We start from the raw sequence: 48,346 nt of genomic DNA on the forward strand, positions 1-48,346 counted from the left end.
GCAAAAACCATAGCTAATGCTTATAAAATTCTTTCACAAGTAGTAGGTTATAATATATTAAATTCAAAAGATAGTTTTAGCATTTATTATATTGCAAATTTTCCACAAGGATATGAGTTTAATCGCCAAAGTATGCAAGTAGGAAAAATTTATAATACAAGCACTGATTATCTTAATGAAGAATTGCATTTTAATTTTAAAAATAATACAAATACTTTAATCAATAACTTATTTTTTTGTTAGCAATGGTGATAAAATGAAAGGAAAAACTGCAATAGATATACTTAACAATAACAATGGTGGAAAGGAAAATGTAAATATTGGAGTATTTTTTAATCCTAATGGTCAAAAATATACAAATAGTGATGGAACTATAAGCAAGGGTGGGATTTTGGTTACCATTGTAAATGCAAATATTTACACAAGAGAGTGAAACTACTTCTTGGGGTACATTTCAAGACTTTGATAAAAGCATGAGTTTATCGAAATTAAATGCTATGCGTTCAATAAAATCTAATGAGATTGTTTATCTTTTTGGCGACCCTGATACACAAGAAAGAATAAAAGAAGATATGAAAAACTATAAAGACCCCTTTAATTTATTGTTTGAAGAATTAAATAAACTAATAAAAAACAATTAGAAAAATTAAAAGAAACCAAGCAAAAAAATATATATAAAAATTTAAAACTAGTCAAATTTGACTAGTTTTTGTAGTTTTTAATAGCCTTTTGCAAAATTTCAACAGCTACTTCTTTGTCTTTAAAATCTTGTACCTTAACCCATTTGTTAGGTTCTAAAATTTTATAGGTTTCAAAGAAATTTTTAATCCTATCAAGAGTAGCCTTTGGTAAATCAGAAAGGGCGTTTATCTCTTTAAATCTAGCATCGATTTTATCACCTGGTACTGCTAAAAGCTTTTCATCCATACCACTTTCATCCTCCATTATCAAAACGCCTATTAGTTTACAAGGTATAACAGCCCCTGCTTGTACAGGGTATTCATTTAAAACTAAAATATCCACAGGATCGCCATCATCTGCTAGGGTATTTGCTATAAAACCATAGTTTGCAGGGTAAAAAACTGCACTTGGTACTACCCTATCTACAACTATAGCCCCACTTTCTTTATCTAGTTCGTATTTAACGTTTGAACCATAAGGAATTTCGATTATAGCATTGATTTTATTTGGGATATCGCCAATGCTAATCTTACTCAAATTCATCTTTTTTTCTCCTTTGTAATATATTCGTTTTTTATTTTCTCAACTACACCTTCTGCAATGTCAGTAAAAAGCCCACTAGCATCGCCACCAAAGGCACCAGCTTTTAAAGACGCATTTATGTCAAAACTGCCCCTACTTTCATCTTGTTGATTAAATAATTCTATACTTGCACTAACACTAGCCTCGCCAGCTCCAAAACCTACCGTATATCTAAGAAAACGATTGCCCTCATCATAATGTAAAATTTTACATTGGACAACTAAATCATCTCCATAAATTTTTTCTTCTTGCAACGTCTTATTGATTGCTTCTTGAAGATTTTGTTCTTCTTCGCTGGTTCCACAAGTAGCGCTAGCATACTCAAATTCCTTATAACTTTCTTCATAATTTACATTGTAAATCGTATAAGGCGTACAACCACTAACTAAAAATCCACCCCCCCCATTAGCATACAAGCTAAAATAAAACTTTTTTTCATTAACACTCCTTTTTTAAAAGTTTTTAAATTTTTTGAATTTTTTCAATTAAAATTTTCATATCATTAACAATAGGCTCAATAGCCCTTTCCCCATCTATAATAAAATGAAGTTTTTTCTTTTGGTAAAATTCCAAAATTTCATTTAAAGGCTGTGTATAAACTCTCATTCTATTATAAAAGACCTCTTCATTATCATCAGCCCCTCTATTTCTGCCTAAAACCCTATCCTTAGCTACTTCTTCACTTACACGTACTTCTATAACACCCTTTAATTCAATCTCGTTTTGTTCGCCTAAGACCTTATCAAATTCAAGCATTTGTTCCACGCTTCTTGGATAGCCATCTATAATAACTACCTTTGTAGGTGCGTTTTTAAGGGCTGTGACAATAGTATTTACAACCACTTCTAAGGGTACTAAATCGCCCTTTGAAATGAAACTATCTATTTTTTGACCCAACTCGCTACCATTAGCAACTTCAGCCCTTAATAAATCGCCCGTTGAATAGTGTGTAACATTTGCATCATTTTTTGCGATTAAACTAGCATCGGTAGTTTTTCCACTACCTGGTGCACCTATGATTAAGAATAATTCTTTCATTTGTTCTCCCTTATTTTAATTCCTAATTCCCTTAATGCTTCATTATTAGCAACGCTTGGTGCCCCTGTCATTAAACATTGTGCCTTTTGAGTTTTTGGAAAGGCAATTACCTCTCGAATGCTACTAGCATTAGAAATAAGCATTATCAATCTATCAAGCCCTATAGCAATGCCCCCGTGTGGAGGTGCCCCAAAGCTTAAAGCATCAAGTAAAAAGCCGAATTTATTTTTTTGTTCATTTTCATCTATATTTAAAAGTTTAAAAACCCTTTGTTGAATTTCATTTTTATGAATTCTTATACTTCCTCCACCAAGTTCAACACCATTTAAAACAATATCATAGGCAATTGATTCTATATCTTCTATATTAGCATCTAAATTTTTTGGCATGGTAAAAGGGTGATGCATGGCTGAAAAGCTACCATCATCATTTTCTTCAAACATAGGAAAATCCACAATCCAAATGAAATTTAATTCTTTTTCGTTTATTAATTTTAATTCTTGTGCTAGAAAATTTCTAAATCTACCCATATAATCAAGCACAACTTTTTTAGCACCAGCCCCAAAAAATACGACATCGCCAATCTCTAACTCACATCTTTTAACAAGTTCGTTTAAATCATTTTCACTAAAAAATTTACACAAAGGCCCCTTTAAGCCATCTTCTTTAACCTGTATAAAGGCTAAGCCTTGTGCTCCAAATTTACGCACAAATTCTTCAAATTTTTGCATTTGTCTTTTTGAAAATATAGTATCGCCCTTTGGAACCCTTAAAGCTTTGATTCTATTTTTCTTACTATCACTAGCAATTTTAGAAAAAATTTCATTATTAGAACGGGCAAATATATCGCACACATCAATAAATTTTAAATCAAATCTTAAATCAGGCTTATCGCTACCATAATTTTCCATAGCATCCTTATAAAGCATTTGTTTAAAAGGGGTTTGAATTTCCTTTCCACAAGCAATAAAAATATCCTTTAAAAAAGTTTCTGCTACCTTTATAATGTCTTTTTGTTCGCAAAAACTCATTTCAACATCAATTTGAGTAAATTCAGGCTGCCTATCAGCCCTTAAATCCTCGTCTCTGAAACATTTTGCGATTTGAAAATACTTATCAAACCCTGCACACATTAAAAGCTGTTTGAAAAGCTGCGGACTTTGTGGTAGGGCAAAAAATTCGCCTTGGTGAACTCTAGAAGGCACTAAATAATCCCTTGCACCTTCTGGCGTAGCCTTAGTTAAAATAGGCGTTTCAATCTCTAAAAAGCCCATATTTGCTAAGGAATTTCTAGCTGCTATGCAAACTTTAGAGCGTAGAAAAAAATTGTCGTATAATTTTGGATTTCTAAGGTCTAAAAAACGATATTTTAAACGAAGTTCTTCATTTACATTTTCATCGCCTATTGCAAAGGGTGGTAAAGCACTTTCATTTTCAATAATTAACTCATCAACCACAACTTCAATCTCGCCTGTTTTAAGCTTAGAATTTACTAAGCCCTCACCCCTTGGTCTAATTTTACCACTTACAATAAGAACAAATTCACTTCTAACTAGCGAGGCTGCTTCGTGTGCCTTAATGCTATCCTTTGGGTCACAAACTAATTGTATAAGCCCACTTCTATCACGCAAATCGATAAAAATCACGCCTCCATGGTCTCTATAACTATTTACCCACCCACAAAGTTTAACCTCCTTGCCAACATCGTTAATATCTAATTGTGTATTATAATGTGTACGCAATGTTTTTCCTTAATTGTGTAAAATTTTTAAAATAATTTTGAGATTATAGTATTTTTATTCTTTTGCTTTGCTAAGTTTTGATATAATTTTTAAATGCAAAATGAATTAGATTACAAAAATATACAAAAAATCGGTCTTGTAAGTAGAATAGGTACGAATTTAGATAAAGAAATTTTGTATTTAAATGAAATTTTAAAGGAAAAAAAAGTACAACTCCTGCTTTTAAAAAATTCTTCTTCTTTGAATTTACCTAGCTTTGAGATAGATGAATTATTTAAACAAAGTGATTTTGTTATATCTCTTGGAGGTGATGGTACCTTAATATCCTTATCAAAAAAGGCCTTTGAATTTAATAAGGCGATTTTAGGTATAAATGCTGGAAAATTAGGCTTTTTAACGGATTTTAAAGTAGAAAAGGCAAGGGAATTTTTTGATGAGTTTTTTATGGGTAAATTTAGGATAGAAAAGCCATTTATGCTTGATATTAGCCTAGAAAATGAAAAAGAAAAAATTCTAAAATATGCCTTTAATGATGTCTTCTTTTTTAGAGAACAAAATGTATCTATGGCACATTTTGAACTTTATAGAAATAATAAAATTTTTAATGAATACAATGGTGATGGGTTAATTGTGGCAACACCAGCAGGTTCAACTGCATATAATCTTAGTGCAAATGGTCCTATTGTTTATACCCTAGCACAAGTTTTTATACTAACTCCTATTTGTTCTCATTCTTTAACGCAAAGACCTATTGTTTTGCCAAAGGGTTTTGATTTAGAGGTTAGGGCTAAAAATTGTTTAATTAACATTGATGGGCATGAAAATTTTAAGGCTGATGATTTTAGTAAAATAAAAGTAGGATTAAGCGAAAAAAGTGTTTCTTTAATACATCCAAAAAGTAGAGATTATTTTCAAATTTTAAAAGAAAAATTACACTGGGGACATTAATGATAACGCATATTTTTATGAGAGAAAATTTAAGCTTTAAAAAGGTAGATTTAAAATTTGATAATGGACTTGTGGTATTTAGTGGGCTAAGTGGGGCTGGTAAATCTATACTTTTTAAGGGAATTTTATCTGCCTTTGGGCTTTGTGAAAATGATGCTAAATTTGTAGAACTTCAATTAAATGATGAGTTAAATTTGCAAGATTATGGGATATATGGCGAGGGTGAAAATACCTTTAAAATGCTTAAGGAAAAAAGCACAAAATATTTTATAAACAATCAAAACATAGCAAAAAAAAGCCTAGTAAGCCTTAGTAAGAATTTTGTAAAATATCTAAGTTCTAAGGAAAATAACGAATTTTCAAAGGAAAAATTTCTTTTTTTGCTTGATTGTTTGCAAATGCAAAAAGAGCCTATTTTTAAGGACTTTAAAGAGGAATTTATAAGTGATTTTAAAGAACTTAGTAAGATTAAAGATGAGCTTAAAAAAATAGAAAATGAAGAAAGGCAAATTTTAGAATTAAAAGAACTAGCCCAATCTCAAATAGAAAGAATTTCAAGTATAAATCCAAAAATAGGAGAATATGAAGAACTTCTAAGCCTTAAAAAAAGGCTTTCAAAAAAGGATAAGATAGAAGAAGCTTGGGCAAGGGCTGGGCATATTTTTGATTATGAAAGGGCTGTAATTGACGCATTAAATTTATGCGAGATTGATAATACCTTTTTTAGTGATTGTTTAAATGAATTAAGAATAATTGCCCAAAATCAAAATTTTGAAGAATTTGAGATGATAAATATAGAATCTATACTTGATAGAATCGAAGATTTATCTTACCTTATAAGACGTTATGAAAGCATTGAAAACGCCCTTTTAGTTTTAGATGAAAAGAAAAAAGAATTACTTCATTATGAAAATTTAAGCTTTGAAAAGGATGAATTGCAAAAAAAGCTTGAAAAATTAAAAGATATTGTAAATAAAAAAGCAAAAATTCTAAGCGACAAAAGAAAGGCAAATTTGCCTATTTTACAAGGCTTATTAAATGATTATCTTAAAAATCTTTATATGAAAAATGTAGAATTATGCCTTTTTGATGAAGAACTTAGCAGTCTTGGCAAGGATAATATAAGCTTAAATATCGATAAAACCATGCTTAAAAATTTAAGTTCTGGCGAGTTAAATAGGCTTAGACTTGCCTTTATAGCTACTGAATGTAAGATTACAAGCTATGGAAGTGGGATTATATTTTTAGATGAAATTGATGCAAATTTAAGTGGAAAAGAGGCAATGAGCGTAGCAAATGTATTAAATGAACTAGCTAAGTTTTATCAAATTTTTGCTATTTCTCACTTACCTCAACTTTCTTCAAGGGCACAAAATCACTTTTTAGTAGAAAAGATTAATAATGAAAGCTTTGTTAGAAAATTAAACAAGGATGAAAGGGCGAACGAACTTGCTAGAATGGTAAGTGGTGAGTTAGTAAGCGAAGAGGCCCTAAGCTTTGCAAAAACTTTATTAAATGAGTAAGGTGTAAGATGAAATTTAACAACGACATAACTAAGTTAAGATTAGGACCTCTAAATTTAAACGAATAAAAATTATTATTTTTGATTTTTAATAAGATAAAAAAAGCAGTAGCGTAACTATCACAGAGGTTGAATTATTAAAGATTATTGATCAAAATTTATCTAAATTGAATGATTTACTAGCAAGTATAAATGTTAAATTTTCAAAGGATAGTTTTAAAAAAAATCATAAAAACACAAAAGGGCTATACCTTAAAAACCTTCAATCTTTTTGATAGTTTTGTAATATCTAATAAACTTAAAAACATAGAAATTAAAGCAAATGAAAATTTGTCAATTTTAATTAAGGATTTAAAGACAATCTTTACAAGTAAGCAGTTAAGGGAATTTTTAAGCCTTAAAGATACATACGCTAAAATACTTTATATGATTTTAAAAAATTGTAAAGATAGTGGGGTTTGCAATAGCTTTAAGATAAAATGGCAAGATTTTAAAGAAATTTTTGCCGTGCCACAAAATTACACTAAAAAAGAACTTAGCAAATTTGTTTTAAAACTAGCCATTGACGAGCTTTCAAGCCCTAGACATATATTTAATCAAAACATAATTTTTAGAAATTTAAGCTTTGAAAAGGTCATTATTGTAAGAAAAATTGTAGGCATTAAATTCTTATGGACGCCTACTCATAATTAAATTCTTTTAATGCCCTTTCATAATCTTGCTTAGTATCAATGCCTATGCTTGTAGTTGAAATTTCAAGCATTTTTATCTTTTTACCATTTTCAATAGCCCTTAATTGTTCTAATTTTTCAGCCTTTTCAAGCAAAGACATAGGAAAAGCACAAAATTCTTTCAAAGCCTTAACACTATATGCATAAATTCCTAAATGCCCCTTAAAACTTTCGCTATAATTATCTCTTTCAAAGGGAATTTTTGCCCTTGAAAAATAAAGTCCAAAGCCAAATTTATCGCATACTACCTTTACTAAATTGCTATCTTGTGCAGCATCTTTATCGATTTTTTTAAAGCAACTTGCCATAAAGGCATCCTTATTTAAGCAAGAATGGGCAAATTCCTTAAATTTTCTTAAATTTTCTTCTTCTATAAAGGGTTCATCAGCTTGTACATTTATGATAATTTCATTTTCATTTAAGCCTAATTTTTGACAAACCTCATTAATTCTATCTGTACCACTTTCATGGTCCTTTCTTGTCAAAACTGCCTTAAAACCATAATCCTTAGCTATATTTAAAATCTTTTCATCATCCACGCCTATACAAACATCATCAACCCTTAAGGCTTTTTTTGCAGTGGCTATAAACATAGGGTATTGCCCTATTTTACATAAAATTTTTTCATTAAAGCGAGTTGATTTCAATCTAGCAGGTATAATAATCATTGCTTAATCCACCTTTTTATTTCATTTTCTAAATTTTCAATCTCATAAACTTCGTATTTTTGATTTTCCAATTCAAAAAGTTTTAAAATTTCATCCTTAACCTTGACATTAAATTTCTTTGCAAGTTCCATTAAATCAGCTCTCTCGTCCACGCTTTCTCTATCAAATAAAGCCTTTATCATACTTGGGGTAAATTTAGTCCATTCAGCAGTAGAAGTAATGATACTTGCCTCATTTTTATTCAAAAGCTTAAAACAAGTAGCAGTATGAGGGTCGATTAAAGAAAAATTTGAATTTATCACTTCCATACATTCTAAATCAGTGCTAAAATCAGCCTTAAATTCATTTTGCAAATTTTTTAATTCATCATTAGTTAAGCTAAAATGCCTTTCATTTTTTAAGCTAAGCATTAATTCATTAGTTCGTTTATCACCAAATTTATCAAACAAAAGTCTTTCTATATTTGAAGAAATTAATATATCCATAGCCGGTGAAATGGTCTTTTTCAAGCTTTTTCCCCTTAAATCATAAACGCCCTTATTGAAAAGCTCACTTAGGATATTATTCGCATTTGAAGCAATTTTTATAAGAGAAATTGGTGCACCCATTTTTTTAGCATAATACGCCCCAAGGGCGTTTCCAAAATTTCCACTAGGTATTATAATTTCAACATTTTCGCCAGTTTTTTCATTAACCTTTAAAGCAGCATAATAATGATAAATTATTTGAAATAATATACGACCAAAATTTATAGAATTTGCCGCACAAAGTTCATAACCTAAATCAGTTAAATAAGACTTAAAATCATCCTTTGCAAGAAAATTTTTTAAAATTCTTTGTGCGTCATCAAAATCACCATTGATAGCATAAACCTTTAAATTTACCTTATCCAAAGCCCTCATTTGCAATGCTTGAACCTTGCTTGTAGCATCATTTGGATACATACAAACTACCTTAATATTTTTTGAATTTTCAAAGCTTTTCAAAGTAGCAGGTCCTGTATCTCCACTTGTAGCACAGATTATTAATATCTTTTTATCCTTACTAAATTCATTTAAAAGAATGCCAAAGGGCACCAAGGCCATATCCTTAAAGGCACGAGTTGGCCCATGATAAAGCTCATTTATAAAGCATTTTTCATCAATTTGACTTAAATTTATAGGACAAGTACTATCATCAAAACACTCATAAGCCTTTAAAGCCTTTTTAAATAACTCATCATGCCCAAAATCAAAGCTTTGTATTAACTTAAAGGCAAAGTCAGCATAACTTAAATTTGCATAATCTTCACCCTTAAATTTTGGCAAACTTAAAGGCGTGTATAAGCCTCCGCTTTTAGCATTTGGGTTAATTAAAGCTTCCTTAAAACTTACTTGATTTTGCGAATTTCTACTTTCAACTAGCAACATTAAAACTCCTTATATAATTTTGTAATTTTTCCTTAAAATTCTCGCTTAAAATAATGCTTAATTCTATTATTTGACACTTAAATCCAAAATCCTTAACCTTAACAAAGTCCTTAAAGGTAAGCATTAGGGTATCGCAATTGTGCTTTTTAAGTAATATTTCTAACTCATCTTTTTTAAAGCTATAATGGTCATCAAAAAAATAACAAGCCCTAGCCTTACTGAAATGTTCGTTCAAACGAAAGGGCTTAGCAATGGCGGTTACTAAAATGGCCTTTGTGTTTTCCTTTGTGCTTGAATAACGATAAAAATCCTGACCTTCTTTTGCGATAAAATCAGCCCTCTTAGCAAAACTTAAAGGAAGTCTATAAGCCCCACTTGGCAATACAAAGTTAAAATAAGGCTTTACTTCGCTTTCTAACAAAATATCAAATTTTTTAATATGAAATTTAGAAAAGGCATCATCAAGCAAGATTAAATTTGCCCCCATTTCAATGGCCTTTTGTATGCCTTTAATTCTATCTTCACTTACTATTACACCTAAAATACTTTCTTCAAAGGCATACTCCATGGCCTCGTCGCCACTTTTTTCAACATTACAAAGTATTTTTTCAAATTTAACCACAACCAAACCCTTACTTTTTCTTTTATAACCTCTTAAAATTACAAAAATTTTTCTTTCCTTAAATTCCCTTGCAATTGCTTTACAAAGTGGCGTTTTGCCATTACCTCCAAAGCTTAAATTCCCAACGCTAATAATGGGTACAAAAAAACTTATTTTTTTTCTAAATTTAGTATTTAAAATAGCAATAATAGCATAAATCGCACTTAAAGGAAGACACAAAAAGGCTATAAATTTTTGAAAAAAATTTGGGTTAAAAAAATAGCTATCAAGCCAGGTCATAATTAAATCTTTGCAATAAGTGGAGTTTTAAGCTTAAAAGCATTTGCTTTTATCCTTGAATTTAGCATATTTAAAAGCCTTTTATCTATATTTTTTAAGCCCTTTTTATTCTTGCTAAGTAAGATTTTTAAGCCCTTATCAATGCTAGCATAAGAAAAGCCTAAATCATCTTCATCACTTTGTCCATCCCATAAATCAGCACTTGGGGCTTTTTCTATAAATTCATTTGGCAACTTTAAAAATCTAGCAAAATCATAAATTTCACTCTTAAAAAGTTTTCCTATAGGATTAAAAGCACAAGCTAAATCCCCATAAATCGTGCCATACCCTAGCATTAACTCGCTTTTATTTGAGGTACCTATAACTAAATAATTTTTCAAAGCAGAATAATCATAAAGCAAGGACATTCTAATCCTAGCAGCATAATTTCCTATGCGAATTTTATTTAAATCTTGACTTTCTTTGATAAAAGAATCTAAAATTCCTTGAATTTCAATGATTTTATAATCTACCTTTAAGCTTTCACAAAGATTAATCGCATCTTTTAAATTTGCTTGATTTGAACTTTTTGTTGGCATAATCAAGGCTAGTATATTTTCATTTAACGCCCTTTTGCAAAGTGTTAAAACAAGGGCTGAGTCAATTCCTCCACTAAGTCCTAAAATAACGCCCTTAGCACCAGCTTTTTTTACCCTTTTTTGTATGAAAAAAACTAGTTTTTTGTTTATTTTTTTATAGTCCATATCCAAGCCTTAATAAAAAAATTATATAATTATAATGATTTTTCTTTAAGGAAAGGCAATGCAAATTTTAAAAATGCCTTGTGGGGCTTATGCTACAAATTGTTATATTATAAAAAATGAAAACGGCGATATAGTAATTGATGCTGGGGTAAATGCCTTTGATTTTATAAGTAAAAATTCTTCAGATGTCAAGGCTATTTTAAACACTCACGGGCATTTTGACCATGTTTGGGACAATAATATAGTTAAAAAACATTTTAAAGCAGATATTTTTATACATAAAGATGATGAATTTATGCTAAATGACCCCTTTAATCAAGGCTTTGAAAAGAGTAAGGCTGATTTTTTAATAAGTGATGAAAATGAATTTATGATAAATAATTTAAAATTTAAATTTCACCATTTTCCAGGGCATACGCCAGGTTGTTGTATGATAGAACTTGTCGGAGAAAATTTAATGTTTAGCGGGGATTTTTTATTTTTAAAAAGCATAGGTAGGTGGGATTTTCCTTACTCAGATGCTACTTTAATGAAACAAAGCTTAGAAAGAGTGATGACTTATAAGGGTGATTTTCGCCTTTTACCAGGACATGGCGATGAGACAAGTTTAAGGGCGGAACAAAGGCACTTGAATGCTTGGCTTAGTTATTTTTAGGCTTAAAAATGAGTATTAATGAAATAATCTTATATTTTTTAATCTTTATAATCTGCTTTTCCTTACTTGGCTTTTTTTTCTCAAGAAAGCCAAAGGAAAAACCTACTTTTTATAATAGAATTTGTCCTTGTAGAAAAATGGCAGATGATGGCAGTTTAAGCAAAATTTGCATATATATAGGGGCGGCTACTTTTTTGTATAGTACAACTTATATAAGCTTAGCTAAATTCATAAACCCCTATATAAATTTAATCTTTTTACTATCTTTTATTTGCGTTTTTATAGGCTGGAAATTAAAGCTTAGCTAGATATTGCCTTATTTCTTCATTATATAAATAAACGCCTAAAACATTTTCAAATCTTGTACTATTTCCAGTAAATAGCTTAACTAGCATATCTCCCTTAGTTGATAATTTTTCAGCACCTAAAACCCAGCCATTCTTGCTTCATCCCTATCAGTTACCTTTAAACCAATTCTACCTTGTATATTGCTTAATAAGTCTGAGTCAAATAATTTTTTGCTTAATTTTTGATTACAAAAAATAAAATGAATCGACACGCTCCTACAAAGCTTAACCAAATTTATTATCCTTTCTAATAGGACATTATTACTAGTGAATAAATAACTAGCCTCGTCTATAAATATTACAATAGGTTCAAAGCCTTTATTTTCCTTTTTATCATCACTCCTTAAAACGCGAAGTGCTTCAACTTCATCCACATGTTTAAGCATATCATTTGCCTCGTGGTAAATTTTTATATTTTGTTTAAATATATCAAAATCCCCATCATTCTTACAATCATAAACATAAAGTTTAGCCATGCTTGTTTTAAGTAAATATAAAACCATGGTCTTTAAAAGAACAGATTTTCCACTTCCACTTGTACCAATTACAAAGAGGTGAGTACCATTTATATCCAAATATATAGACTTTTTATCTATATTAAAGCCTGTAAAAAGTGCTAAATCATAATTATTTGGATGATTATTTATGGCCAGTTCAAAGTCACTTTGCCCTAATTTTGTCCAATCTTCTTCTTTTTTGGAAATTTGTATTTGATAAGAACATTGCAAACTTAAATTATTTAAGGCAAAATAAAGTGCATTACTAATCCCTATAGCCTTAGCTAATTCTTCAAATCTATTTTAAAAATCCTTTAATCAGTAGAATCTAAAACCTTAAAGTCCTAGTAGGGCTTGGATAACCCTTGCCTATTAGATTAAACCAAAATTCATCTTGTAACTTAGGACTTACTTATATAACCTTAAAGGGAATTTTATGCTTTTTTGCGTGTGAATTATAGCTTTTATTATTTTTAATAAAAAATCATTTATATTTGGGGCTTCAACTAGGGTATTTGAAACTATTGCATAGCTTTGCCTTTGTTCATTTTTAGGCAAATTTGCAAGCATTTCATAAAACAATTACAAAGCACGGCTTGAATCATTACCACCACTAAAGGCTATAACAAAGGTCTTTTGCTTATATTTTGTGTATTTAGTATATATCTTGTATGGTTTGTTGTATATTTTCATTTAGGTTATTGTTTAACTCAACTATAGGTAAATTAGAAGATAAACAATCATAAATACTAGCATAATAAAAATTTAAATGTTCTAATCCTCTCCCCCATTTGCATTAAAGAATCAGCCATGTTTTTAGCTTTTTTCGCACTAGAACAAAGCAATACTAAGTCTTTTTTATTTTTAATCTTACTTATAAAATCAAAAATTTTTTCCTTGCTTTGAAAATGATAAGAATCTTTTAAGTGTGAATTATTGTAACTTTGAATTCCTCTTATATCTATAAAATAAAATTTATCATAATTTTGCTTAATTTCTGAAAGATTAGCCACGCTTACCAAAAGAAACTCCCTTAAACTACCACAGAAAAGCTTTCAACAAGCCTTTGTACTAATAAATGCCAACCATCAACCAAAACAAAGATTAAAAGCTTAAATGGTAAAGAAATCATACTAGGTGGTAACATCATCATACCCATAGCCATCAAAACAGAGGCCACTACCATATCAATAACCAAAAAAGGCAAATATATCAAAAAGCTTATTTCAAAGGCAGTTTTTAATTCTGAAACCATAAAGGCTGGAACTAGCACAGTTAAGGGTACATCATCAACACTTTGAGGATTTGGTAAATCACGAATTCTATAAAAAAGAGCTATATCTTTATCCCTTGTATTTCTTAGCATAAAATTTTTAAAGGGCTTAGAACCAAGTTCAAAGGCTTGTTCGTAGCCTATTTCTTCGGCTAAATAAGGCTTAACCCCATCATTATAAGCCTTGGTTGCAACAGGTTCCATTATAAAAAAGGTTAAAATAAGTGCTAGTGAGGTTAAAACCGTACCTGGAGGCATACTTTGCGTTCCCATTGCCTGTCTTAAAAATGAAAAAACCACAAGCAAACGCAAGAAAGAAGTCATCATAAAAACGATACTAGGGGCAAGGGCAAGTATAGTTAAAACTATGATTATATTAAGCGTTGTTACTAGTTGATTTGGCGTATCGGGTGCACTTAGGCTTAAATTAACAGTAGGAATAGTAACTTCCGGTGCAGCACATAAGACACTGATACTTGCAAAAAATACAAATAAAAAACGCAAAATCATAACCTTGAAATTTTTTAAAAAGCTATTTTAATATTTATCTACTGAAATTTAACTTTATTTTATTTAAAAAAATAATCATAACCCACCTTTAAAAGAGTGGCAAAAACTACTATTAAAAAAAGTGTTCTAATAAAATTTCCATTTGTTTTTAAAACTAGCTTTGAACCCAAAAATGCCCCTATAATCTGCCCCAATCCCATTAAAATTCCAACTATCCAAAGGACCTTATAAGCATATAAAAAAAAGGCAAGTGAAACTACATTGCTAGTAAAATTTAAGCTTTTTGTATTAATGCTTGCATTTTTCATATCAAGCCCTAGAAAAATAACACAGGCAAATATCCAAAACGACCCTGTCCCAGGTCCTAAAAAGCCATCATAAAAGCCTAAAAGCAAACCTGCTATTAAGTGAAAAATTTTTATATTTTTTACCTTCATTTCGCCCTTATGTTTTCCTAAATTTGGCTTTAAGGCAGTGTATAAAAAGGTAAGTGCTAAAAAAACTAGGATTATTAATTTTAAGTATTTATCATTTATGAGTAAAACACAAAAGACCCCTAAAAATGCCCCAAGTGCTGTAAAAAAAACAGCCCAACCTAAAAAGGCTAAATTCATAGACTTATAATAAGTAAGAGTTGCAGTAAATGAACCAAAAACGCTTTGAAGTTTATTTGTAGCTAGAGATAGATGTGCAGGAATTCCACAAGCTATTAAAGCAGGCAAGGTTATAAGCCCTCCACCTCCTACTATTGAGTCTATAAAACCCGCAAAAAGTGCTATAAAAAATAAAATAAAATAATAAATAAGTGCTAAATTTTCAAAATCTTCCAAACAAAATAACCTATAAGATTACAAGACATTTTATTTTTTCTTGTAATCCTTTACTATTTTATTGATTTTCTTACTAGCCTTATTATAATCTCCATCTTTTAACTCTTCAAGAGCCTTTACAGCAAAATCAAAATCATCAGAAGAGATATCTTCTTGACTAGCTTCTTCGTGTATATCCTTTACTAATTTATCAATCTTCTTGCTAGCCTTATTATAATCTCCATCTTTTAACTCTTCAAGGGCATTTATAGCAGTAGAAAAATCTTGCATATCATCTAAAAAGGCGGTTACCGCCTCTCTAATAATAACAGATTTTGGTTTTCCAAGCTTTTTACTTACTTTATCAAGTTTATTTTTAAGTTCTTCTGGCAACCTTAAAGAATACATCTTTGTTTCTTTTCTCATCACTACTTCCTTTATTTTAGTATTTAAGCTTGTTTTTTATAAAATCTAATTGATGCCCCACAAGTTTTACAAGTAAAAACTTTACCCTGTATATCTATCTTTTTATGAATTCCGTATGGTACGTCGTGAATCTTACCAGCACAATCGCAAGTATATAGATAAAACTCAGCCACAGTATCTTCCTCGCTTGTTTCAAAGCTTACCTCGCCACCATCATCAGTAGCTAAGGCCTCGCGTCTCCATTTTGCAACCTTCATATCTTCGTATAAAATATGCTCTAAAAGCCATTTTTTAGCTATAACATAAAGCTTTTCTTTTAAATCATTTGTTGATTTTATATCTTTTATAAGATTTATCATCATTTGTATAATTTCTTTATGAATTTTGCGATGTTCTTCAAGACCAGGAAAATCTATAAGTTGCATATATTTTTCCTCATCGCTAAAATGGTCCTTCATGTAATTAAAAAATTCAGCCAAAAGCTCCTTAACCTCAACCTTACTTACAGCTCTATCTGAAATATTTTCAACCTTAGCAGCTAACTCAAAAAGCTTTTTGTGTTGTTCATCCACCTTAGCATTATGAACGCTAAAGCTATTGTCCCATCTTGGTAACATTGTATGTTCCTTAATACAAGATTTAAAATAACCATTATAGCATAAAATCAAAATTTTAAAGAAAGATTTTTAAAATAAAAGCCTTTTATTAACTAAAAATTTATACTTTGTTAGAAAATTTAAGCCAAAAAATTAACGGCTTAAATTTAAAGTAGAAAGAAGTCATAAAAGGCATTATTAAAGATTTTAATTTTTAAAAAATTAATTAAATTTTAATAATGCAAATTTGTAACACCTTATAAATTTTCAAGTCTATTTTTAAATTCCTTAATCCTATCTATTATCTTAGGGCTTAAACGAAGTAAAATTCTAGTATCTTCATTATAAAAAATTTGTTTATTTTTTACTGCATTTACATTTTTTAATAAGGAATTTTTTTCTATTAACTCATTTATATTATCACTTGCAATGCCTAAAATAAGCATATCAGGATTGGTTTTTAAGATAAGTTCGTTTGAAATAATAGGTCTTTTTATATCACTTTTTGGGGTTAAATTTTTTATCCCTAAAAGCCTTAAAATATCAGCCATTAAAGAATTATCAGAAAAGGCCATTAAAGGATTGCTTGAAAAAAGATAGATTGCACTTTTATTTATAGGATTTTTAGAAAGTTCTTCTAAATTATTTTTAAAATTTTGCATTAAAATTTGCCCTTCTTTTTCCTTACCTACTATACTCGCTAAGGTTTTAATATTATCGTTAATATCATCTAAATTATCAGCCTTTAAATACAAACTTTTAATGCCATAGTTTTTAAGACTTTCTTCTAAATTTAAAGAATACGAACTTAAAATCACTAAACTTGGTTTTAAACTTACAATTTTTTCTATTGAAGGGTGTGAAAAAGAACCCACGCTTTGAATTTCTTTTGTCTTATCTTCTGGATAAATTTTTGAGTGCTGTAAATGTGCCATACCTACAATTTTATCGCCACTTTCTAGCATAAAAAGAGTTTCAATACTTGCCGGATCAAGCACAATTAATCTTTGATTTGCAAAAATAGTGCTTAAAAATATACACAATAATAAAATTTTTTTCATTTTTTCTCCTTTGTTAAAATTATATATGGTTTGTCGTTGTGATAGCTTATATCACAATTTAAATCATAAATTTCTTTTAAAATTTCTTTTTTAAAAAGTTCTTTTACCTCTCCACTATAAGCAATCTTGCCATCTTTTAAAAAAATGATTTTATTGCAAAATAAAGAGGCTAAATTTAAATCATGCAAGATAGCTATAACGCTTATATTATTGGTATTAATCATATCTTCACATAAGTTTAAAAGCTCTATAGCATAATTTAAATCAAGGGCTGAAGTTGGTTCGTCTAAAAACAAAATTTTAGGCTTTTTAAGAAGTGCGCGACCTAGCATTACCCTTTGAAATTCACCACCACTTAAAGATAATACATTTCTATCTAAAAAGCTTTCAAGCTTTAAAATTTTAGCCATTTGCTTGGCTTCATCTATGTCTTGCTTAGAATAATCTAAAAAACTATGTTTTAAGCTTACAAATTTACCCATTAATAAAACATCAATCACCTTTAAAGCTGTGTGAAGTTGAGAATGTTGTGGCATAAAGCCTGAAATTTTAGCAAATTCTTTTAATTCATAATCCTTTAATTTTTTACCTAAAACGACAATCTCACCTTTTTTATAATCAAGATTTTTTAACATATTTTTTAAAAGTGTGCTTTTACCTGAGCCATTTGGTCCTAAAATTCCTAAAAAATCACCCCTTTCAAGCCTTAAATTTATATCTTTTAAAAATTCCTTATTATGATAAGAAAAACTTAAATTTTTAATCTCAAGCATTATAAAAATCTCCTAGCACTTAGGGCTAAATATAAAAAAATCGGTGCTCCAAATAAAGAGGTTAAAATTCCAATAGGAAGTTGAATAGGTGCTAAAATGGTCCTTGCAATGCTATCACAAATCAATAAAAAAAGCCCTCCTAAAAGCGTACAAAATGGAATTACTAAAGCGTTATTATAATTTTTTAACATTAATCTAACTGCGTGAGGTATAATTAAGCCTACAAAGGCTATAAGCCCACTAAATGCTACTGCAAAAGAAACGGCTAAGGATGATATTATTAATAAATTTATTTTAAGTTTTCTAGCATTTACGCCTAGATTACAGGCTTCTTCATCCCCACATAAAATAATATTTAACTCATTTTTAAAGGCATAAAAATACAATAAACAAAGAATTAGTGGCCCTATCAAAAAGCTTACCCTTAACCAACTTGCACTGCCTAAATTTCCCATTAACCAAGCTACAATTTTAAACGAATCTTCTCCTATATAATAGGTAAAAAAAGAAGTAAACGCCCCTAAAAATGAAGAGGTCGCTATGCCTATGATTAATAAGGTAGCTAAACTTGCCCGACTTGAAATTTTAAATACAAATAAAGAAAATAAGGCTGCACAAACAAAGCCTAAAATCCCATAATAAAAATCTCCTAAATTTAACAAATAAGCCAAAACTGCCCCAAAGGTAGCAGCTGCTGCAATGCCTATTATATAGGGGTCAGCTATGGGATTTGAAAAAACACTTTGTGTAATTGCCCCACTACTTGCTAATAACATGCCTATTAAAATAGCCATTATAATGCGAGGGAATCTTCCTTGCAAAATGATAGTTCTTAATAACTCATCATCGCCAAATAAGTATTTAAATAAATTAACCGGGCTTAAATTCTCATCACCCAAACAAAGGGCGATAAGAATACAAATAATATAGGCTATAAATATAGCAAATAGTACAAAATAATAAGGTTTAAAAATCATATTTTAACTCTAAATAATAGTTTCTTCCCTGTCCTGGTGTGTAATTGTCACTTACTGCATTTTGATATGTGTAATATTCTTCATCAAATAAATTTCTAATACCTGCCATTACTAATAAATTTTTATAGCGATATTGTGCCCCAATGTCTGTTATAAATCTTTCTTTTATCCAGTTACTATAAGTTATTTTGCCGGTATCAGCATCAGTGTTTCCTCCATCCTTTGCCCTTGAAAGATAGCTTAAATCAATAAAGGCGTTAACAAATTTATTAAAGCTATATTCAGCACTCGCACTCGCCTTAATAGTAGAAACATAAGGAATTCTTAATCCATCATTAATGCCCTTTGAAATTTCAGCATCAATATAGCTTAATCCTTCTTTAAAATACAAGCTATCATTTAATAAGCTTTGAGACATGTGAAGTTCGACCCCATATCTTCTTGTTTCATCTATATTATAATATTTCCAATAAGCCCCGCCTGTATTGTGTGGGTCTCCTATATATGAAATTTCATCCTTACTTTGCGTATAAAAAAGAGTTACATTCCAAGCATGAAAATCCCACCAAAAGTCCTTAACGCCTATCTCAAAGGTATTAAATGTTTCACTATCTAAATCACTACTACAATAAGCAGCCCCTCCACACAAATCAGTACTAGCCCCTGTTGAAGTACCCCTTGTGATAAATTGGGCCGGTGTTGGTGAAACATAACCTCTTTCATATTTTAAATAAATTGAACCTGTATCTGAGTACTTAAAGCTAGGGGTTATTTCGATAGCAAAATTACTTGTGTCTTTATCTTCCATAGAATAAGGGGTAGTAGTATCTACACTAGGTATAATAGGTATAACATAAGTCATTTGATTCCTATAAGACCTATCTGTTTTATAAGTAGCATATTCATATCTAGCCCCACCTGATAGGCTAAATATATCATTAAATTCATGCAAATCAAGCAAAAAGATAGAATGGGTTAATTTATCCATATCCATATTAGTAGTCATATTATGTTCAAATATAACAATAGCATAATTTTGCCTTGAAAGTCTTTTTGCATTATGGCTTAAAAATTCATATCCAAATACTAAATAAGAATTATCTAAATAATCGTATTTTGTTTTTAAATTTACACCTGTTAGCATATCTTCAAAGCTACTTCCATCCTGATTAAGTCCATCTAGTGTTCCTGCATATGGGCTATTGTTTTTAAGATATTTTATGGTTTGATTTTGCCAAAACGCCCCTAGATCAAATTGCCACTCATCGCTTAAAATATAGTTAAAGTCTAAGCTAAGTTCAGGTCTATTCGTTTTAGCGATTGCATTATCACTTCCAGCCTGAGTTGGATCAGCTTCAATTTGAGCCTTTGTCAAATAACCCGTGCTTGTGTTTTTGCTTTCAAAATAATTATAAGCAATTATCAAGGATGCTACCTCGCTAAAATCTACATAAGATTTAGTATTGACATAAAAGCCCTTTTCATTATATCCATCTTGATAGCCATCCTTGTTAAAACCATTTATATCAAAAGAAAAGCTAAAATTATCATTAAATTTCTTAGCCCCATTTGCATTTAAAAAACCACCTGCTCCACTATCTTCAAAGATATTGCCTCTAACTCCAAGTCCAAAACTATCTTCTTTTTTCTTTTTAGTTATCACATTGATAACCCCACCTCTTGTGCCATTTCCATATAAAACACTACCTCCTCCAGGTATGATTTCAATACGTTCAACATCATCTATATTAATGGAATTTAAAGGCGTAACCCCGTGAGAATTATCAAGTACATTTACACTTCTTCCATCAACCATAAGTTTAACTGCCACATTTGCCTTATCACCTTGTCCACGCATATCAATGCTAGTTCCCAAGCCATTATCAACAAAGCTAACTAAGGCTATTCTTTCTAGGGCTTGTTCTAGTGAAGTATATGAGCGTCTATGTAGTTCATCGCCTTCAATAACCATAACATTTCTTATAGTACTATCTGCTTCTTCTTCAAAACCAGAAGCACTTACTACGACTTTGTCTGACTTTAAATCTTTTATCTCATTTGCAAAAGAATTCATTAGTATTAAGGATACTATGAAAGAAAGTTTTAAAATTTTATTTTGCATTTTACATTCCTTGTATTTTGGGGCTAAATTTAGCCCCATTTAATTTAAATTTTAAGGATTAATTATTGATAATTTTTATCAATAATTATAAGCAGTGAAAGTATAATTTATTTATCTTAAATTTTGTTTAAAATTCTATACTATAGGAATTTAAATTTATTTTAGTAATTATGTTTAGTGTTAAAATATGAGAATAGATATTAAATTTTAAAAGATAAGTTTTATCCTAAAATTTAGAATTTAAGCTACTTATTTTCTGAGCTGTTTTTTTATTTGTAAGCTTACAAAGTTCATCAAAATCTGCCTTATAAATATTTTCAAAACTTCCATAATAGGCTAATAATTTTTGCAAACTACCCTGAGTTATGCCTAAATTTAAAAGCTTAGAACTTGTTAAATCTTGCTTTTTCTTTGTTTTTTGGTGGAAAGATATAGCAAAGCGATGGGCCTCGTCTCGTAATTTTTGTAAAAATTGTAATCTTCTATCATCATCATTTAAGCTAAATTCGCCCTTAATAGAATAAATCTTATCCCTTGCTCTACCCTTTGTCCTATGGGCCTTTGAATCTATTTTTTCCTTTGCAATGGCTAAGATATCAATATTTACGCCTTTATCTTTTATTAAATTTAAAGCTAAATTTAATAAAGCTTTCCCTCCATCTAGTACCCATAAATCAGGTGGGCTAAGCTTGTCAAAATCCTTAATCCTACGCGTTAAAATCTCACGCATTTGTTCATAATCATTTTTATAATTTAAATGAAATTTTCTATAATGACTTTTATTAAAAACCCCATTTTCAAAGCACACCATAGCCCCAACACATGCTACTCCTTGCATATGAGAATTATCAAAAATTTCAATACAGTTTGGTTCATTTTCAAGCCCAAAATATTCTTGCAAACTCTTTTCTATATTTTCTTTCTTTTTATAGATATTAATATTTTGCAAAGAATTTTCAAAGGCCAACTCACAAATTCGCTTTTTTTCACCTTGTTTTGCAGTTTTAATATGAATTTTTTTATTAAATCTCTTACTTAAAATATCAGCTAAAATTTCACTATCTTCAAAGTCTTCATAGGTATAAATTTTATTTGCAATAAAGGGAATATTTGCATTAAAATTTTCTAAGATAAGCTGTTTATAAATTTCATTTTTATCATAAGCCATTTTTAAAGGAGTTATTTTGCTATTTGAACTAATGATTTTACCATTTTGAATAACAAAACGAATAGTAGATAGCAACTCATTTTTAACGCTCATTGCAAAGACCTCAAAGTCTTCAAAATTTGCTAAATCAAGTTCTATTTTTACCTCTAAATCCTTAATCGTTTTTATCTGGTCCCTTAGTCTAGCAGCTTCTTCATAATTTTCATTACTAGCTAAAAATAGCATTTTTTCTTCTAATTTTTTAACTAAAATGCTAGGATTAAGCAAGGCTTTCATAGCATCTTCTAAAAGTTTTTTATACTCATCTTTTGTTGTTAAATGTACGCAATACCCCTTGCAGCGATTGATTTGATAAAATATACAAGGGCTTTTGCAGTTATTTTTTTGCTTTAAAGGAAAATACAAATAAAGAGCGTTTAAAAGTTCTTTTGCCCCCTTAAAAAATGGACCAAAATATCTAATCTTACTTTTTTTAATAAGCATTCTAGTTATATTAAAGCGAGGAAAATCCTCATTTAAATCAATGTAAATATAAGGGTAAGTTTTATCATCTCTTAACAAAATATTATATTTTGGGCGAAGTTGTTTTATAAATGAATTTTCTAAAATCAAGGCATCGGCTTCTGAGTGAGTGCTTATAAACTCAATACTACTTGCTTCTTCAATCATTTTTTGAATGCGTAAGGAATTTTTTTCATTTGGCTTAAAAATAGGCACAAAAGAAAAATAAGAACGAACCCTTTTTTTTAAATCCTTTGCCTTGCCAACATACAAAAGTCTGCCACTGCTTGAAAAATATTGATACACACCAGGCGTACTTGGTAAGGAATTTAAGCTTTTTAATAAATTTTCATTCATTGATATTTTTCTTAATGATTTGTCTTAATTCTTCCATTTTTTGATAAAAGATAGGGTTTTTAAAATTGTTTTCAAATTTAGCTAAAGAAAGTTCTATGTAAGGGGCTTTTGGTAGAGGTTTATAAGCTATTTTAGTTTTATCATTAAATTTTATTGAAAGAATTTTAATATCCTTTATATATTTAAATGGACTATCTTTATACATATTAGCATATTTTTTTATACGAAATTTAATCTCATTTTTGGTACTATCGTGGTTAAATTCTTGTCTAGCGACATTTGATTTTGTCAAAATGTGCAAGATATTATTTTTAATGAAGATTCTTGAAATAAGCATTTGGTGTTCTTTGCTAAAATAAATTTTAAGAAAATCTTGACAAAAAAATAAATTTCTTAGGAATGGATTATGAGGCAAATTTACAAAAGAACCTATAACGTTACTTATACTTTGAATCTTTTTCATTTGATAATAATAGCACTTTTTTGCTTAATTTTACTAAGTGCTTGTGGATATAAAGGCGACCCTATTTATAATGATTATGAACAAAATGGCACTATTAAAGAAAGCAAAAGTTTTCAGCATCTCCAAAGGTGGTAAAAAATTTATGCAATTCTTAAATAATTTTAGCTACAATAAAGCTTTAAATTTCACTTTAATTTAAGGTTAGCTAATGAAAAAAGCAGATATTTTAGTCTTAGATTTTGGCTCACAATATACTCAATTAATAGCAAGAAGATTACGAGAACAAGGCGTTTATACTGAAATTTTACCCTTTAATGCAAGTTTAGAAGATATAAAATTAAAAGAACCTAAAGGCTTGATTTTAAGTGGGGGGCCGGCCAGTGTTTATGCAAATGATGCCTTTTTTTGCGAAAAGGGAATTTTTGATTTAAATTTGCCTATACTTGGAATTTGTTATGGAATGCAACTTATTGCACATCATTTTAAAGCCCTAGTAGCCCCAGCAACTCATAAAGAATATGGCAAAGCAAATATACAAGTAAAGCAAGATAGCGATTTATTTAAAAACTTACCTAAACAGCAAGTAGTTTGGATGAGTCATTCTGATAAGGTTGAAAATTTACCTAGCAATTTTAAGGTTTTAGCTACTAGTGAAAATAGCCCTTATTGCGTGTTTGCTGATGAGAAACGTAAAATTTTTGGTTTGCAATTTCACCCTGAGGTGCAACATAGCGAATTTGGAAAAAGTATATTAAAGAATTTTGCAAAATATGCTTGTAAATGTGAAAGCATTTGGAATATGGGTAGCTTTGCAAAGACTCAAGCTCAAAAAATTCGCGAAGAAGTTGGGAGCAATAAGGTCTTGTGTGCAGTAAGTGGGGGCGTTGATAGTAGCGTAGTAGCAGCACTTTTAGCAAATGCTTTAAAAGAACAAGTCATAGTTGTTTTTGTAGATAATGGACTTTTAAGGCAAAATGAAAGACAAAACGTGGAATTTATGTTTAAAAATACGCTTGGCATTAATCTTATAAGCATTGATGCTAGTGAAATTTTCTTAACTCGCTTAAAGGGCGTAATTGACCCTGAAAAAAAGAGAAAGATTATAGGCAATACCTTTATAGAAGTCTTTGAAGAAGAGGCAAAAAAACATAAAGATGTAAAGTACCTTGCACAAGGTACCCTTTACACAGATATAATCGAAAGTTCAGTAATCGGGGCAAGTAAGACTATAAAATCTCACCATAATGTAGGGGGTTTGCCTGAAAAAATGAATTTAAAATTAATCGAGCCTTTAAAAGAAATTTTTAAAGATGAAGTTAGGGCCTTAGGGCTTGAACTTGGACTTTCAAAAGAAGTTATTTATAGGCACCCCTTTCCTGGTCCAGGCCTTGCTATACGCATAATGGGCGAGGTAAATAAGCCTAGTTTAGAACTTTTAAAAAAGGCAGATGCTATTTTGCTTGAAGAGTTAAGAAGTAGTGGTTGGTATGATAAGGCTTGGCAAGCATTTTGTGTTTTGCTTAATGTTAAAAGCGTTGGCGTTATGGGGGATAATCGCACCTATGATAATACCATTTGCATAAGGGTAGTTGATGCAAGTGATGGAATGACAGCAAATTTTACGCATTTGCCTTTTAATCTTTTAGAAAATACTTCAAACCGCATAATTAACGAAGTAAATGGCATTAATAGAGTAGTTTATGATATTACCTCAAAACCACCGGGTACTATTGAATGGGAATAACTGTGCTAAAATACAAATTTTTAGATATAATTTTACTAAACTTTAAAAGGAAGTAATATGAAAAAGTTAGCTTTATTTTTAGGACTTAGTTCTTTTTTATTTGCAGCAAGTAATGAAGAGATTATAAATTTTTACTCACAAATAATACAAGCCCAAGCCCCGAACGCTAAGGTAAGCATAAGCAAAAGGGAAAAACTTGCTAGTAGCAATATAGAAAGCATTATCTTAGAAATTGACTTAGGCAATGGTGAAAAACAAAATGATATTGCATTTACAATAGGGGATTTTATCAGTGCTGATATGATTAATATAAAAAGTGGAACTTCTTATAGAAGGGATTTTGAATTAAAAAATTTCCAAGAGGCTAAGGATAAATTTACAGCAAATGCAAAAGATGTTGTAAAAAAAGAAAGTATGGTTGTGAAATTAGGCGATAATACTAAGCCAAAAATTTACATTTTTACAGACCCAGAATGCCCATTTTGTAGAGAACAATTAAAAGATATAGAAAATGAATTAGCAAATCATCAAATAAATTTAATATTAACTCCGGTGCACGGCAAAAGTTCTTTTGAAAAATCAGCCCTGATATACAAAGAAAGTGCTAAAGCAAAAACAGATAAAGATAAGATTGCCATTCTTAGAAAATACTATGATGAAAATATAAAAACCTACCCAAAGGTAAGTGACGCAGAGGTTAAAAAAATTTTAGAACTTTTTGAAAAATATAGGGCTTTAGGGCTTCATGCTACTCCAACTACCATTGAGGAGTAACAATGCGTTTTTGTCTGATATTTTTAGTTCTTTTTTTTACAGCTTGTTCTAGTTCTAAATTTGTACAAAGCAATGCTGAGCTTAATAATGAAGGAATTTTCATTAAGGCTAGGGTCAATGAAAGCTTTAAGATTACCCTACAAAATCCAAGCTCAATTGAAACAAATTTTAAAGAAAGCTTAAAAGAAGAATTATTAAGTTTAGGTTTAAAAGAAGATATTAATAACCCTGATTATGAATTATTAATAAATTTGGTAAATTTTAAAAAGCATATTTATGCCCTTAAGGTTTCAAGGTCGGGTACTTTTTTTTATGATTTTACACCTATGGAACCAAGGGGTGAATGGATGGTAGAAAATTATTATAGTATGCAAATGAATATAAAAATTAAAGGCAAACAAGATAGTGGACAAACAAGCATACTTGCTAAAACAGCCTTTATAAGCGATAAAACAAGGTGTCAATTGTCCTTAGAAAATAGCATTGCAAAGCAGATAAAAAGTTTTTTCTTTATGCAATGATTTTATCTTGACCAGCCCCTTGATTGATTTTTTTATCTTAACTTTTTTTGTTCTTCTTTTGAAATAACCTTTTTAACTATATTTGGTTCGTAATTTTGCTTAGAATTTGAATTATAAACTTCTTTATTTGTAAATCTTTTATTTTCATCAAGTTCTCTTAAATAAATTTGCAAGCTATCTGCTAAGCCTGTATCAATCACTATTTTAATATTTTGTGCTAAATTTTGAAAAACATTGTCGTGAAATTCTTTATTAACATTTCTTTTGATAATCTTTGCCCTATCTAAGCAAGATTGCCAACTTATTTTTTATCGCAAGTTTGGATTAAAATATGCCTTTTATATCCATGTTTTTCAGTTCGTTTAATATTTTTATAGGCACATTAGGGTCCCTAAAGATACTTTCTATTAAAACATTAAAATATTCTTTTAAAGTCTTGTCAGTGATAGTATCTTTAAGCTTAGCCGAAAAATCTTTAAGCATATCATGGGCTTGGTCTGGATACTTTTTCATGATAGTTATATCTTGGGTGAAAAGTTTTACAAACATCAGCATCTATCGACATAATATTTTTATTACTTTCCATTAACCTATCAACCAATATAGATTTACCAGCCCCAGGTTGTCCACCTATGATATAAGCTTGTGGTTCATCTGATTTTGTTATATTATTATTTATTACTAGCTCTTTCCAAGCCTTTTGTAATTGTTTTTCAAATTCCTTTTCTGTAAATTCTTTCAATTATTTTCTATCCTTTGTGTTTCTTGTCTTTGAAATATTTAATATTCAACATCTTCTATTTGTTTATATGGTCGTTCAATTTCATCAAGTATATTTTTATACTTATCAAAATCTAAATCCCAATAATCAATTTTTCTTATTTCATCAATTAATTTATGAATTTTTTTATATCTACACTATCGTAATATACACTTGCCACTCTCGCAATCCTAGCTATTGCCATTTGCATTAACTCAATCAAACACGCTTTTTCAGTAAAAGTAGCCATTTTTATCCTTATAAAATTTCTCTTTGTCCTTTAGCGTCTGGCTCGCTTAAAACTCCATTTTGACTAAGTTGTTCTATGATATTTGCAGCCCTATTGTAGCCTATTTTAAGCCGTCTTTGTAGGTATGAAATACTAGTTTTTTGGTCCTCAATTATAACCCTCTTAGCATCTTCGTAAAGTTCATCCAATTCATCGTTAAAATTTCCACTCAAATTTACCCCACCAACGCTTTGTTCATCGCGTAAAAAGCTTTCATCATATTCTACAACTTGCTGTGCCTTTAAGAATTCTACTATTTTTTCTATCTCGCTTTCACTAGCAAAAGGGGCATGTAATCTTACTAAATTACTAGTTCCAGGCGGCGTAAACAAGCAATCCCCTCTACCTAGCAAACTTTCAGCACCCATAGTATCTAAAATCACCTTAGAATCAATCTTTTGCCCTACCTTATAAGCTAAACGACTTGGTAAATTCGCCTTTATAAGCCCGGTTACTACATCCACGCTTGGTCTTTGTGTAGCTACTATTAAATGAATTCCGCTAGCCCTAGCCATTTGAGCTAATCTTGCTATGTAAAATTCCACGTCTTTTCCCGCGTTCATCATTAAATCAGCTAATTCATCGATTATTACCACTATAAAAGGCAATTTCTCGCCATCAATTTCTTTCATTTTTTCATTATAATTTTCAATATTTTTTGTCTTTGCCTCTGCCATTAAACGATATCTTCTTTCCATTTCTGCTACCATGTTAGATAAGGCATTTACAGCCTTTTTTGGCTCAGTTATAACGGGGGTAAGCAAGTGAGGAATTTCATTATAAATACTAAATTCAAGCATCTTAGGGTCTATCATCATTAATCTTAAACTCTTTGGCGAATTCCTATACAAAAGACTTAAAAGCATAGCATTTATACCCACGCTTTTTCCACTGCCCGTCGTCCCTGCTATTAAAAGATGAGGAAGCTTTTTTAAATCAGTAACAAAAGCATTTCCTACAATATCCTTTCCAAGTGCCATAGTTAATGGACTTTTAGCATTTTTATAAATATCACTTTCTAAAATTTCTCTTAAATAAATAGTTTGAATTTCTTCATTTGGAACTTCAATTCCTACTACATCTTTTCCAGGGATTGGAGCTTGTACGCGAATGGACCTAGCCTTTAGGGCCATTGCTAAATCATCTTGTAAATTTAAAATTCTACTTACCTTTACATCAGCACTTGGGCGAAATTCAAAGGTAGTTACAACAGGACCTGTATAAGTACTTATAACATCGCCTCCTATTTTAAAGCGTCGAAGTTTTTCTAATAAATCATAAATTTTTTTATCTATCTCACTCTCATTTATAAAATGGTGAGTTTGAACAGGTTTGCTTAAAAAATCAAGAGAAGGAAGTATGAAATTTTTAGGCTTTTCAATCTCTCCTTGTTCGATTTCTTTAAGTAATTGTTTGTTTAATTCTACTTCTCTTCCTAAAATACTAGCGTGGTGAAGTTCTTTTTCATTTAAGTTATTTTCTAAATTTAAATTTACTTTATTTTCTTGAGAATTTAAATTTTTCAAATTTGGCCGAGAAACTGAATTTTGTGAATTTGACTCAATCTCATCAAGCTTAATAATAGGCGTATTTGAAGTATAAACTCCATCCACTACTTCTTCTACCATAGGCATAAAATCAAGCTTACTTTCATTTAACTCATCAACACTTTTTAACTTTACATTCTCTTCTTTAAAGTCCAAAATTTCAGGCTTATTTTCTTCTATGATACTTTCTTGTTTTGGGGTGTTATTTGAATTTATATTTGAATTTAAATTTATATTTTGATTTGTGGTATTTGAATTTTTATCTACTATGCTATATTTTAAACTTTGTATAATGTCCTTACTTGCTTGTAAATTCCTTATATCATCTTGTTTAAGGCTTTCAAATTGCTTTTCTTTTATGGGTGTATTTTCATTTGCGTTTACACTAATATTTTTTCTTTTATAACTTGGGGCTTCAAGGTCTTCCTTTGAAATGCTTATATTTTCAAAATCCTTAGCCTGTTTAGGTTTTAAAAATCTTTCTGGTATCATTTCTGTTTCTTCTCCTGCAATATAACTAAATTCCTCGTCAATGCTTATACTAGCACGGCTTGCTTTTTTTATAAAATCATCAACTAGGATTGAGTTTTGATGAATTACGCTTTGTGGCGTGTCTGTAACTTCGACTATAATCTCTTCTTCATCCAAATTTTCATTTTCTACCTTAATATCGTTTTGTTTTTCGTTTAAAATTTCCTCATTTTCTTCTTCTTCAATATCTAAATTATCACCTATGTTAGCTAAAAGTTCGTATTTTTCACTATTGCTAATATTGTCTTCGTTTTTAATATTTTGTTTAACATTTATAATTGGGGCTTTTGGTTCGCTATGTTCTATATCGTCATTATCAACCTCGCCACCAAAAATACGCATTAAAAAATTTTTAATACTTTTTTCAAATTTTTCAAAAATACTAAAATTTAACTCGATATTTAAAGTATATTTAAGAAATTTTGGAAATAGCAAGATTAAGGAAAAAAGCATAAATAAAAGTGCTAAAATTCCACTTCCTATGTGGCCCAAGAAAAAATTAAAGCTATTATATAAAAATTCTAAGATATAACCACTTTCTTTATAAAAAACAGCAAAAATTAAAAAAAAGCCAAGTATCCCAAAGACAAGGCCAAATAATTCTCTTTTTTTAAATTGTTGTAAATCATAGGCCTTTTTATAAAAAAAATAATTTAAAACTAATAAAATAAAGGGATAATAATAAGCACTTTTTCCAAATAAAAATACATTTGCCTCGTTTATAAATAACCCAAAACTTGGCACAAACATACATAAGCAAAGATAAAAAATAAGAAAGCTAGAGCTTATGAAAATGGCTTCTTTTTTGATGATTAAACCCTTGATTTAAATTTAAAAAAAGCCATTATAGCATAAGTTTTTTACATATAATTTAATAAACTAAGCTGCAATAAAGTAGTAGTTGCTTTCATAGAGGCTTGATATGCAGTTTGTGTTTGAATTAAATTTATAATAGTTTCAGCATAATCAGCATCATTTACTTCTGATTTCATAGTTTGAACATTTACCTTCAACACAGCTGCCCTATTATTTACGCCTTCAATGGTAGTATAATAAGTACCTGAAACTGTGTTTTTCTTGCTAACATGGTCTATTAAATGGTCAATCCTTTCAAGTGCTCCTTGTAAACCTGTATTTCTTGGGTCAGAACTTTCAGAATCAGCCCTCATATTACCACTTCTAACTGCATCAACCATAGCATATAAATCCTTGATAATATCAACGCTTGGCTCATCAATAGTAATTGCATTGTTCGCACTAAATACGAAATTTGAACCATCAATTGTTGAGGCTGTATTTGTGTAAGGAGGTTGTGGAAATGAAGTTGTAGATGAAGAATCATAAAGTGCAATTTCCATTCTTGTATTTGTAGAAAGTTTATCAGTTACGCTTATGCGGCCTTGATAGTCCATATTTACTTCAATAGTAGCCTTTGAGTCGGTAAGTAATTGTTGATAGGTTTCCCAATCAGCTGCGTCAATTTGATTATTATTTGCAACTATACTTGCAGTTGGTACATTATCAGATGCAAAAAGGGCTATAATATCATTTAATTGCTTGTAGGTAATATCATTTGAAGCAGTTACCACTCCACTAGTACCATCGCTTGAAACATTCATAATAGGAACGCTTATAATATTGTTATTTGCATCCACATAAGAAAAACTAGAATTTTCTAAGTCGATAGTAACTTCGTAATTTATCCCACCTCTTGAAGTCATATTTAAAGTTAACGTAGTCCCAGCTAAACTATCATTTGCCATAACCTCGCTTAATTTTGTTGAATCAGTGGCATACTCGCTACTATCTCTAATTATTTGAGAAACAGTGCCATAAACAGTGTTACCATCCTTTTCAAAATACACATTATCATAATCAGCCCCATCAGTAGCATTGCCATCAGCATCTGTCATATTACTATGTATAAAATTTGTTTGATTTAAAGAAACTTCAAAATCTTGCCCATTAACTTGTATAACAACGGTTTGCTCACCTAAGATTGTATAATCTCCCCCACTTGCAACTAGTGCAGCGTCCATAGCCCTATTTGTAACATCGTCCATAGAAATACCCTCGACCTGGGCTGCTTCAATTAAATTAGTCAAGGTAGTTCTATCAGCAACTTGTGGAGTGTAGGCCACAGCGTGAAATTCAAGAAGGTTATTACCTGATTTATAATCTGTGATTTGAATTTGACCACTATTGTTTATGCTAACTTCTACGACCTTACTTGTAGTAGTGTTTCCATAAAGGGTTCCTATGTAATCAAGCACATCTTGTATGCTATCTTCTGAGTCAATTAAAACAGCTGATTTAAAGCTGGTACCATCTGGCCTAACTCCTTGTACATAAAGGGTCGAGGCTGGATAATCAAGCCTTGTGCTATCATACTCAAAATCTGCATCCACGTCCAAGCTATCATCTTGTACGTATTGTTGACCTATTAATTGATACCAGCTTGATTCTTCGTCCAAATAAACTTCATCTTCTGGATTATTAATTATATCATAGCGATTATCCACAAAGCTAACATTTGTAGTAATTTGCTTACTATAATCACTATCTGATGAATACATTAAATCCCAACCTGTTATATTATAAGTAGTTTGAGTACCAGCCCCTGTAACTACATTTAGGGTATTGTCATCGCCGTTATAATTTCCTTGTAAATCAAAGGGTTGTACGTTTACTTGAGAACCAGAAAAAAGATATTGTCCATTAACGCTAGTGTTTGCAAGTTGCACGAAACTTTCTATAATGAGTTCTAACTCACTAGCTATTGCTTCACGTGAGGTTTGAGAGTTAGTATCGCTTGCTGCTTGGGTTAGTTTTACCTTGAAATTTTCAAGGAGTTGTACCATATCTTCAAGGGTAGTCATGGTATTTGCAAGCATTTCCATTGATGAAGAAGTAGCCTCTTGAACTTGTGTAATAGTAGCAATCTCATATTCTAAACGCGTACTATCTATGTAAATACTAGCATCTTCATATGAATTTTGTATCTTAGTACCAGAACTCAATTGATCGCTAATCTTGGTTAAATTTGATTGTGCTCCCATTAAGGTACTAACCGAATTAGTAAAATTTAGCTTGTCTGTAACTCTCATAATCCATCCTTTTAAACATAATCCTTGCTTATTATCAAGCAAAAATCGTTCCTAAAATTTAAGCCCATATCGACAAATTCTAAATTTTCTTTAATTAAAACTTTTTTAAAGTAAAAAAGATATAATTCAAGCTTTAAGCCCAAGTGGTGAAACTGGTAGACGCGCTAGACTCAAAATCTAGTAAGGGCAACCTTGTGTCGGTTCGAGTCCGACCTTGGGCACCATTTCAAATTTATGAATTTAAATTTACAAAAAAGAAGCGATTTTTTGACCTACTTTTATATTATCATTTTCTTTTACATTAAATTTTAAATAATCTTTTTGGGCTATTAAAACTATGGTAGAACCTAACTCAAAATAGCCTAATTCATCGCCTTTTTTAATATATAAATTTTCGTAATTATACGAAAAATCATGGCTATTTTTTGCGTTTGTCTGTATATTTTCATCAAAATTAAAACGCATTTTTCCTACATTTTGAGCCCCTACAAAAACAAGCCAAAAGATAAAATTATTGCATTTGCATTTTAAGCTTACTCTTTCGTTTTTTGTGTAAAGATTGCTAATTTTTTTAAGATATTTTTCATTAACGCTAAATAATGACCCTCTTGTATAAACAGCTTGTAAAATTTGCATATCAAAGGGGACGTGATAGCGATGATAATTACTTGGAGAAAGATATATATTTACATAATCAAGCCCTTTTTCTAGCTCATTTTTTTCAAAATTATCCCTTAAAAGTTCTTCAATGCTATAAGTATGACCCTTTATAGAAAAGGCAAAGGCTTCATCATTTGCTAAAAAACTAGACCCACTTTGATAAATTTTACCATCACTTGGGGCTACAAAATCATCTTGAAATTCTATATCCTTTGTAAATTTACGCGTAAAAAGGGCGTTTAAACTTTCATACTCATATGCACTTTTAAAGTCACTTAAATTTATATTAAAATAACTCACATAACTTTCATTAATAACCTTTTGTAAGGGTTTATAAAATTTAAACTTAGCAACTACTCCAAATAGCCTTGAAGTAAAATTTGAAAAACTCATTTTTCTCCTTTTAAATTTAAAATCACTATTTCACTTTGAGTAAGCATTCTTAAACTTGGTCCCCAAAAACCAGCCCCTGTGCTAATAAAAATTTGAGTTTGTTTTCCTAATTCGTGCAAGCCTGATATAAAACCTTGATTAAGTTCAACTAAAAACATAAATGGAAAAATTTGACCCCCGTGAGTGTGGCCACTTAATATTAAATCAAAATCGCTTAAATCATAAAGCAAGGCAGTTTTTGGCTGATGTGCTAATAAAATGCTAGGCTTTGAAAAATCCATATCAACTTTAACCCTTTGTAAATCAGGCCCTAAAATACCCCTATTTTGCAAACCTGCTAAGTCGCCAAGTCCTGCGATATTTATAAAGCCTAAGTCTATATTTTCATTTATTAAAATATTCATCTTTGTTTTAGTCTTTAAAAGTTCTATTATCTCATAAACTCCTCTGTAATATTCATGATTGCCAAGCGAGTAGTAAACACCAAATTTAGTATTAAATAAATCTAAATCGCTAATATAACTTTCAATCTCTTTAACATTTGTATCAACCAAATCCCCAACAATTACTACCATATCAACATTTTGAGCATTTACCTTTTCTATTAAGGCATTTAAAAATTCCTTATGTAAATTTTTGCCTAAATGTATATCAGCAAGCATTGCTATTTTTAAATCTTGTTTAAGTTTTGGAAGTTTTATTTCAACTTCTTTAATATCAGGTATCTTAATAGCACTATATATACTAAAATATGCTAAATACGAAGAAAGCCCTATTATCAAAAGTTCAAAAATAGACCTTGTAAATGGGCATTTTAATTTTTGTTTGCCTGTAAAATAATATAATAAACGCAAAATATCAAGTATTAAGGTAATAAAAAATAAACAATAAGTCGGGGCATAAAGCATGGATAAAAATGAGTAAATATCATTGCTTAAAAGTTCTACCTTACGTACTGCTAGAAAAAATACCTGACATATAAATAAAAGGCTAAAAATTACTATAAATAAAGGCTTTAAATGAGTAAATAGAAAGAATTTACAAATCAATCTTTTATAAATATAGACATTAGCAACGGCAAAAATCAATAAAACTACAAAGGAAAATATTAAAAAAATCATAGGCACAATTATAACTACAAAAAATAAATATTTATATATTTTTGTTATAATTGATTTTTAAAATTTTTAAAAGGTTATAAAATGTATCGTTTTGCTCCATCTCCAACAGGGGATATGCATATAGGAAATTTAAGAGTGGCACTTTTTAATTATATTTGTTCAAGGCAAGAAAATAAAGACTTTATATTAAGGATTGAAGATACTGATAAGGCTAGAAACATACAGGGAAAAGAAGAAGAGATAAAAGAACTTTTAAAGCTTTTTGGTATAACTTGGCAACATTTTTATATACAAAGTGAAAATTTAAAATTTCATCTTAAAATGGCTTTAAAATTAGTAGCTGAAAAAAAGGCCTTTGCTTGTTTTTGTACTGAAAGTGAGTTAGAAGCAAAAAAAGAGATTGCTAAAAAGGCTAAAAAAGCTTATAGATACGATGATACTTGCGAAAATTTAACGAATAGTGAAGTTTTACAAAATGAAAAGCCCTTTGTAATTAGACTTAAAAAACCTAAGCAAAGCATTAAATTTAAGGACTTAATCAAGGGTGAGTTAAGCTTTGAACCTGAAAATATAGATAGTTTTGTGATAATGAGGGCTGATAAGACCCCTACTTATAACTTTGCTTGTGGGGTTGATGATATGTTAGAAGATGTAAGTTGTATCATTAGAGGCGAAGACCATGTTGCAAATACTCCAAAACAAGAACACATTCGCCATAGCTTAAATTATGATAAAAAAATAAGTTATGCACATTTGCCTATAATCTTAGATGGAAATGGACAAAAAATGAGTAAAAGACATGCTCATTCAAGCGTAAAATGGCTTTTAGAACAAGGAATTTTACCAAGTGCTATTGCAAATTATTTAATCTTACTAGGCAATAAAACTCCTGTTGAAATTTTCACGCTTGAAGAAAGTTTTAATTTTTTTGATATTAAAAATATCTCAAAATCACCTGCAAAATTTGACTTTAAAAAGCTTTTACAAATCAATAGAGAACACATTAAAATACTTGAAAAATCAAAGCTTAACGAGCTTTTAAATTTTAATAAAGACCTAGCTTTATTAGCTAAATTTTACACTCAAGAAGCAAGCACCTTAAATGAAATTAAAGAAAAAATAAGATTAATTTTTAATAAAAAAGATTTTGATGAATTTAAAAATGAATGTGAGTTGATTAAAAAAAGCTTATTAGAAATTGATTTAAGCGATGATTATAACGAATTTATAAATTCTTTAATGCAAAAAACAAACCTTAAAGGCAAGAATTTTTTTATGCCACTAAGGATAATCTTAACAGGGCAAAAACACGGACCTGAATTAAGTAAGCTTTATACGCTTATAAAGCCTTTTATCAAAGAATTAGCAAGGATTTAAAATGGGTGTGAGTTTGATTTTAAGCTTGGTTGAATTGTTACAAATAATTATTAATGTCTATATTTTTATATTTATCGCAGCTGCGTTAATAACTTGGGTAAATCCAGACCCTTACAACCCTATAGTTCAAATTTTATATAAATTAACAGCCCCAGCCTATAAGCTTATAAGCTTTATTCCTACGCGTATAGGTCCTGTTGATATAGCCCCGATTATAATTATCATAGCTTTAGAATTTATTAAAATTTTTATAGGTCAATTAGCAATTTATTATTTACGCACATTTTAGATTTTTTAAAATTTGTAATTAAAATGTTTAGGGTAATTAAATTCTATTTGATATAATAAAACAAAATTATACAAGGAAAAGATATGAAAAAAATTCTTGCTCTATGCCTTTTTATAAGCTTTTTGAGTTCTTTAAATGCCGCCATTTATAGCCTTGAAACCTTAAAAAAACACGATAACTCCTTAGCAAAGGATTATTATATACATAGATTAATTGAAAATAAAAGCTTAAATAAACAAGAGATAAAGGGGCTTAGAAAGCATATTTTTCGCTATGCAGGTAGGATTAAAAAAGATATTGAAAAAATAATAGTTTTAAAGCCTATCATTAATCCAGCCACTGCAGCTTGCTATAATTACACTAAAAATAATATCTTAGACGCAAATACAAGTTGTCAAATAACAAGACTTGGTTCAATCCCTTTTATTTCAAGTCTTAGTACTCAAACTAGACAAATTTTAGCTAACAAATTTCAAAATTCAAAACAAGAATTAACCCACCTTTTACTCGGTTTTAATACTAAAAATCCTATGGCTTATGTGGTTTCAAAAGGGGACGTAAACGCTTTTTTTAGACTTTATAATTATTCTTCAAAGCTTGATACTGATTTAAATATAAATTTTGTAAATAAACTTCCAAGCCATAAATCTTTTAAAAAAATAGCACAAAATATCATTATAAAAAGAGAGCACCCAAAATTAAGGCATTCTTTATTGGAAATTAATCCACAAAACTCAAGCGAGGATTCTGCCTTTTATTTAGGAGTAAATGCTCTTAGCTATCGAAAAGAAGCACTTGCTTATGAATTTTTTAAAAGGGCTTATGAAAGCTTTAAATTGCAAGAAAATAAAGATAATGCATTATTTTGGATGTATAAGATTAAAAATGATGAAAATTTATTAAAAAAGTTAGCCAATAGTAAGTCTGTTAATATTTATAGTCTTTACGCTAGAGAACTTACCAACTCTTCAATGCCTGAGATTATAACCCCAACGACAAGTGATAAAATAAGTAGTTTTGATATGAGCAATCCCTTTGCTTGGCAAAAATTAGCAAAGCAGATAAAGGATGCAAATTCTACAAAATTATCAACACTTGCCAAGGAATTTAACAGCAAAAATACCCTTTCAATTTATACCTATATCCTAGAAAGGCAATCAGGCTTTAAGCAAAATTATTTTATTATGCCTTATTATGAGTATATAAAAGATTATGATATATCTCGCCAAGCCTTGATTTTAGCCATTGCAAGACAGGAAAGTCGCTTTATACCAACAGCTATTTCTACTTCTTATGCCTTAGGAATGATGCAATTTATGCCCTTTGTTGCAAATCACATAGCACAAAAGGAATTAAAGCTTGAAAATTTCGACCAAGATGATATGTTTAACCCACAAACTGCATATTTTTTTGCTAATCACCATTTAGATTATTTAGAACAAAATTTAAAATATCCTTTATTTATGGCCTATGCTTATAATGGAGGAATAGGCTTTACAAATAGAATGCTTGCAAGGGATGATATGTTTAAAAATGGCAAATTTGAACCATTCTTATCAATGGAACTTGTACCTTACCAAGAAAGTAGAATTTATGGAAAAAAGGTACTAGCTAATTATATTGTGTATCGACATCTACTGAACGATAATATAAAGATTTCGAGTATTTTTCAAGATTTAATTCAAAGCAATCATAAGGAAAAGGACAAATCTTAACAACAAAATTTCTCTCATTGCTAATTGATTTACGCCTTATCTTAAAATAACGCGTAAAGTCATTATTAATGAGATATTTCATTAAAATATCGTCCCTTGCAAGTTCGCTAATTTCACTACTTTGATTATTAATAATTATACTTAAATCAATGATTTTAAAGCTATCAGGGGTTATGCTTAAAACAAAGATATCATCACTTGAAGGATTATCTAAAATAGGATTTAAATAAGCTAAAATCAAAACTGCACTTTCGTTATTTTCACTTTCATTAACAATTCTTTGTTTTTGAGAAAACATTAAGGTTTGAGTCTTTAAATTTACAAGCTTTGTTTCTCCATTTTTATTAGAACAAGCACAAAATACAAAAATACTAAGTAAAAAAATACAAATTCTCATCATTTTTTCCAAAAAATTTTGCATATTGTAACCTTTTAACTCTATTTTTTGCTTTAAAAAGATATACTTTTAAAAATTTTTTGCAAAGAAGTATTATGAAAAAACTTGTAATGGCATTTAGTGGTCCTTCAAATTCAGGCAAAACGACACTTATTTCAAAGTTAAGTACTGAATTTATCAATCAAGGATTAAAGCTAATTTTAATCAAACACGACCCAAGCGATAAGGCTGTTTTTGATAAAAATGGCAAGGATAGCTTTAAATTTTTTCAAAGTGGGGCTGATGTTATGGTATTAAGTCCAAATCGAACTACTTATTTTTCACACACATCAAAAGATGTTTTAAGTGCCTTAAAAATGGTAGATGATTTTGACTTATGCTTAGTTGAGGGTCTAAAAACCCTTGATTTACCACGCATTAGTGTATTTTGCAAGGATATTGATGAAAGTTATTTTTCCTTTTCACAGGCCATAGCAAGTTATGAAAAAGTAGAAAATGACAAGCTTGCCTGGCTTTATATAGATGATATAAAAGGAATTTGTGAATATATTTTAAAAAATGCAAAAAGCTTAAAAGGAGAGGTTAATGGATGAAATTTTTGATTATATAAAAAAAGCAGTTTTAAGCATTTCAAATGAACTTAAATTTCCTGATACTAGCTATAATCAAAGTCAAAATAAGACAGGCGATACCCAGCTTAAATTTGATGTAATAAGCGATGAAATTATTACAAATACTCTTAGCAAATGCCCTAATATAAAGGCATTAATCAGCGAAGAAAAAGATGAAAGTTTAATCTTAAACGAAGAGGCTACTTACATAGTAGCTTACGACCCGTTAGATGGGTCATCTTTAATGGATGTAAATTTTGCCATAGGTTCAATATTTGCAATCTATGAAAAAAAAGCACAAGCTAAGTGCTTAAAGGCAGCAATTTATAGCATTTATGGACCTAGACTTGAACTTGTTATTTGTAAGGATTGTGTAAATTTATATAGATTAAACAAAGAAAACGAATTTATCTTTGTAAAAAAACTTATTATGCAAGAAAAGGGCAAGATAAATGCCACGGGTGGTACTCAAAAAAATTGGGATGAAAAACATGCAAAATTTATAAAAGGGCTTTTTGATGATGGTTATAGATTAAGATATTCTGGGGCTATGGTAAGTGATATGCACCAAATTTTATGCAAGGGTGGAGGGCTTTTTTCTTATCCTGCCACAAAGAACTCTGTAAATGGTAAATTAAGAGCGTTTTTTGAGGTCTTTCCTTTTGCTTATATCACTGAAAAAGCAGGTGGAAAAACTAGTAATGGGCTAAATGAAAGCTTACTGGACTTAGAATTTGATAATATCCACGCAACCACACCTTGCTTTTTTGGTTCAAAATATGAAATTAACGCACTTTTAAAGGCTTATAATGAAAGATAAGTACGAATTAGACCTTGATGAAAAAAAAGAACATTTAAAACAATGTCAAGAAGAAAAAAATTTTAAATCTTGTTATAACTGCGAAAGTATTTTTAATTGTTTAGTGCGTAAAAATTTCGTTGATGCAGTATATGCTAGTATGTCTAAGGGCAAAACTGGCGGATTTGATTTTTAAAAGGAATGTAAATGAGATATATAACAACTCCTATTTATTATGTTAATGATGTGGCACACTTAGGACATGCCTATACAACTATAATTGCTGATACCATGGCTCGTTTTTATCGCTTGCAAGGGCATGAAACAAGATTTTTAACAGGCACTGATGAACACGGCCAAAAGATAGAACAAGCCGCAAAGGATAGAAATTTCGCTCCCAAAGAGTACGCTGATAAAGTAAGCAATGAATTTAAAAAATTATGGGATAAATTTGAGATAAGTTATGATATTTACGCAAGGACTACGGATAAAAGGCATATAGATTTTGTTAAGACTATGTTTTTGAAAATGTGGGAAAATGACGACATTTATAAGGGAGATTATGAGGGCTTTTATTGTGTTTCTTGTGAGAGTTTTTTTACAAAAACTCAATTAAATGGTGAGTGTTGCCCTGATTGTGGCAAAAAAACAAATATCTTAAAAGAAGAAAGTTATTTTTTTAAACTCTCAAAATATGAAGATAAAATTTTAAAATGGTACGATGAAAAAAATCCAATAATCCCACAAAATAAAACAAATGAATTAAGAAATTTCATACAAAGTGGCTTAAAAGATTTATCCATTACCCGTACTAGCTTTAATTGGGGTATAAAATTGCCAGAACAAATGAATGATGATAAGCATATTATTTATGTATGGCTTGATGCCTTATTTATTTATGTATCCTCGCTAGATTATGGGACAAATGGGCAAAATGCTAAATTTTGGCCGCCACATTTTCACCTTGTAGGCAAAGATATTTTGCGTTTTCATGCTGTTTATTGGCCTGCTTTTTTAATGAGCGTGAAATTGCCTTTGCCAAAATTTATAGCAAGTCATGGTTGGTGGACTAAGGATGGCGAAAAAATGAGTAAATCAAAGGGCAATGTTATAAAACCTAAAGAAGTGGTTGATGCTTATGGGCTTGATGCTTTTAGATACTTTTTACTTAAAGAAGTACCCTTTGGGAATGATGGAGATTTTAGCGAAGAAGTGTTTATAAAAAGGATAAATACAGAACTTAATAACGAATTTGGAAATTTATTAAATCGCTTAATAGGCATGAGTTTAAAATACACAAATGCCCAAATTTTAAGTACAAATGTGCTTGATTATTTTAAAAATGAACTTGAAAACGCAAATAAGCACTTAAAAATGGCTTTAGAATTTATTGAAAATTTGCAATTAAGTCGTTATTTAGAAGAACTTTTTAAAGCTTTAAGCGTAGCAAATTTAAGCATCAGCCAATATGAACCTTGGAATTTGATTAAAAACAATGAAACAAATAAGGCAAATGCCCTAATCGCCCTTTGTGCGAATATCTTAGCTAAAACTAGCATTTTATTAAGCCCTGCTTTGCCAAAAAGCTGCCAAAAGGTAGCTAAGGCCTTAAATTTTAGCATTGATACTGCTAATTTTAATGATATAATCTTACAAAACAAGCTTTTAAATTTTAAAATAAGCCCTTGTGAGCCTTTATTTACTAAGATAGAAAAGCCACTTTTAAAAAATGAAATTATCATTAAAGAAGAAAAAAGTACTCAAAAGATTAAAATCGATGACTTTGCAAAGGTTGAAATAAGAGTGGCATTAGTTAAAAACTGCGAAAATATACCAGGTAGCGAAAAACTTTTAAAATTTGACTTAGAACTTGAAAATGGCGAGGTAAGACAGGTGCTTTCCGGCATTGCAAAATATTATAACCCAGCCACGCTTATAGGTACGCAAGTTTGTGTTTTAAGCAATCTTAAAAAGGCTAAAATTTTTGGCTATGAAAGCGATGGCATGATACTTTCAGCAAAAAGTGGGGATAGATTAATTTTAATAAGTCCAAAAGATATAGTAGAAAATGGGTCTTTGATAGGTTAAATGAATATTAGCAATTTAAATGAGCTTTTAAGAACGCAAATTTTAAACGAAGGGAGCACATTAAGCGTTGATTTTTTTACAAATGAATTAAAAAAGGTTAAATATGGCTGTGCTTTTTTTTCAAATGATATTGACGAGCTTGAAAAGGCCATTGAACAAGGTGCCTTTGTAATCGTTTTTGAAAAGGATATTCAAATAAATCATAAGGATATTTTTTATCTAAAAAGCGAAAATTTAAAGCAATCCCTTACAAATTTACTTCGTTTTATAAGTGAAGAAAAGGAATTTGAATTTTTATATTGTCAAAAAATAGCTTTAAATTACGCAAAAGCCTTTTTTATAAATGTTTTAACAGGCGATATTTTTAAAGATTTTAAACTTTTAACAAATGCTAAAAAAAATAGCCTTTTTTGCTTTGATGATAAAAAATATTTAATCAAATTTAGCGTAAATTTAAAGGAACTAAAAAAGGCAAATTTTGAACTTTTAAATCAATCAAGCATATTTTTTACAAATTTACTTTGCCAAAATCACTATTTTAAGGACCTTGCCTTTCCTTATGTGTATGCTGAAATTTTTTCTTCTTTTGTTGCTTTTTTTAAAAATGAAAGAAAAGAGCTTAAATTTGACGCAAAAAAACTTGATTTTTTTAAAATTTATTTCATAAATGAAAATTTTGAAATAGTAGATTTTGGCAAATCTTCTAGGGCCTTTATAATAGTTTTTGACTTATTTAATTTTGAATTTATGAGTGAAAGATTAAAAGATATTAAAGGCTTTAAAACAGCTTTAAATTCGCTGTTTTGCGACTTTGCCTATACCAAGCTTTCTGATTTAAGACTCTTAAAAGATTTTAGATACTGCCTTTTACAACTTGAAAACGAAGAAGAATTTTTAAAAGAATTTTCACAAAAGCAAATACAAGAAAGAAGTTTGTTTGATTAAAAACTTCCTTACTCTTCAAAAACACTTTTATTTATGATATTTTTAATAGTATAAAAACTTACGATTATAACCATAAGAATAAGCATTAAAAGGGTAAAAGTTCCTAAATAATAAAAAAATATCTCCTTATTTAACTCATAAGCCTTAAAAAATGCTAGGGATGCTGTTGCACTTGGAAAGGTAAAAGCCCACCATGATATGAAAAATTTAAGCTTTAAAAAATTTTTATACATAAAAATAATGAGTCCTACAAAAAATATAGCAATGCCTAAAAGCATTGAGGCAAAAAAATCAAGGTTCTTTGTTAGCTTTACATAATCTAAAAAAGCCACACTTGGTGGGGCTATCATTATAAATAAGGTTGGCATAAATTTAAAAGGTAATTGTTCATGAAATAAAATCCTATAAAAAATAATACTAAATAAAATTAGCCAAAAAAACACAGCCACTCCGAAAAAGCACCATAACCAAAAATAATCTTGCTTTGCTACTAAAACTATGATTAAATTGCCAACAATGGGTATAAAATAGGCGGGGTTTGAATGCTTTATGTCTAAGTTATGATTTATCCAAAAGGATATAACAAAAAAGCTAAGATATGTTTGAATTATCAAAGCTGTATAAAAAAATACATCATAAAACAAAATTATATTATTAAATAAACTTGCTAAAATAAGCATAGAAATAGGTATGGTTGATATAAAATTTATCTTTATAGGATGAGTAAATTCCCCTTTTACCTTTGAAAAATAAAAAATACTTTTTACAAGATAAAAAAGACTTATGATAATAAAAATGCTAAGATTAAAATAAGCAAAAAAATCTATGAAAGCTTGATTTAAATTTGAAAAAATAAAAAATCTTTCAAGGGCTAAATTTAAACCTCCAAGACCCATAACAACAGAAAAAAATATAAGTGGAAAATTTGCAATCATTCTTATCCTTTTTTAAAATGTTAATCTTAGCATAAAATTACATTTTAAATAATAAACTTAGCTATAATTACAAAAATTTATAAAGTCAAAAACATGACTCTATATAACCCAGATTATTTAAATAATATTAACATATTCAATAGCAAAGAACTTGATTTTTTAGACTCTTTGCAAAAAAGTATGGATTTAAATTTATTCTTAAATGATAAAAAATTAAATGAAAAATTTAGCTTTGATTTTATACACTCTTCATCTCAAATTGAAGGAAATTCATATACAAAGGCTGAAACCTTATCGCTTTTAGATATAGGAATAACAGCCGGTGGTAAGAAATTTAGTGATGCAGTTATGATTTTAAACTTACGAGAGATTTATAATGAAATAATAAATAATGATTTTGAAATAAATAAAACAAATTTACACCATATACACTCCATAATCGCCAAAGATTTAGTAAAAGATTTAGGAATAATAAGAAAGTCTAGCATAGGTGGTATAACTGGAAGTAGCTATTTACCCTTAGCAAGTGGAGATAGATTAAATGCCAAGATGAATTATTTATTAAAACAAGCAACACAAATTCAAATTCCCTTTGACAAGGCTGTATATTTACATAATAATATTGCCTATTTGAAATATTTTGAAGATGCCAATAAAAGAACGGCTAGGACCATGCAATTTATATCTTTAAAAAACGATAAAATCATGCCTCTTATTTTGATTAATGATGATAAAATTTTATACGATGCTTATAGAAGTGCCATGGTTGCTTATTATGAAAGTGGAGATTATACTTTGTATAAGGATTTTTTTATGAAAAATTATGAGATATTAAGTGATTTTTTTAAGCTACTTAATGACAATATCAAATATTCTAAGCATATTAAAAGAAGATAAACTTTGATTGAATTTCAATCAAAGTTAAAAAAGCTAAAAAGCAGGGATTAAAGCCCCTTGAAAATTCTCATTCATAAAATTTTTTACCTTTTGACTTTGCAAGGCCTTAATTAAAGCCTTTGTTTTTGTGGAATTTTCATTACCTTCTTTTACTACAAGTATATTTGCATAGGGACTAAATTTGCTTTCTAAATAAAGTGCATCCTTAGTAGGAATTAATCCAGCTTGAAGTGCGAAATTTCCATTTATAACAGAAAAATCAACATCGCTTAAGCTTCTTACAAGCTGGGCATCCTTAATCTCTACAAATTTAATATTTAATCTATTTTCTACAATGTCAAGTGTGGTAGCTAACTCGTGGTTTTTAAGCTTTATAAGCCCACTACTTTCTAAAATTTGTAGTGCCCTAGCCTCGTTTGTAGGATTATTTGGAATACTAATAACAGCCTTATGATTTGGCACAAATTCCTTAAATTTAGTAGAATAAACACCCATAGGCTCAATATGTATCTTTGCAACACTTACAAGCTTTGTACCCTTATTTTTATTAAATTCAAGCAAATAAGGTTCGTGTTGAAAAAAATTTGCATCCAAGGAGTTATTATCTGTACTCATATTTGGCTGCACCCCGTCTGTAAACTCATAAATTTCAAGCTTAAAACCCTCTTTTTCAAGGTCTTTTTCAATATGCTTTAAAATTAATGCATGTGGAGTGGGACTTGCACCAACTTTTAAGCTTTCAAGTCCAAAGCTAAAATTTAAAAAAAGTAAAATTAAAAAAATCTTTTTCATAATTATCCTTTAAGCAAAACTAAATTTTTCTATTAAATCGCTGTGATGTACCTTTGCTACCTGTGGGTGTGACCTTATCATTCTTTTAAAATAATTTTGTGCCACATTTCTTAAAAGTGGATTTTTAGGGTCTGTATCAACGCCCTTTGCATCCTTAGCAAATTCATCATTAAGCTTAAAAATAGGTATATCCTTATCAAGTTGCACGCCTAAAAAATAAGCTGTAGAAAATCTTTCTTTTTTGCTTAAATTTACCCGGTGCAAGGTGGCCTTTAAATAGCCATTTGTAGCCATTTCTAAGAATTCTCCTATGTTTATTACAAAACTTCCTTCAAGTATAGGTACATCAACCCATTTTCCATTTATATAGCCTTGAAGTCCACTTTGTTCATCTTGTAAAACATAGGTAATTAACCCTCCATCCTTGTGAGGTCCTACGCCTTGAATTTCATTATCAAAGGCTGGAGGATACCTTAAAAGCTTACAATGTTGATAATTATGCTCCCCATATAAACTATCAAAATTCTCATTTAATTTTAAGGCCTTAACAAAGGCATTTAAAAGCCTTTTTGATGAATTTTGCGTTTGCCTTAGCCATTCTAAAAATACAGGTTTTAATTCAGGTATTTGACTAGGATATAAATTTGTACCTTGCAATCTTTGCCATAAAGGCGAGTTAGTATCCCAATTTATTTCCTTTTCATCAGGTCCTAAATCAATTTGTTCCCTAAAATCCTTAGCCCCTGCAGTATACTCACCACCTTCATTAGAATAACCCCTAAAGCTTGGAGATAGTACCATGTCAATTTCATCTTTTTGACTTTGTGGTAAGCTAAAAAATTGCTTAGATAGGCTTTGAAGTTTTTTGCAAAGTGCTAAATCAACGCCATGGTCTATTAAATAAAAAGACCCAATCTCCCTTGCTACCTTTCTAAGTTTTTCAAAGGCTTCTTCATTTTTTTCATCGTCAAAATCACTTAATCTAAGCACTGGTAATGGTAAATTTTCCATAATAATTCCTTTTGTAAAAATTTTAAAACTTTGATAAATTTTGATAAAAATAAGAAAGAAAATAAGATATTTTTAAAGTATATTTAAAAGGACTTAACTTTGCTTTCCTATTCAACTAGTCCTAGAAAGCAAAGCTAACTAAGACTTAAAACAAACTACACATTAGACACATTTGCATCAGTTTAAGCATTGATTTAAGTCCTTTCTAAAAAATTAAAATAGCAAATTGTACTAAATTTTTCTTAAAATTATTTAAAAGTATTTTTTTTGCCGATATTAAATTTAAGGAGAAAAAATGCAAGTAAACTCAATGTATTATAATTACTACAACAAAGAAGGTCGCTACACTCCTAATAGCCCACAAACTCCTGCTTGGAAAAAAATTTATGAACAAAGCGAAAATAAGATTAAATCAAGCAATGAAAATCAAGATAGCGATACTTACAAAGGGCTTGTAAAATTAGAAAATTATTATTATGAATTAGGCGTTTTGAATAGGGCTAAATATAGCACTTATGAAGAGTTACAAAACGCCCTATCTCAAAAATATTTAAGCAAAAACTCAATTTATGCTAATTATAGCTACCAAGAACGTAGGGCAATGTATGATAATGAGTTAAATATGTCTGCTTTTGGTACTGCTACAAATTTAAGCGACCCTATTTTAAGTGCTGTAAAAGGTGAAAGTGATGAAGAAAGGCAAAATTTTAATAGGCAAAGCGTAACTAATCAAATTAATAATATTTTAAGCAAAAATGGCATTGATATAAATTCTTTAAGCCTTGTTTTTAGTATTGATAAAGATTATAATTTATCTGTTTTTAACCTTGAAGATTCTGCGCTAGCTCTTAAAATTTCAAGCCTTTTAAATGAAAATAATAACGCAAAAGAATTTTTTACTCATATCTTGCAAAGCCTTAGATTTAATGGAGTAAACATAGATGAAGATATTTTAAATAAATTTCATTTACATAGAGAACTTGTAAATATAACCGGTTTTAGTTTAGATGATTTTCACCAGGAAAACGGTCAAATTTTAAATGAAAATGGCCAAAACATAATAGATATTTTTAATGAGTATTTAGAAACTACCGACAAGGTGCCTAATGAATTTAAAGGAGTTGCTTTTTCATATTTTAAGAGCTTAGTTGATAGTCTTGCAAATAAGGATTTAAACCAAATTGCTGATTTAAATTTAAGTATAGCTTATGAAAATGGCGTTTTAAAAGATTTAGATAATGAAGAAATTTTAAATAAAAATATTTCAATTCTAACTTAAAAATCTAAGCCTTGCAAAGTGCTTAAAAAATCCTTAAATTTATATTTTTTTAAAAACTTGAAAGTGGCTTGAAAAATGTAAAAATCGCTATAACTTGCTTAAAATACTTGACAAATTAATTTATAATTTGGCATAATTTCATTTTTTGTCTCGTTAGCTCAGACGGTAGAGCATCTCCCTTTTAAGGAGGGGGCCGTTGGTTCGAATCCAACACGGGACACCATTGAGGACAACACTCCGATAGCGAAATAGAGAGTTAAATCC

General features: G+C 29.6%; 50 protein-coding genes, 2 tRNA genes and 3 pseudogenes. 24 read left to right on the top strand and 31 right to left on the bottom strand.

What is annotated here, in order from left to right; translation table 11 throughout:
• The 3 genes and pseudogenes from FMM58_RS08700 to FMM58_RS05310 all read left to right on the top strand — a co-directional run.
• Positions 1-243, top strand: a pseudogene (locus tag FMM58_RS08700) (hypothetical protein); the annotation flags it as partial.
• A 13-nt stretch (positions 244-256) separates the two neighbouring features.
• Positions 257-433 carry a hypothetical protein gene (locus FMM58_RS08705; protein WP_190317951.1) on the top strand — a complete coding sequence of 59 codons (177 nt, stop codon included), beginning with the start codon at positions 257-259 and terminating at the stop codon, positions 431-433.
• On the top strand, positions 408-641 hold the full coding sequence (locus tag FMM58_RS05310; protein ID WP_150151739.1) for a hypothetical protein: 234 nt from the start codon (positions 408-410) through the stop codon (positions 639-641). Before FMM58_RS08705 ends, FMM58_RS05310 begins: the two co-directional genes overlap by 26 nt.
• A gap of 61 nt (positions 642-702) precedes the next feature.
• On the opposite strand, the gene ppa is transcribed toward FMM58_RS05310, so the two are convergent.
• The 4 genes from ppa to aspS are packed head-to-tail and all read right to left on the bottom strand — an operon-like array spanning position 703 to position 4,043.
• Complete coding sequence (gene ppa, locus FMM58_RS05315) at positions 703-1,224, bottom strand: inorganic diphosphatase (protein ID WP_150141703.1); 522 nt, start codon at positions 1,222-1,224, stop codon at positions 703-705.
• Entirely contained in the window at positions 1,221-1,679 is a 459-nt protein-coding gene (locus FMM58_RS05320; protein ID WP_150180478.1) for a DUF4410 domain-containing protein, read from the bottom strand. The genes ppa and FMM58_RS05320 overlap by 4 nt, the downstream gene beginning before the upstream one ends.
• A gap of 46 nt (positions 1,680-1,725) precedes the next feature.
• Entirely contained in the window at positions 1,726-2,301 is a 576-nt protein-coding gene (locus FMM58_RS05325; RefSeq protein ID WP_150141705.1) for an adenylate kinase, read from the bottom strand.
• Positions 2,298-4,043: an aspartate--tRNA ligase gene (aspS, locus tag FMM58_RS05330; RefSeq protein ID WP_150141706.1), complete on the bottom strand. Its 1,746-nt coding sequence runs from the start codon at positions 4,041-4,043 to the stop codon at positions 2,298-2,300. The genes FMM58_RS05325 and aspS overlap by 4 nt, the downstream gene beginning before the upstream one ends.
• Positions 4,044-4,136: 93 nt before the next feature.
• Here aspS and FMM58_RS05335 point away from each other — a divergent pair, with 93 nt between their 5' ends.
• The 3 genes from FMM58_RS05335 (at position 4,137) to FMM58_RS05345 (ending at position 7,206) form a co-directional block, all read left to right on the top strand.
• Positions 4,137-4,991 (top strand): NAD(+) kinase, encoded by an 855-nt coding sequence (locus FMM58_RS05335; protein ID WP_150141707.1) that lies wholly within the window; start codon positions 4,137-4,139, stop codon positions 4,989-4,991.
• Entirely contained in the window at positions 4,991-6,514 is a 1,524-nt protein-coding gene (locus tag FMM58_RS05340) for an AAA family ATPase (protein ID WP_150151733.1), read from the top strand. The genes FMM58_RS05335 and FMM58_RS05340 overlap by 1 nt, the downstream gene beginning before the upstream one ends.
• A 191-nt stretch (positions 6,515-6,705) precedes the next feature.
• Entirely contained in the window at positions 6,706-7,206 is a 501-nt protein-coding gene (locus FMM58_RS05345) for a replication initiation protein (RefSeq protein WP_150141709.1), read from the top strand.
• Here the strand turns inward: FMM58_RS05345 and kdsB are convergent.
• Genes kdsB through FMM58_RS05365 form a run of 4 tightly spaced genes read right to left on the bottom strand, consistent with a single transcriptional unit; the run spans position 7,193 to position 10,965 of the window.
• The gene (gene kdsB / locus FMM58_RS05350; protein WP_150141710.1) at positions 7,193-7,912 is read right to left on the bottom strand and encodes a 3-deoxy-manno-octulosonate cytidylyltransferase; all 720 of its coding nucleotides are present in this window, start codon (positions 7,910-7,912) and stop codon (positions 7,193-7,195) included. The two genes, FMM58_RS05345 and kdsB, sit on opposite strands and share 14 nt — an antisense overlap.
• Complete coding sequence (gene thrC / locus FMM58_RS05355; protein ID WP_150141711.1) at positions 7,909-9,321, bottom strand: threonine synthase; 1,413 nt, start codon at positions 9,319-9,321, stop codon at positions 7,909-7,911. The genes kdsB and thrC overlap by 4 nt, the downstream gene beginning before the upstream one ends.
• The gene (locus tag FMM58_RS05360; protein WP_150141712.1) at positions 9,308-10,222 is read right to left on the bottom strand and encodes a tetraacyldisaccharide 4'-kinase; all 915 of its coding nucleotides are present in this window, start codon (positions 10,220-10,222) and stop codon (positions 9,308-9,310) included. The genes thrC and FMM58_RS05360 overlap by 14 nt, the downstream gene beginning before the upstream one ends.
• Positions 10,223-10,224: 2 nt before the next feature.
• A complete protein-coding gene (locus tag FMM58_RS05365; RefSeq protein ID WP_150141713.1) occupies positions 10,225-10,965 on the bottom strand; it encodes an NAD+ synthase in 741 nt (246 codons plus the stop codon).
• A gap of 58 nt (positions 10,966-11,023) precedes the next feature.
• Here FMM58_RS05365 and FMM58_RS05370 point away from each other — a divergent pair, with 58 nt between their 5' ends.
• Both FMM58_RS05370 and FMM58_RS05375 read left to right on the top strand, forming a co-directional pair.
• Positions 11,024-11,620, top strand: a complete 597-nt coding sequence (locus FMM58_RS05370) for an MBL fold metallo-hydrolase (RefSeq protein WP_150180479.1) — start codon at positions 11,024-11,026, stop codon at positions 11,618-11,620.
• A gap of 8 nt (positions 11,621-11,628) precedes the next feature.
• The gene (locus FMM58_RS05375) at positions 11,629-11,928 is read left to right on the top strand and encodes a hypothetical protein (protein ID WP_150141715.1); all 300 of its coding nucleotides are present in this window, start codon (positions 11,629-11,631) and stop codon (positions 11,926-11,928) included.
• A gap of 116 nt (positions 11,929-12,044) precedes the next feature.
• Here FMM58_RS05375 and FMM58_RS05380 read toward each other — a convergent pair whose 3' ends face one another.
• From FMM58_RS05380 to FMM58_RS05435, 13 genes and pseudogenes are all read right to left on the bottom strand, one after another.
• The gene (locus tag FMM58_RS05380) at positions 12,045-12,695 is read right to left on the bottom strand and encodes an FtsK/SpoIIIE domain-containing protein (RefSeq protein ID WP_190317952.1); all 651 of its coding nucleotides are present in this window, start codon (positions 12,693-12,695) and stop codon (positions 12,045-12,047) included.
• A 177-nt stretch (positions 12,696-12,872) separates the two neighbouring features.
• A complete protein-coding gene (locus FMM58_RS08710; protein WP_190317953.1) occupies positions 12,873-13,046 on the bottom strand; it encodes a hypothetical protein in 174 nt (57 codons plus the stop codon).
• Between the two features lie 167 nt (positions 13,047-13,213).
• Entirely contained in the window at positions 13,214-13,477 is a 264-nt protein-coding gene (locus tag FMM58_RS05385; protein ID WP_223810455.1) for a rhodanese-like domain-containing protein, read from the bottom strand.
• A gap of 20 nt (positions 13,478-13,497) precedes the next feature.
• Complete coding sequence (gene fliP / locus FMM58_RS05390; protein WP_150141718.1) at positions 13,498-14,247, bottom strand: flagellar type III secretion system pore protein FliP; 750 nt, start codon at positions 14,245-14,247, stop codon at positions 13,498-13,500.
• A 59-nt stretch (positions 14,248-14,306) separates the two neighbouring features.
• Positions 14,307-15,077, bottom strand: coding sequence for a TSUP family transporter (locus FMM58_RS05395; RefSeq protein WP_150180482.1), 771 nt, complete (start codon positions 15,075-15,077; stop codon positions 14,307-14,309).
• 165 nt (positions 15,078-15,242) lie between these two features.
• Positions 15,243-15,482, bottom strand: a pseudogene (locus tag FMM58_RS09240) (ribbon-helix-helix protein, CopG family); the annotation flags it as partial.
• Between the two features lie 23 nt (positions 15,483-15,505).
• A complete protein-coding gene (locus FMM58_RS05405) occupies positions 15,506-16,099 on the bottom strand; it encodes a bacteriohemerythrin (RefSeq protein ID WP_150141721.1) in 594 nt (197 codons plus the stop codon).
• Between the two features lie 236 nt (positions 16,100-16,335).
• Positions 16,336-17,139 (bottom strand): ABC transporter substrate-binding protein, encoded by an 804-nt coding sequence (locus FMM58_RS05410; RefSeq protein ID WP_150141722.1) that lies wholly within the window; start codon positions 17,137-17,139, stop codon positions 16,336-16,338.
• On the bottom strand, positions 17,136-17,912 hold the full coding sequence (locus tag FMM58_RS05415) for an ABC transporter ATP-binding protein (RefSeq protein WP_150141723.1): 777 nt from the start codon (positions 17,910-17,912) through the stop codon (positions 17,136-17,138). The genes FMM58_RS05410 and FMM58_RS05415 overlap by 4 nt, the downstream gene beginning before the upstream one ends.
• Positions 17,912-18,889, bottom strand: a complete 978-nt coding sequence (locus tag FMM58_RS05420) for a FecCD family ABC transporter permease (protein ID WP_150180483.1) — start codon at positions 18,887-18,889, stop codon at positions 17,912-17,914. The genes FMM58_RS05415 and FMM58_RS05420 overlap by 1 nt, the downstream gene beginning before the upstream one ends.
• A complete protein-coding gene (locus FMM58_RS05425; protein WP_150180484.1) occupies positions 18,879-21,011 on the bottom strand; it encodes a TonB-dependent receptor in 2,133 nt (710 codons plus the stop codon). The genes FMM58_RS05420 and FMM58_RS05425 overlap by 11 nt, the downstream gene beginning before the upstream one ends.
• 226 nt (positions 21,012-21,237) lie before the next feature.
• Positions 21,238-23,037 carry an excinuclease ABC subunit UvrC gene (gene uvrC / locus FMM58_RS05430; protein ID WP_150180485.1) on the bottom strand — a complete coding sequence of 600 codons (1,800 nt, stop codon included), beginning with the start codon at positions 23,035-23,037 and terminating at the stop codon, positions 21,238-21,240.
• On the bottom strand, positions 23,030-23,500 hold the full coding sequence (locus tag FMM58_RS05435) for a hypothetical protein (protein ID WP_150206471.1): 471 nt from the start codon (positions 23,498-23,500) through the stop codon (positions 23,030-23,032). The genes uvrC and FMM58_RS05435 overlap by 8 nt, the downstream gene beginning before the upstream one ends.
• On the opposite strand from FMM58_RS05435, the gene FMM58_RS09350 reads away from it, so the two are divergent.
• The 4 genes from FMM58_RS09350 (at position 23,444) to FMM58_RS05455 (ending at position 26,539) form a co-directional block, all read left to right on the top strand.
• Positions 23,444-23,635 carry a lipoprotein gene (locus FMM58_RS09350; RefSeq protein WP_223810283.1) on the top strand — a complete coding sequence of 64 codons (192 nt, stop codon included), beginning with the start codon at positions 23,444-23,446 and terminating at the stop codon, positions 23,633-23,635. The genes FMM58_RS05435 and FMM58_RS09350 overlap by 57 nt on opposite strands.
• A 73-nt stretch (positions 23,636-23,708) precedes the next feature.
• Positions 23,709-25,244: a glutamine-hydrolyzing GMP synthase gene (guaA, locus tag FMM58_RS05445; RefSeq protein WP_150180486.1), complete on the top strand. Its 1,536-nt coding sequence runs from the start codon at positions 23,709-23,711 to the stop codon at positions 25,242-25,244.
• A gap of 57 nt (positions 25,245-25,301) precedes the next feature.
• Positions 25,302-26,018: a thioredoxin fold domain-containing protein gene (locus FMM58_RS05450; protein WP_150141729.1), complete on the top strand. Its 717-nt coding sequence runs from the start codon at positions 25,302-25,304 to the stop codon at positions 26,016-26,018.
• A 2-nt stretch (positions 26,019-26,020) separates the two neighbouring features.
• On the top strand, positions 26,021-26,539 hold the full coding sequence (locus FMM58_RS05455) for a hypothetical protein (protein ID WP_150141730.1): 519 nt from the start codon (positions 26,021-26,023) through the stop codon (positions 26,537-26,539).
• Between the two features lie 32 nt (positions 26,540-26,571).
• Here the strand turns inward: FMM58_RS05455 and FMM58_RS09155 are convergent, their stop codons facing one another.
• The 4 genes and pseudogenes from FMM58_RS09155 to flgL all read right to left on the bottom strand — a co-directional run bounded on the left by FMM58_RS09155 (position 26,572) and on the right by flgL (position 32,773).
• On the bottom strand, positions 26,572-26,844 hold the full coding sequence (locus FMM58_RS09155) for a zeta toxin family protein (RefSeq protein WP_150141731.1): 273 nt from the start codon (positions 26,842-26,844) through the stop codon (positions 26,572-26,574).
• Positions 26,845-26,863: 19 nt separating this feature from the next.
• Positions 26,864-27,281: pseudogene (locus tag FMM58_RS09355) on the bottom strand (zeta toxin family protein).
• Between the two features lie 276 nt (positions 27,282-27,557).
• The gene (locus tag FMM58_RS05475) at positions 27,558-30,416 is read right to left on the bottom strand and encodes a DNA translocase FtsK (protein ID WP_150180488.1); all 2,859 of its coding nucleotides are present in this window, start codon (positions 30,414-30,416) and stop codon (positions 27,558-27,560) included.
• Positions 30,417-30,526: 110 nt separating this feature from the next.
• Positions 30,527-32,773 carry a flagellar hook-associated protein FlgL gene (flgL, locus tag FMM58_RS05480; RefSeq protein ID WP_150180489.1) on the bottom strand — a complete coding sequence of 749 codons (2,247 nt, stop codon included), beginning with the start codon at positions 32,771-32,773 and terminating at the stop codon, positions 30,527-30,529.
• Positions 32,774-32,910: 137 nt separating this feature from the next.
• On the opposite strand from flgL, the gene FMM58_RS05485 reads away from it, so the two are divergent.
• A tRNA-Leu gene (locus FMM58_RS05485) sits at positions 32,911-32,997 on the top strand.
• A 22-nt stretch (positions 32,998-33,019) separates the two neighbouring features.
• Here the strand turns inward: FMM58_RS05485 and FMM58_RS05490 are convergent.
• Positions 33,020-33,826, bottom strand: a complete 807-nt coding sequence (locus FMM58_RS05490; RefSeq protein WP_150141736.1) for a phosphatidylserine decarboxylase — start codon at positions 33,824-33,826, stop codon at positions 33,020-33,022.
• Entirely contained in the window at positions 33,823-34,947 is a 1,125-nt protein-coding gene (locus tag FMM58_RS05495) for a metallophosphoesterase (RefSeq protein ID WP_150141737.1), read from the bottom strand. Before FMM58_RS05495 ends, FMM58_RS05490 begins: the two co-directional genes overlap by 4 nt.
• 81 nt (positions 34,948-35,028) lie before the next feature.
• Here FMM58_RS05495 and gltX point away from each other — a divergent pair, with 81 nt between their 5' ends.
• From gltX to FMM58_RS05510, 3 genes are all read left to right on the top strand, one after another.
• Positions 35,029-36,324: a glutamate--tRNA ligase gene (gltX, locus tag FMM58_RS05500; protein ID WP_150141738.1), complete on the top strand. Its 1,296-nt coding sequence runs from the start codon at positions 35,029-35,031 to the stop codon at positions 36,322-36,324.
• A gap of 1 nt (position 36,325) precedes the next feature.
• Positions 36,326-36,613, top strand: a complete 288-nt coding sequence (locus FMM58_RS05505) for a YggT family protein (protein WP_150141739.1) — start codon at positions 36,326-36,328, stop codon at positions 36,611-36,613.
• An 83-nt stretch (positions 36,614-36,696) separates the two neighbouring features.
• Positions 36,697-38,328, top strand: coding sequence for a lytic transglycosylase domain-containing protein (locus FMM58_RS05510; RefSeq protein WP_150151706.1), 1,632 nt, complete (start codon positions 36,697-36,699; stop codon positions 38,326-38,328).
• Here FMM58_RS05510 and FMM58_RS05515 read toward each other — a convergent pair.
• Positions 38,225-38,749, bottom strand: coding sequence for a hypothetical protein (locus tag FMM58_RS05515; RefSeq protein WP_223810285.1), 525 nt, complete (start codon positions 38,747-38,749; stop codon positions 38,225-38,227). The genes FMM58_RS05510 and FMM58_RS05515 overlap by 104 nt on opposite strands.
• Positions 38,750-38,820: 71 nt before the next feature.
• On the opposite strand from FMM58_RS05515, the gene mobB reads away from it, so the two are divergent.
• Genes mobB through FMM58_RS05540 form a run of 5 tightly spaced genes read left to right on the top strand, consistent with a single transcriptional unit; the run spans position 38,821 to position 43,168 of the window.
• Positions 38,821-39,318, top strand: coding sequence for a molybdopterin-guanine dinucleotide biosynthesis protein B (mobB, locus tag FMM58_RS05520; RefSeq protein ID WP_150180490.1), 498 nt, complete (start codon positions 38,821-38,823; stop codon positions 39,316-39,318).
• Positions 39,311-40,156: a class 1 fructose-bisphosphatase gene (locus tag FMM58_RS05525; RefSeq protein ID WP_150180491.1), complete on the top strand. Its 846-nt coding sequence runs from the start codon at positions 39,311-39,313 to the stop codon at positions 40,154-40,156. Before mobB ends, FMM58_RS05525 begins: the two co-directional genes overlap by 8 nt.
• Positions 40,146-40,331: a hypothetical protein gene (locus FMM58_RS05530; protein ID WP_150141743.1), complete on the top strand. Its 186-nt coding sequence runs from the start codon at positions 40,146-40,148 to the stop codon at positions 40,329-40,331. Before FMM58_RS05525 ends, FMM58_RS05530 begins: the two co-directional genes overlap by 11 nt.
• Before the next feature lie 11 nt (positions 40,332-40,342).
• Entirely contained in the window at positions 40,343-42,223 is a 1,881-nt protein-coding gene (gene metG, locus FMM58_RS05535) for a methionine--tRNA ligase (RefSeq protein WP_150180492.1), read from the top strand.
• Positions 42,224-43,168: a hypothetical protein gene (locus FMM58_RS05540; RefSeq protein WP_150180493.1), complete on the top strand. Its 945-nt coding sequence runs from the start codon at positions 42,224-42,226 to the stop codon at positions 43,166-43,168.
• An 8-nt stretch (positions 43,169-43,176) separates the two neighbouring features.
• Here FMM58_RS05540 and FMM58_RS05545 read toward each other — a convergent pair whose 3' ends face one another.
• A complete protein-coding gene (locus FMM58_RS05545) occupies positions 43,177-44,103 on the bottom strand; it encodes an SLAC1 anion channel family protein (protein WP_150180494.1) in 927 nt (308 codons plus the stop codon).
• A 93-nt stretch (positions 44,104-44,196) separates the two neighbouring features.
• Between FMM58_RS05545 and FMM58_RS05550 the strand changes: the two genes are divergently transcribed.
• Positions 44,197-45,000, top strand: a complete 804-nt coding sequence (locus tag FMM58_RS05550; protein WP_150180495.1) for a Fic family protein — start codon at positions 44,197-44,199, stop codon at positions 44,998-45,000.
• 33 nt (positions 45,001-45,033) lie between these two features.
• On the opposite strand, the gene FMM58_RS05555 is transcribed toward FMM58_RS05550, so the two are convergent.
• Positions 45,034-45,792, bottom strand: a complete 759-nt coding sequence (locus FMM58_RS05555) for a MetQ/NlpA family ABC transporter substrate-binding protein (RefSeq protein WP_150141749.1) — start codon at positions 45,790-45,792, stop codon at positions 45,034-45,036.
• A gap of 9 nt (positions 45,793-45,801) precedes the next feature.
• Positions 45,802-46,803: an isopenicillin N synthase family dioxygenase gene (locus FMM58_RS05560; protein ID WP_150141750.1), complete on the bottom strand. Its 1,002-nt coding sequence runs from the start codon at positions 46,801-46,803 to the stop codon at positions 45,802-45,804.
• Between the two features lie 295 nt (positions 46,804-47,098).
• Here FMM58_RS05560 and FMM58_RS05565 point away from each other — a divergent pair, with 295 nt between their 5' ends.
• Positions 47,099-48,082, top strand: a complete 984-nt coding sequence (locus FMM58_RS05565) for a DUF4885 family protein (RefSeq protein WP_150141751.1) — start codon at positions 47,099-47,101, stop codon at positions 48,080-48,082.
• A gap of 147 nt (positions 48,083-48,229) precedes the next feature.
• Positions 48,230-48,305: transfer RNA gene (locus FMM58_RS05570), tRNA-Lys, on the top strand.
• Positions 48,306-48,346 lie beyond the last annotated feature (41 nt).

This window comes from Campylobacter sp. LR291e (genome assembly GCF_008633915.1).
Taxonomy (GTDB): Bacteria; Campylobacterota; Campylobacteria; order Campylobacterales; family Campylobacteraceae; genus Campylobacter_D.

Coding starts and splice junctions, on each gene's coding strand:
- FMM58_RS08705 (WP_190317951.1), top strand. CDS start 257: ATGAAAGGAAAAACTGCAATAGATATACTTAACAATAACAATGGTGGA.
- FMM58_RS05310 (WP_150151739.1), top strand. CDS start 408: ATGCAAATATTTACACAAGAGAGTGAAACTACTTCTTGGGGTACATTT.
- ppa (WP_150141703.1), bottom strand. CDS start 1,224: ATGAATTTGAGTAAGATTAGCATTGGCGATATCCCAAATAAAATCAAT.
- FMM58_RS05325 (WP_150141705.1), bottom strand. CDS start 2,301: ATGAAAGAATTATTCTTAATCATAGGTGCACCAGGTAGTGGAAAAACT.
- FMM58_RS05335 (WP_150141707.1), top strand. CDS start 4,137: ATGCAAAATGAATTAGATTACAAAAATATACAAAAAATCGGTCTTGTA.
- FMM58_RS05340 (WP_150151733.1), top strand. CDS start 4,991: ATGATAACGCATATTTTTATGAGAGAAAATTTAAGCTTTAAAAAGGTA.
- FMM58_RS05345 (WP_150141709.1), top strand. CDS start 6,706: ATGTTAAATTTTCAAAGGATAGTTTTAAAAAAAATCATAAAAACACAA.
- kdsB (WP_150141710.1), bottom strand. CDS start 7,912: ATGATTATTATACCTGCTAGATTGAAATCAACTCGCTTTAATGAAAAA.
- thrC (WP_150141711.1), bottom strand. CDS start 9,321: ATGTTGCTAGTTGAAAGTAGAAATTCGCAAAATCAAGTAAGTTTTAAG.
- FMM58_RS05360 (WP_150141712.1), bottom strand. CDS start 10,222: ATGACCTGGCTTGATAGCTATTTTTTTAACCCAAATTTTTTTCAAAAA.
- FMM58_RS05365 (WP_150141713.1), bottom strand. CDS start 10,965: ATGGACTATAAAAAAATAAACAAAAAACTAGTTTTTTTCATACAAAAA.
- FMM58_RS05370 (WP_150180479.1), top strand. CDS start 11,024: ATGCAAATTTTAAAAATGCCTTGTGGGGCTTATGCTACAAATTGTTAT.
- FMM58_RS05375 (WP_150141715.1), top strand. CDS start 11,629: ATGAGTATTAATGAAATAATCTTATATTTTTTAATCTTTATAATCTGC.
- fliP (WP_150141718.1), bottom strand. CDS start 14,247: ATGATTTTGCGTTTTTTATTTGTATTTTTTGCAAGTATCAGTGTCTTA.
- FMM58_RS05405 (WP_150141721.1), bottom strand. CDS start 16,099: ATGTTACCAAGATGGGACAATAGCTTTAGCGTTCATAATGCTAAGGTG.
- FMM58_RS05410 (WP_150141722.1), bottom strand. CDS start 17,139: ATGAAAAAAATTTTATTATTGTGTATATTTTTAAGCACTATTTTTGCA.
- FMM58_RS05415 (WP_150141723.1), bottom strand. CDS start 17,912: ATGCTTGAGATTAAAAATTTAAGTTTTTCTTATCATAATAAGGAATTT.
- FMM58_RS05420 (WP_150180483.1), bottom strand. CDS start 18,889: ATGATTTTTAAACCTTATTATTTTGTACTATTTGCTATATTTATAGCC.
- FMM58_RS05425 (WP_150180484.1), bottom strand. CDS start 21,011: ATGCAAAATAAAATTTTAAAACTTTCTTTCATAGTATCCTTAATACTA.
- uvrC (WP_150180485.1), bottom strand. CDS start 23,037: ATGAATGAAAATTTATTAAAAAGCTTAAATTCCTTACCAAGTACGCCT.
- FMM58_RS09350 (WP_223810283.1), top strand. CDS start 23,444: ATGAGGCAAATTTACAAAAGAACCTATAACGTTACTTATACTTTGAAT.
- FMM58_RS05435 (WP_150206471.1), bottom strand. CDS start 23,500: ATGAAAAAGATTCAAAGTATAAGTAACGTTATAGGTTCTTTTGTAAAT.
- guaA (WP_150180486.1), top strand. CDS start 23,709: ATGAAAAAAGCAGATATTTTAGTCTTAGATTTTGGCTCACAATATACT.
- FMM58_RS05450 (WP_150141729.1), top strand. CDS start 25,302: ATGAAAAAGTTAGCTTTATTTTTAGGACTTAGTTCTTTTTTATTTGCA.
- FMM58_RS05455 (WP_150141730.1), top strand. CDS start 26,021: ATGCGTTTTTGTCTGATATTTTTAGTTCTTTTTTTTACAGCTTGTTCT.
- FMM58_RS05475 (WP_150180488.1), bottom strand. CDS start 30,416: ATGTTTGTGCCAAGTTTTGGGTTATTTATAAACGAGGCAAATGTATTT.
- flgL (WP_150180489.1), bottom strand. CDS start 32,773: ATGAGAGTTACAGACAAGCTAAATTTTACTAATTCGGTTAGTACCTTA.
- FMM58_RS05490 (WP_150141736.1), bottom strand. CDS start 33,826: ATGAGTTTTTCAAATTTTACTTCAAGGCTATTTGGAGTAGTTGCTAAG.
- FMM58_RS05495 (WP_150141737.1), bottom strand. CDS start 34,947: ATGATTTTTTTAATATTTTCCTTTGTAGTTTTATTGATTTTTGCCGTT.
- gltX (WP_150141738.1), top strand. CDS start 35,029: ATGTATCGTTTTGCTCCATCTCCAACAGGGGATATGCATATAGGAAAT.
- FMM58_RS05505 (WP_150141739.1), top strand. CDS start 36,326: ATGGGTGTGAGTTTGATTTTAAGCTTGGTTGAATTGTTACAAATAATT.
- FMM58_RS05510 (WP_150151706.1), top strand. CDS start 36,697: ATGAAAAAAATTCTTGCTCTATGCCTTTTTATAAGCTTTTTGAGTTCT.
- FMM58_RS05515 (WP_223810285.1), bottom strand. CDS start 38,749: ATGCAAAATTTTTTGGAAAAAATGATGAGAATTTGTATTTTTTTACTT.
- mobB (WP_150180490.1), top strand. CDS start 38,821: ATGAAAAAACTTGTAATGGCATTTAGTGGTCCTTCAAATTCAGGCAAA.
- FMM58_RS05525 (WP_150180491.1), top strand. CDS start 39,311: ATGGATGAAATTTTTGATTATATAAAAAAAGCAGTTTTAAGCATTTCA.
- FMM58_RS05530 (WP_150141743.1), top strand. CDS start 40,146: ATGAAAGATAAGTACGAATTAGACCTTGATGAAAAAAAAGAACATTTA.
- metG (WP_150180492.1), top strand. CDS start 40,343: ATGAGATATATAACAACTCCTATTTATTATGTTAATGATGTGGCACAC.
- FMM58_RS05540 (WP_150180493.1), top strand. CDS start 42,224: ATGAATATTAGCAATTTAAATGAGCTTTTAAGAACGCAAATTTTAAAC.
- FMM58_RS05545 (WP_150180494.1), bottom strand. CDS start 44,103: ATGATTGCAAATTTTCCACTTATATTTTTTTCTGTTGTTATGGGTCTT.
- FMM58_RS05550 (WP_150180495.1), top strand. CDS start 44,197: ATGACTCTATATAACCCAGATTATTTAAATAATATTAACATATTCAAT.
- FMM58_RS05555 (WP_150141749.1), bottom strand. CDS start 45,792: ATGAAAAAGATTTTTTTAATTTTACTTTTTTTAAATTTTAGCTTTGGA.
- FMM58_RS05560 (WP_150141750.1), bottom strand. CDS start 46,803: ATGGAAAATTTACCATTACCAGTGCTTAGATTAAGTGATTTTGACGAT.
- FMM58_RS05565 (WP_150141751.1), top strand. CDS start 47,099: ATGCAAGTAAACTCAATGTATTATAATTACTACAACAAAGAAGGTCGC.